58 protein-coding genes (2 of these 58 running past the window's edge) are annotated in these 57373 nt (G+C 52.9%); 28 read left to right on the top strand and 30 right to left on the bottom strand.

Annotation, left to right across the window (positions count from 1 at the left end; all coding sequences use genetic code 11):
• A protein-coding gene (locus tag AB8809_RS04435; RefSeq protein ID WP_349854472.1) for a translocation/assembly module TamB domain-containing protein crosses the window boundary here: on the bottom strand, positions 1-2163 show its 5' portion. Its footprint begins 1875 nt before the window's first position; 2163 of the gene's 4038 nt are visible here — the first part of the coding sequence; the start codon lies at positions 2161-2163; its stop codon lies beyond the left edge, outside the window.
• Positions 2160-3875: an autotransporter assembly complex family protein gene (locus tag AB8809_RS04430; RefSeq protein ID WP_349854473.1), complete on the bottom strand. Its 1716-nt coding sequence runs from the start codon at positions 3873-3875 to the stop codon at positions 2160-2162. The genes AB8809_RS04435 and AB8809_RS04430 overlap by 4 nt, the downstream gene beginning before the upstream one ends.
• Before the next feature lie 491 nt (positions 3876-4366).
• On the opposite strand from AB8809_RS04430, the gene msrA reads away from it, so the two are divergent.
• Together msrA and AB8809_RS04420 are read left to right on the top strand one after the other, a co-directional pair.
• Positions 4367-5005, top strand: coding sequence for a peptide-methionine (S)-S-oxide reductase MsrA (gene msrA, locus AB8809_RS04425; RefSeq protein ID WP_349854757.1), 639 nt, complete (start codon positions 4367-4369; stop codon positions 5003-5005).
• A 150-nt stretch (positions 5006-5155) separates the two neighbouring features.
• Complete coding sequence (locus AB8809_RS04420) at positions 5156-6481, top strand: hemolysin family protein (protein ID WP_043881983.1); 1326 nt, start codon at positions 5156-5158, stop codon at positions 6479-6481.
• A gap of 76 nt (positions 6482-6557) precedes the next feature.
• On the opposite strand, the gene AB8809_RS04415 is transcribed toward AB8809_RS04420, so the two are convergent.
• A complete protein-coding gene (locus AB8809_RS04415; protein ID WP_005974755.1) occupies positions 6558-6764 on the bottom strand; it encodes a DUF1107 domain-containing protein in 207 nt (68 codons plus the stop codon).
• Positions 6765-7111: 347 nt separating this feature from the next.
• Between AB8809_RS04415 and AB8809_RS04410 the strand changes: the two genes are divergently transcribed.
• On the top strand, positions 7112-7690 hold the full coding sequence (locus AB8809_RS04410) for a YtfJ family protein (RefSeq protein ID WP_015841565.1): 579 nt from the start codon (positions 7112-7114) through the stop codon (positions 7688-7690).
• Positions 7691-7709: 19 nt separating this feature from the next.
• Here the strand turns inward: AB8809_RS04410 and cysQ are convergent, their stop codons facing one another.
• Complete coding sequence (gene cysQ / locus AB8809_RS04405) at positions 7710-8450, bottom strand: 3'(2'),5'-bisphosphate nucleotidase CysQ (protein WP_349854474.1); 741 nt, start codon at positions 8448-8450, stop codon at positions 7710-7712.
• 204 nt (positions 8451-8654) lie between these two features.
• Here cysQ and AB8809_RS04400 point away from each other — a divergent pair, with 204 nt between their 5' ends.
• Positions 8655-10607, top strand: coding sequence for a bifunctional 2',3'-cyclic-nucleotide 2'-phosphodiesterase/3'-nucleotidase (locus AB8809_RS04400; RefSeq protein ID WP_349854475.1), 1953 nt, complete (start codon positions 8655-8657; stop codon positions 10605-10607).
• 58 nt (positions 10608-10665) lie between these two features.
• Here AB8809_RS04400 and AB8809_RS04395 read toward each other — a convergent pair whose 3' ends face one another.
• The gene (locus AB8809_RS04395) at positions 10666-11049 is read right to left on the bottom strand and encodes a helix-turn-helix domain-containing protein (protein ID WP_015841568.1); all 384 of its coding nucleotides are present in this window, start codon (positions 11047-11049) and stop codon (positions 10666-10668) included.
• Positions 11050-11304: 255 nt separating this feature from the next.
• Here AB8809_RS04395 and AB8809_RS04390 point away from each other — a divergent pair, with 255 nt between their 5' ends.
• Positions 11305-11859 carry a flavodoxin family protein gene (locus tag AB8809_RS04390; protein ID WP_039277901.1) on the top strand — a complete coding sequence of 185 codons (555 nt, stop codon included), beginning with the start codon at positions 11305-11307 and terminating at the stop codon, positions 11857-11859.
• A 58-nt stretch (positions 11860-11917) separates the two neighbouring features.
• On the opposite strand, the gene AB8809_RS04385 is transcribed toward AB8809_RS04390, so the two are convergent.
• Entirely contained in the window at positions 11918-12340 is a 423-nt protein-coding gene (locus AB8809_RS04385; RefSeq protein WP_015841570.1) for a DUF2502 domain-containing protein, read from the bottom strand.
• Positions 12341-12638: 298 nt separating this feature from the next.
• Between AB8809_RS04385 and ipdC the strand changes: the two genes are divergently transcribed.
• Together ipdC and ytfE are read left to right on the top strand one after the other, a co-directional pair.
• The gene (gene ipdC / locus AB8809_RS04380) at positions 12639-14306 is read left to right on the top strand and encodes an indolepyruvate decarboxylase (RefSeq protein ID WP_349854478.1); all 1668 of its coding nucleotides are present in this window, start codon (positions 12639-12641) and stop codon (positions 14304-14306) included.
• 102 nt (positions 14307-14408) lie between these two features.
• Complete coding sequence (gene ytfE / locus AB8809_RS04375) at positions 14409-15074, top strand: iron-sulfur cluster repair protein YtfE (RefSeq protein WP_349854480.1); 666 nt, start codon at positions 14409-14411, stop codon at positions 15072-15074.
• An 81-nt stretch (positions 15075-15155) separates the two neighbouring features.
• On the opposite strand, the gene fklB is transcribed toward ytfE, so the two are convergent.
• A complete protein-coding gene (gene fklB / locus AB8809_RS04370) occupies positions 15156-15776 on the bottom strand; it encodes an FKBP-type peptidyl-prolyl cis-trans isomerase (RefSeq protein ID WP_015841573.1) in 621 nt (206 codons plus the stop codon).
• Between the two features lie 374 nt (positions 15777-16150).
• Here fklB and AB8809_RS04365 point away from each other — a divergent pair, with 374 nt between their 5' ends.
• Positions 16151-16864 (top strand): LysM-like peptidoglycan-binding domain-containing protein, encoded by a 714-nt coding sequence (locus tag AB8809_RS04365; protein ID WP_336712065.1) that lies wholly within the window; start codon positions 16151-16153, stop codon positions 16862-16864.
• On the opposite strand, the gene AB8809_RS04360 is transcribed toward AB8809_RS04365, so the two are convergent.
• The 6 genes from AB8809_RS04360 to yjfP form a co-directional block, all read right to left on the bottom strand.
• A complete protein-coding gene (locus AB8809_RS04360) occupies positions 16861-17223 on the bottom strand; it encodes a DUF488 domain-containing protein (RefSeq protein WP_039277909.1) in 363 nt (120 codons plus the stop codon). The genes AB8809_RS04365 and AB8809_RS04360 overlap by 4 nt on opposite strands.
• A gap of 131 nt (positions 17224-17354) precedes the next feature.
• Positions 17355-17807, bottom strand: a complete 453-nt coding sequence (rplI, locus tag AB8809_RS04355; RefSeq protein WP_010279043.1) for a 50S ribosomal protein L9 — start codon at positions 17805-17807, stop codon at positions 17355-17357.
• Positions 17808-17848: 41 nt separating this feature from the next.
• On the bottom strand, positions 17849-18076 hold the full coding sequence (gene rpsR, locus AB8809_RS04350) for a 30S ribosomal protein S18 (RefSeq protein ID WP_005974788.1): 228 nt from the start codon (positions 18074-18076) through the stop codon (positions 17849-17851).
• Between the two features lie 4 nt (positions 18077-18080).
• Positions 18081-18401, bottom strand: coding sequence for a primosomal replication protein N (priB, locus tag AB8809_RS04345; RefSeq protein ID WP_015841576.1), 321 nt, complete (start codon positions 18399-18401; stop codon positions 18081-18083).
• Between the two features lie 5 nt (positions 18402-18406).
• Entirely contained in the window at positions 18407-18799 is a 393-nt protein-coding gene (gene rpsF, locus AB8809_RS04340) for a 30S ribosomal protein S6 (protein ID WP_005974793.1), read from the bottom strand.
• Between the two features lie 181 nt (positions 18800-18980).
• Positions 18981-19733: an esterase gene (yjfP, locus tag AB8809_RS04335; RefSeq protein WP_349854481.1), complete on the bottom strand. Its 753-nt coding sequence runs from the start codon at positions 19731-19733 to the stop codon at positions 18981-18983.
• Positions 19734-20025: 292 nt separating this feature from the next.
• On the opposite strand from yjfP, the gene AB8809_RS04330 reads away from it, so the two are divergent.
• From AB8809_RS04330 to prfH, 3 genes are all read left to right on the top strand, one after another.
• Complete coding sequence (locus tag AB8809_RS04330; protein WP_349854482.1) at positions 20026-21966, top strand: Cache 3/Cache 2 fusion domain-containing protein; 1941 nt, start codon at positions 20026-20028, stop codon at positions 21964-21966.
• A gap of 291 nt (positions 21967-22257) precedes the next feature.
• Entirely contained in the window at positions 22258-23379 is a 1122-nt protein-coding gene (locus tag AB8809_RS04325; RefSeq protein WP_349854484.1) for an RNA ligase RtcB family protein, read from the top strand.
• Positions 23376-23999 (top strand): peptide chain release factor H, encoded by a 624-nt coding sequence (gene prfH, locus AB8809_RS04320; RefSeq protein WP_349854485.1) that lies wholly within the window; start codon positions 23376-23378, stop codon positions 23997-23999. The genes AB8809_RS04325 and prfH overlap by 4 nt, the downstream gene beginning before the upstream one ends.
• A gap of 35 nt (positions 24000-24034) precedes the next feature.
• Here the strand turns inward: prfH and AB8809_RS04315 are convergent, their stop codons facing one another.
• Entirely contained in the window at positions 24035-24493 is a 459-nt protein-coding gene (locus AB8809_RS04315; protein WP_349854486.1) for a hypothetical protein, read from the bottom strand.
• Positions 24474-24809, bottom strand: coding sequence for a hypothetical protein (locus tag AB8809_RS04310; protein WP_349854487.1), 336 nt, complete (start codon positions 24807-24809; stop codon positions 24474-24476). The genes AB8809_RS04315 and AB8809_RS04310 overlap by 20 nt, the downstream gene beginning before the upstream one ends.
• Positions 24810-24986: 177 nt before the next feature.
• Here AB8809_RS04310 and bsmA point away from each other — a divergent pair, with 177 nt between their 5' ends.
• Entirely contained in the window at positions 24987-25295 is a 309-nt protein-coding gene (gene bsmA, locus AB8809_RS04305) for a biofilm peroxide resistance protein BsmA (protein WP_349854489.1), read from the top strand.
• A gap of 91 nt (positions 25296-25386) precedes the next feature.
• Here the strand turns inward: bsmA and AB8809_RS04300 are convergent, their stop codons facing one another.
• A complete protein-coding gene (locus AB8809_RS04300; protein ID WP_015841583.1) occupies positions 25387-25785 on the bottom strand; it encodes a DUF350 domain-containing protein in 399 nt (132 codons plus the stop codon).
• A 370-nt stretch (positions 25786-26155) separates the two neighbouring features.
• Between AB8809_RS04300 and AB8809_RS04295 the strand changes: the two genes are divergently transcribed.
• The gene (locus AB8809_RS04295; RefSeq protein WP_349854490.1) at positions 26156-27691 is read left to right on the top strand and encodes a methyl-accepting chemotaxis protein; all 1536 of its coding nucleotides are present in this window, start codon (positions 26156-26158) and stop codon (positions 27689-27691) included.
• Positions 27692-27747: 56 nt separating this feature from the next.
• Here the strand turns inward: AB8809_RS04295 and rlmB are convergent, their stop codons facing one another.
• The 3 genes from rlmB to nsrR all read right to left on the bottom strand — a co-directional run bounded on the left by rlmB (position 27748) and on the right by nsrR (position 31510).
• Entirely contained in the window at positions 27748-28479 is a 732-nt protein-coding gene (gene rlmB, locus AB8809_RS04290; RefSeq protein WP_015841585.1) for a 23S rRNA (guanosine(2251)-2'-O)-methyltransferase RlmB, read from the bottom strand.
• A gap of 107 nt (positions 28480-28586) precedes the next feature.
• A complete protein-coding gene (gene rnr, locus AB8809_RS04285) occupies positions 28587-31043 on the bottom strand; it encodes a ribonuclease R (protein WP_015841586.1) in 2457 nt (818 codons plus the stop codon).
• 41 nt (positions 31044-31084) lie between these two features.
• Complete coding sequence (nsrR, locus tag AB8809_RS04280; RefSeq protein ID WP_015841587.1) at positions 31085-31510, bottom strand: nitric oxide-sensing transcriptional repressor NsrR; 426 nt, start codon at positions 31508-31510, stop codon at positions 31085-31087.
• Between the two features lie 316 nt (positions 31511-31826).
• Here nsrR and AB8809_RS04275 point away from each other — a divergent pair, with 316 nt between their 5' ends.
• From AB8809_RS04275 to AB8809_RS04265, 3 genes are all read left to right on the top strand, one after another.
• On the top strand, positions 31827-33398 hold the full coding sequence (locus AB8809_RS04275; RefSeq protein ID WP_181848552.1) for a methyl-accepting chemotaxis protein: 1572 nt from the start codon (positions 31827-31829) through the stop codon (positions 33396-33398).
• Between the two features lie 529 nt (positions 33399-33927).
• Entirely contained in the window at positions 33928-35349 is a 1422-nt protein-coding gene (locus AB8809_RS04270) for a PAS domain S-box protein (RefSeq protein WP_349854491.1), read from the top strand.
• A 24-nt stretch (positions 35350-35373) separates the two neighbouring features.
• Positions 35374-35754 carry a GGDEF domain-containing protein gene (locus AB8809_RS04265; protein WP_369987562.1) on the top strand — a complete coding sequence of 127 codons (381 nt, stop codon included), beginning with the start codon at positions 35374-35376 and terminating at the stop codon, positions 35752-35754.
• Here AB8809_RS04265 and AB8809_RS04260 read toward each other — a convergent pair.
• Positions 35723-36739 (bottom strand): type IV pilus twitching motility protein PilT, encoded by a 1017-nt coding sequence (locus AB8809_RS04260; protein WP_349854492.1) that lies wholly within the window; start codon positions 36737-36739, stop codon positions 35723-35725. The two genes, AB8809_RS04265 and AB8809_RS04260, sit on opposite strands and share 32 nt — an antisense overlap.
• A 21-nt stretch (positions 36740-36760) precedes the next feature.
• Here AB8809_RS04260 and AB8809_RS04255 point away from each other — a divergent pair, with 21 nt between their 5' ends.
• From AB8809_RS04255 to AB8809_RS04220, 8 genes are all read left to right on the top strand, one after another.
• Positions 36761-37474: a YggS family pyridoxal phosphate-dependent enzyme gene (locus AB8809_RS04255; protein ID WP_349854493.1), complete on the top strand. Its 714-nt coding sequence runs from the start codon at positions 36761-36763 to the stop codon at positions 37472-37474.
• 90 nt (positions 37475-37564) lie between these two features.
• Positions 37565-38386, top strand: coding sequence for a pyrroline-5-carboxylate reductase (proC, locus tag AB8809_RS04250; RefSeq protein WP_015841592.1), 822 nt, complete (start codon positions 37565-37567; stop codon positions 38384-38386).
• 48 nt (positions 38387-38434) lie between these two features.
• Positions 38435-38989 (top strand): YggT family protein, encoded by a 555-nt coding sequence (locus AB8809_RS04245; RefSeq protein ID WP_010295003.1) that lies wholly within the window; start codon positions 38435-38437, stop codon positions 38987-38989.
• Positions 38986-39276 (top strand): DUF167 family protein YggU, encoded by a 291-nt coding sequence (gene yggU / locus AB8809_RS04240; protein ID WP_010279110.1) that lies wholly within the window; start codon positions 38986-38988, stop codon positions 39274-39276. Before AB8809_RS04245 ends, yggU begins: the two co-directional genes overlap by 4 nt.
• 17 nt (positions 39277-39293) lie before the next feature.
• On the top strand, positions 39294-39887 hold the full coding sequence (locus AB8809_RS04235) for an XTP/dITP diphosphatase (RefSeq protein ID WP_349854494.1): 594 nt from the start codon (positions 39294-39296) through the stop codon (positions 39885-39887).
• Positions 39880-41022 (top strand): radical SAM family heme chaperone HemW, encoded by a 1143-nt coding sequence (gene hemW / locus AB8809_RS04230; protein ID WP_349854496.1) that lies wholly within the window; start codon positions 39880-39882, stop codon positions 41020-41022. The genes AB8809_RS04235 and hemW overlap by 8 nt, the downstream gene beginning before the upstream one ends.
• 228 nt (positions 41023-41250) lie before the next feature.
• Positions 41251-41511: a type II toxin-antitoxin system ParD family antitoxin gene (locus AB8809_RS04225; RefSeq protein ID WP_015841595.1), complete on the top strand. Its 261-nt coding sequence runs from the start codon at positions 41251-41253 to the stop codon at positions 41509-41511.
• Positions 41462-41800: a type II toxin-antitoxin system RelE/ParE family toxin gene (locus AB8809_RS04220; protein WP_349854498.1), complete on the top strand. Its 339-nt coding sequence runs from the start codon at positions 41462-41464 to the stop codon at positions 41798-41800. Before AB8809_RS04225 ends, AB8809_RS04220 begins: the two co-directional genes overlap by 50 nt.
• A 177-nt stretch (positions 41801-41977) precedes the next feature.
• Here the strand turns inward: AB8809_RS04220 and AB8809_RS04215 are convergent, their stop codons facing one another.
• Positions 41978-43198, bottom strand: coding sequence for a hypothetical protein (locus tag AB8809_RS04215; RefSeq protein ID WP_349854499.1), 1221 nt, complete (start codon positions 43196-43198; stop codon positions 41978-41980).
• A gap of 376 nt (positions 43199-43574) precedes the next feature.
• Between AB8809_RS04215 and AB8809_RS04210 the strand changes: the two genes are divergently transcribed.
• The gene (locus AB8809_RS04210) at positions 43575-43703 is read left to right on the top strand and encodes an entericidin A/B family lipoprotein (protein ID WP_015841598.1); all 129 of its coding nucleotides are present in this window, start codon (positions 43575-43577) and stop codon (positions 43701-43703) included.
• Between the two features lie 97 nt (positions 43704-43800).
• Here AB8809_RS04210 and AB8809_RS04205 read toward each other — a convergent pair whose 3' ends face one another.
• Genes AB8809_RS04205 through aas form a run of 3 tightly spaced genes read right to left on the bottom strand, consistent with a single transcriptional unit; the run spans position 43801 to position 47668 of the window.
• Positions 43801-44256 (bottom strand): GNAT family N-acetyltransferase, encoded by a 456-nt coding sequence (locus AB8809_RS04205; RefSeq protein WP_182100623.1) that lies wholly within the window; start codon positions 44254-44256, stop codon positions 43801-43803.
• A gap of 20 nt (positions 44257-44276) precedes the next feature.
• Entirely contained in the window at positions 44277-45500 is a 1224-nt protein-coding gene (lplT, locus tag AB8809_RS04200; RefSeq protein WP_182100622.1) for a lysophospholipid transporter LplT, read from the bottom strand.
• Positions 45497-47668: a bifunctional acyl-ACP--phospholipid O-acyltransferase/long-chain-fatty-acid--ACP ligase gene (gene aas, locus AB8809_RS04195; protein WP_180778627.1), complete on the bottom strand. Its 2172-nt coding sequence runs from the start codon at positions 47666-47668 to the stop codon at positions 45497-45499. Before aas ends, lplT begins: the two co-directional genes overlap by 4 nt.
• Before the next feature lie 634 nt (positions 47669-48302).
• Here aas and AB8809_RS04190 point away from each other — a divergent pair.
• Complete coding sequence (locus AB8809_RS04190) at positions 48303-49958, top strand: methyl-accepting chemotaxis protein (RefSeq protein ID WP_349854501.1); 1656 nt, start codon at positions 48303-48305, stop codon at positions 49956-49958.
• Between the two features lie 398 nt (positions 49959-50356).
• On the opposite strand, the gene AB8809_RS04185 is transcribed toward AB8809_RS04190, so the two are convergent.
• The 5 genes from AB8809_RS04185 to AB8809_RS04165 all read right to left on the bottom strand — a co-directional run bounded on the left by AB8809_RS04185 (position 50357) and on the right by AB8809_RS04165 (position 54835).
• Positions 50357-50824, bottom strand: coding sequence for a GNAT family N-acetyltransferase (locus tag AB8809_RS04185; RefSeq protein ID WP_182100620.1), 468 nt, complete (start codon positions 50822-50824; stop codon positions 50357-50359).
• Positions 50825-50826: 2 nt separating this feature from the next.
• Positions 50827-51594, bottom strand: a complete 768-nt coding sequence (locus tag AB8809_RS04180; RefSeq protein ID WP_180778624.1) for an FCD domain-containing protein — start codon at positions 51592-51594, stop codon at positions 50827-50829.
• 95 nt (positions 51595-51689) lie between these two features.
• A complete protein-coding gene (locus AB8809_RS04175) occupies positions 51690-52007 on the bottom strand; it encodes a PTS sugar transporter subunit IIB (RefSeq protein WP_349854502.1) in 318 nt (105 codons plus the stop codon).
• Between the two features lie 29 nt (positions 52008-52036).
• The gene (locus AB8809_RS04170; protein ID WP_349854503.1) at positions 52037-53473 is read right to left on the bottom strand and encodes a glycoside hydrolase family 1 protein; all 1437 of its coding nucleotides are present in this window, start codon (positions 53471-53473) and stop codon (positions 52037-52039) included.
• A gap of 24 nt (positions 53474-53497) precedes the next feature.
• A complete protein-coding gene (locus tag AB8809_RS04165; RefSeq protein ID WP_015841608.1) occupies positions 53498-54835 on the bottom strand; it encodes a PTS sugar transporter subunit IIC in 1338 nt (445 codons plus the stop codon).
• Positions 54836-55089: 254 nt separating this feature from the next.
• Here AB8809_RS04165 and AB8809_RS04160 point away from each other — a divergent pair, with 254 nt between their 5' ends.
• Both AB8809_RS04160 and AB8809_RS04155 read left to right on the top strand, forming a co-directional pair.
• Positions 55090-55434 (top strand): PTS lactose/cellobiose transporter subunit IIA, encoded by a 345-nt coding sequence (locus AB8809_RS04160; RefSeq protein WP_015841609.1) that lies wholly within the window; start codon positions 55090-55092, stop codon positions 55432-55434.
• A gap of 133 nt (positions 55435-55567) precedes the next feature.
• Positions 55568-56581 carry a LacI family DNA-binding transcriptional regulator gene (locus AB8809_RS04155; RefSeq protein WP_194431012.1) on the top strand — a complete coding sequence of 338 codons (1014 nt, stop codon included), beginning with the start codon at positions 55568-55570 and terminating at the stop codon, positions 56579-56581.
• Positions 56582-56694: 113 nt separating this feature from the next.
• Here the strand turns inward: AB8809_RS04155 and AB8809_RS04150 are convergent, their stop codons facing one another.
• Positions 56695-57373 carry the 3' portion of an MFS transporter gene (locus tag AB8809_RS04150; protein ID WP_349854504.1) on the bottom strand. It continues 497 nt past the right edge of the window, so the window shows 679 of its 1176 coding nt (coding positions 498-1176); its start codon lies beyond the right edge, outside the window — the gene reads right to left on this strand; its stop codon occupies positions 56695-56697.

Raw genomic sequence — 57373 nt, 5'->3', positions numbered from 1 at the left:
ATTGCCGCTGGCATCCAGCGTCAACAGCGCAATATTCAGACCATCCTGCTTCAGCGCTTCGAGACGCACGGCCAGCTTGCCCTGAATCTGCTGTTCGGAGCGCACATCGCCTTCTACTCTCACCTGACTTATCGTTATTGCCTGCCAGCGCAGGCCGGAAGCGGTGATATCCGCCAGTATCTGCGGTTCACGCAGATTGCCGCGTAGCTTGAGTGTCCCGATGGCGCGTCCTGCCAGACCCGGCAACATACCGTCCAGCGACGGCGCATTGATATCTGCATCCAACTGCCATTTGTCGCTCAGGTCACCTTTGACATTCAACTGGTTGCGGCCTAATGCCAGATTCAGCCCTGGTATTGTCCACTGGCCTGCCGCATTGCCACGCAGTTCACCTCTGGCCGTGAGCTTATTCGCTTTCACGTTGCCATCCAGCCGCAGTTCCGGTACCTGCAACTGCCAGCTACCTCCATAGACGCTACCGCGCGTTGTTATCTTGCCATCTATTTTCGCAGGCCATTCAGGCCACTGTTTCGCGGTGTTAATCCCGTTCAGCAGCAGCTCACTGCGCCAGCTTATCGCTTTGCTCCAGTCGATAAGCGCACTCAGATCGGCATTCCCCTGCAACGCAGCCAGCCGCAAGCGGCTCAGCGTAAACTGCTGCTCGTTGCCTTTGCCATCCAGCAGCAGCGTCGCGGGAGGAATATCCGCACCGCTCAGATCGCCGCGCAGCGATAACGCATAGTCGGTCGCTTTGCCATTAAAACGCAGCCTGACGTTATTGGCCTGATACTGCGTTGTCCCCGTCAGCGGCCAGCGCACACGCTCGGTTTGCAACGTCAACGCCAGCGGCAACCCGGCTTCCGCCAGTTTGGTCTGCAAATCCAACTGGGCGCGCTGCGGCCCAGAAAGATTCAGTGCCACATTCAGCTGTTCACGCAGGCCGCCATCGACCGCCAGTTTCAACGTTTCGCCTTTGAGCGGCTCGACATTCAGCACGCCGTTCGCCGTCAGCGAGACGGGCCAGTTATCGCTAAGCGTCGCTTCACCGCGTACATTCAACCCGCCCTGCGGCGATTGCACGATCAGTTTGTCCAGTCGCAAATGCTGTTGCTGGGTCGACGCCTGTACGAACAGGTTATTAATCACAATGTCCTGATCGCCCGTCAGCCGCAGCTGTTCACCGTGGATCTCAACAATATTCAGATCCAACGGCAGCGTGAACTGCGGTAAATCCGGTAATAGCGGTTTGGAGAATAGCTCGCTCAGGCGTTCGCCCAGCGGCTGTTCAGGGACTGCCGGCTTGTCAGCGGCGCCATCCGTTTTTGGCGTCGACGCTGTCGGTATCGGTGTCGTCGTCGTGGCGGCCGCTACCGTATTATTTGCCTCTAGCACTTTATCGATTTGAAGCGTTTGCGAAGAACCTTGCTCAGCCGCCTCACGTACGTTCGCCGCCGTTTCTTTGATGACGGACGCCATTTCCGCCGCCGTCACTTTGCCATCTTCCAGCACATCGACAGGGGTTTTCGGTAAAGCCACCAGCAGTGCGCTGATTTTGGTCGGCAGCAGCGTCAACGCGCGCCCTTCCCACTGCATTCCGGTGCGGAATTCGCCCAAGGAAATCGCCGTGTCATCCACGGTAACCTGGACGCTATTGAGTACGAGTTGACGTAGAGAGATAGGGAAAGGTGCGGAGATTTCCGTGACTGGAGTCGAAGGCGGCGGTGGCTCTTCCGCCACAGGCAGGGCTTTGGTATCTACGATCACATCGACGCGGTTCGCCGAGAGATCGTTAATACACAGCTGACTTTTGCGCAGACACCCCAGCGCGAGCGACAGGTGAAATTCATCACTCTTTACCGTCACGCCCGGCATCTCGTAGCTGACATTTTTCAGCGTTAAATCACGCCAGCCGCCGCTCACGCTGGCAATGTCCAGCCCCGGCACCACGCGTGCTGCGGTATTCAGCAACAGGTGCAGACCCGGCGTAGTGCCCACCAGCAGCCCTATGCCAACAACAAGCAGCAACAAGAATGCGGCGATACCAATGCCGATGCGTTTCCACCAGCGCCCTTTTCGTACAGGCGTCGTCGGCACGTTATCCTGCGCGATGTTTTCTTCTGCCGCGGCATCCTGTGCTTTTTTTTCGTTTTTTTCATCCATCATAATTCAGGCCCCAGCGCGATATAGAACTGAACATCGTTCTTCTTCTCTGCATCGCCGATCGGCATGGCAACATCGAGTTTCACCGGGCCAATCGGCGAGGCCCAGCGTACGCCGACGCCCGAACCGGTCTTGAAATTACTCCGTTTGATGTCATTCACTGCTTCACCTGAATCAACAAAAACCGCGCCCCACCATTTTCCCGTTACGTTGTATTGGTATTCGAGCGAGCCGGTCGCCAGCTTGGACGCACCGGTCAGTTTGCCGTCGCTGTCGCGCGGCGAAATCGATTTGTATTTATACCCACGAATGCTGCGATCGCCACCGGCAAAGAAACGCAGTGAGGGCGGGACACGGGAGAAATTGTTGGTCTCAATCCAGCCCAGATTGCCGCGCGCCACAAAGCGGTGTTTGTCCGCCAGCGTACGAATCCAGACGTTTTGCGCCTGAACCACGGCAAAATCGATATCCGATCCCCAGAGGGTGTCTGAAACATCGATGGAATAGCGCTGCGTGTCGCCCCACACCGGCATCAGCCCGCCGCGTTGACGGGTTCGGTTAATGCTGACGCCCGGATAGATCAGCATCGTGGTATCCGTCACGCTCGCCTGCGTAAAGTGGTCGAGACTCCAGCGCAGATTAATCGCCCGTTGCCACCCGCTGGAGAGATCCCAGTAGCGTGCCACATTCAGCGTGGTGCCATCGGATTTGGTATCGTTGAGATCTTCGCGCTTGAAGCCGCCTTGCAGCAGGTAATACTGCTCTAGCGGGTTCTTCAATAAGGGGATTTTGTAGCTAAAATCAAGCGATTGCTCCGGCGCAGACACACTCAGGCTGCTTTCCAGACTGTGGCCCCGCGAATTCACCCAGGGCTTATTCCAGGTGGTTTTAAAGCGCGGGCCGACATCGGTCGCGTACCCCACCCCGGTTTCGATGCGGTTACGGGTTCGCGGTGTCACCACCGCTTCCAGCGGCAGCACCTTGGAGCTTTTCGACTGATCGAAATCGGGTGAGACCACGACAGAATTAAACCATCCCGTCGCAGAAAGACGACGGTTTAACTCACCGAGATCTTCACTGGTGTAGGCATCGCCTTCATGAAACGGCACCAGATTTTGCAGATAATCATCGCGGATTTGTGCGCCCTGAAAATGTACAGCGCCAAAGCGATAGCGTTCACCGCTATCAAAATCGATATCCCAAAACGCTTCTCTCTCTTCCCGCATAACGCCAAGCTGGCTTTGCTGGAAGCGCGCATCGAAATAGCCTTTGCGTAATGACAAACCGTTCAACCCGCTTTTAAAGCGATCGAAATCGCCGTGGTTCAGCACCGACCCGATTTCAGGGCGATCGTCTTTAACCAGCTGCTGGTAGTCTTTATCGTCATGCGCGCCACCGCGCAGGGTGATGTTCACTCCGGCAATTTTTACCGGTTCGCCGGGGGTGACGGTAGCAATTAATACGGGTCGCCCGCCATTAACGGCAGGCCGGAATTCAAAGCCAATCTGTGGATCGTAATAGCCAAGCGCGCGCAATCCCTGACGGATCGCTTCATCGACGCGCGAGCGGAAACGCCCGTCGGCATTCACCTCATCAACCGCAATGGTCGATAAACGTGCCCGAACATTTTTTTGTAGCTGCCCTTCCAGCCCCATGACTTGCAGACGCACATTCGCCGCCTGGCTCTCCGGTGCCAACAGAAGCAGCGCGCACATCAGGCCAAGAAACCGGTACCGTGGCGCACCACAGCCAGCAAAACTGTTTTTTTGTCCTGCTATGCCTTTTTGCCCGGTAACGCTTTTTTTTCCAATGAGACTGTTCTTTGAAGTGAAACGTCTTTTTGCAATGAAAGTAGTCACTGAGCTCCCTGATAAATCGGTCTGTCGCCTAAAACCTTGTCGTCTAAAACCTATAGCATGGCTTTTATCACTTCGCCCGCCGTGTTGACGGCCGCCGCTGTACGCCTACCTGACAATCCGCCACGTAGCGCCGAAATCCCCTAACAATTTTGTATTATCTTAGTGATAAATACTAATTTTTCATCTTAAGAATAGATTTTCAACTACAAACATCAATACGCGGCATTGCAGATAAACATTACCTTAACATTAAACCCCATTAAGATATAAAGACAGCTCAATGCTTCTTGGTTATGCTTTCCATGAAAGCGGGTTATTTACCCAGTCTAGCTGGAGTTAACAACGTGATGAGTTCGATTGATAAGACGCAGCGGATTACACAATCCGATGCTTTACCGGGACGTTCCACCCCCATGCCGGTGGCCAGGCTGAATGTCGTCCATGAGCATTCCATGACGCATGTGCCCGATCATATGTCCGTTGCTATTTTTGCGATGGGATGTTTCTGGGGCGTGGAGCGTTTATTCTGGCAACAGCCGGGAATCTACAGTACTGCGGCGGGTTATATCGGTGGTTATACCCCGAATCCAACCTACCGCGAAGTGTGCAGCGGGCAGACCGATCATGCCGAAGCGGTGCGTGTCGTTTTTGATCCTGCGGTTATCAGTTACGATCAACTGCTGCAACTGTTCTGGGAAAATCACGACCCCGCGCAGGGTATGCGTCAGGGCGGTGATATCGGCAGCCAGTATCGTTCCGCTATCTATACGCTCACGCCCGAGCAGGAACAGGCCGCACAGGAAAGCCTTCAACGCTTTCAAAAGGCAATGAGGGAAAACGGTGACGTCCGTGCTATCAGCACAGAAATTGAGCCTGCGGGTCCGTTCTATTATGCGGAAGACGATCACCAGCAATACCTGTACAAGAACCCGAACGGCTACTGTGGATTAGGCGGTATCGGTGTCTGTCTGCCTCCTCAGCGTTGACCACTGGCGGTAAATTCACCGCTCCTGCTATAATGCGCCCGAACCGGGCAGCGCGTTGCCCGGTTATATACCTTCAATAACTACCATAATGTGTTCACCTTTCTGAGGATCGCTGCGCTACTTTAGGCTCATGCGAAAACTTTAAAAATGATGTTAAACAGTCTATTGCTGATTCTTTGTCTCATAGCCATCAGTGCGTTCTTCTCGCTGTCCGAGATCTCGCTGGCGGCATCCCGTAAAATTAAACTCAAGCTGATGGCCGATGAGGGAAATATCAACGCCGATCTGGTGCTCAAGTTTCAGGAAACGCCGGGCATCTTCTTTACCGTGATTCAAATTGGCGTCAACGCTGTCGCGATTCTGGCCGGTATCATCGGCGATGCGGCATTTTCTCCAACGTTTTCTATGTTGTTTGAACGCTTCATGTCACCCGAAGCCGCCGATAAAGTTAGCTTCATCTGCTCATTCGTACTCGTCACCAGCCTGTTCATCCTGTTTGGCGATCTCACCCCGAAACGCATTGGTATGATTGCGCCAGAAGCCGTCGCGGTTCGCATAATCAACCCCATGCGCTTCTGCCTATTCCTTTTCCGTCCGCTGGTTTGGATCTTTAACGGATTGGCTAACGTTATTTTCCGTCTGCTCAAGCTGCCGATGGTGCGTAAAGATGACATCACGTCCGATGATATTTACGCCGTAGTAGAAGCCGGTGCGCTGGCTGGCGTCCTGCGTAAGCAGGAACACGAACTGATCGAGAACGTGTTTGAACTGGAATCCCGCACCGTACCCTCTTCGATGACCTCACGCGAAAGTGTGGTCTACTTCGATCTGCGCGAGCAGGAAGACAGCATTAAGGAAAAAATCGCTCAGCAGCCGCATTCCAAGTTTTTGGTTTGTGATGGCACAATCGATCAGATCGTCGGCTACGTGGACTCCAAAGACCTGCTGATTCGGGTGTTGGGAAACCAGAGCCTGACGCTAAGCAGCGGCGTGCAGATCCGTCCGGCGCTGATCGTACCGGATACGCTGACGCTGTCCGAAGCGTTGGAAAGTTTCAAAACGGCGGGGGAAGACTTCGCAGTCATTCTGAACGAATATGCGCTGGTCGTCGGCATCATCACGCTTAACGACGTGATGACCACCCTGATGGGCGATCTCGTCGGTCAGGGAATGGAAGAACAGATTGTGGCGCGTGACGAGAATTCCTGGCTGGTTGAAGGCGGTACGCCAATAGAAGACGTCATGCGGGCGCTGAATATTGATGATTTCCCGCACTCCGGCAACTACGAAACCATTGGCGGTTTCATGATGTATACGCTGCGGAAAATCCCGAAACGTACCGATGCGGTGCGCTTCTCTGGCTATAAGTTTGAAGTGGTCGATATCGATAGCTATAAGATCGATCAGCTGTTGGTGACGCGTCTGGAAGACCGCCCGATTGTCTCATCAAGCGTGAAGATCGATAGCGACGATTAACCGCCAGAAGACATGCCCAAGCAATCGGGCTTCATCACAAACCAGAACGGCCCGCTACGGGCCGTTTCTTTATCATTCATCCCATCTCAGCCTGGAGCCGGATGACCTGGCGATTCACTTCAGACATCACCAGAAGATGCTGCTTATCCTGTTTCTTTGGCAAAAGAATTTTGCCGTAGTCGAACTCAAAAGCACCAACCCCTTTAATGTACAGCCGCCCGCGAAACAGGGTTTTCACATATTTGGCGACTTTCAAAGGATTGTAACGTTCGAAGATCCTCATCGTTTTACTCTCCCGTTTTATTTTTCTACGCTCTCCCTTTCGCCAACATGGCTGAGGTTCTGGAGCGCTAATGAGATAACGGATACTGCTAATTAGTACTGTAAAACGGTATTTAGTTCCCCACTATTCAGTATTCTTAACTGCTTTTACAGATTTTTACAGAACAGTGTTTAAGTAAACCCTTAGTCATCAGTATAAACCTTCAAAAATAAGGGTTTTGTGCACTCTGGCACAAACCGTTTTACAGCGAAGCAGGACAGACCAGTGTCCTGAATCTACGCTTATTCCATAGCCTGACCTTTTCCATCATTAACATCGCATCGGGCCCCCACACAGAAGGACATACCATGATAAAAATACGTCACCTGCTCCTCGCGCTCTCTATCACGCCCTTGCTAGGGATTATCTCGCTCCCGGCCTCTGCCCATACGCTGGTACTCAATCAGATGGTTCCTCCTGTCGGCGTCGCAGATCGGGGAGAACTTCAGTACCTTAATAATCAGTTTAGTTATAAAAACTGGAACAGCGCGCAATTGCCCGGAAAAGTACGGGTGATACAGCACATAGCCGGCCGAACCTCGGCCAAAGAGATGAACGATCCGCTCATCTCCGCACTGAAGGCCGCTAACCTACCGCATGATTATTACCAAACGACGACAATCGTGAATACCGACGATGCCATCATCGGCACCAGCATGTTTGTGCGCAGTAGCCTTGAGGACAACAAGAAAGCATTCCCGTGGTCGCAATTTATTGTCGATAGCAACGGCAACGTGCGAAAAACCTGGCAGCTACAGCCCCAAAGTTCGGCTATCGCGGTGCTGGATAAACAAGGGAAAATCCGTTTCGTGAAAGATGGCGCGCTGAGCGGACAAGAAGTGCAGCAGGTGATGTCCCTGCTGCGCCAATTGCTCGAAGAGAAATAGGACGAAAACGCTTAGTAAATTAAAATAAAGAGACGCGAAAACCGGGGTTGAGGAAAGATTCACGTGGCGTATAGGACAACGGCTGCCCTTGCCAATCGTGAATCTGCGCCCCGGCAGCCACCGCCACCGCGTGTCCCGCCGCCGTATCCCAAATGTTCGTCGGCCCGAAGCGTGGGTAAAGCTGCGCTTCGCCTTCCGCCACCAGACAAAATTTTAGCGATGACCCAATCGCCACCGTCTGGTGCTCTCCTAACTGGCTAAGGTAATCCTTCAGTTCACTATCGGCATGAGAACGGCTGACCACCACCAGCGGCGGATGAGCCGGCTTCACCGTAATTTGCCGACGCTGGCCGTTCTCTTCTTTCCAGGCTTTGCCTTGTGCCGCAGAATACATCACGCCTGTGACCGGCACATAAACCACGCCCAGCACGGCCTGACCATTCTCGATCAGCGCAATATTCACCGTAAATTCACCGTTGCGACTCAGGAATTCTTTGGTGCCATCCAGCGGGTCGACCAGCCAATAGCGCTGCCAGTGCTGGCGAATTTCCCATGTTGGCGGATCTTCTTCTGACAGCAAAGGAATATCAGGGAACGCCGCAGCCAGCCCGTCCTTAATGACCCGATGCGCGGCCAGATCGGCGGCGGTCACTGGCGAATCATCTTTCTTGAGCGAGACATCCACAGGATGTTGCCCTTCGTAAACCTGCATAATGGCAGCACCGGCATCGCGAGCCAGTTGGCAAACAGTTTCTAACATGATCGACCTCGTCGTTATCGGTTACGCGTAACGCAGACTTCATCTCTGTCATTCATTATACATCTGTGAGGCAATCTACGATTATTGCCATTATTGATGTCATCCTCAGTATTTAGAGACGATAATCACTTTAACTTCATCATGATATGAAAGACACCCCCGTTCGCCTCACGCGTCGACAATCACCGCACAAGGAGTTACGCAATGAAGCATTCACTGGCACTCAGCCTGCTTGCTACGCTGGTCGCCACGACCGTTCATGCCGCTACCGTTGATCTACGGGTATTGGAAACCACCGATCTGCACAGCAATATGATGGATTTCGATTACTACAAGGATACGCCAACCGATAAATTTGGTCTGGTGCGCACTGCCAGCCTGATTCACGCCGCGCGCGAACAGGCCAGCAACAGCGTGCTGGTTGATAACGGCGACCTGATTCAGGGCAGCCCGTTAGGTGACTACATGGCGGCAAAAGGGTTGAAAGCTGGCGATGTGCATCCGGTTTATCAGGCGATGAATACGCTGGACTATTCTGTCGGCAACATCGGTAACCACGAATTCAACTATGGGCTGGATTACCTGCATAGGGCGCTGTCAGGGGCGAAGTTCCCTTATGTGAACGCCAACGTGCTGGATGCCAAAACGGGTAAACCGCTGTTTACGCCTTACCACATTGAAAACAAATCGGTTAAAGACCGCGACGGCAAACAGCATACCCTGCGCATCGGTTATATTGGCTTCGTTCCACCGCAGATCATGGTGTGGGATAAAGCCAATCTGACAGGAAACGTGACCGTCGAAGACATCACGGAAAGTGCCAAAAAATGGGTGCCGGAAATGCGTAAGCAAGGCGCCGATTTGGTGATTGTTATCCCCCATTCCGGCCTTTCTGCCGAGCCGTACAAAGCGATGGCGGAAAACTCCGTTTACTACCTCAGCCAAATTCCTGGCGTCGACGCAATCATGTTTGGCCATGCGCACGCGGTATTCCCCAGCAATGATTTTGCGAACATCAAGGGCGCTGACATCAAACAGGGCACGCTCAATGGCGTCCCCGCGGTAATGCCGGGGCAATGGGGTGATCACCTTGGCGTCGTCGATTTCACGTTAAATAACGACAGCGGCACATGGAAGGTAGAAAGTGCGAAAGCAGAAGCCAGACCTATCTATGACAAAGCGCAGAAGAAATCTCTGGCGGCGGAAGACGACAAGCTGGTGAAAGTCCTCGCTGACGCGCATAAAGACACACGCGAGTTCGTCAGCAAGCCGATCGGCAAATCGGCAGACAACATGTATAGCTACCTGTCGCTGATTCAGGACGATCCTACCGTGCAGATCGTCAACAATGCTCAGCGCGCCTATGTAGAACACTTTATTCAGGGCGATCCCGATCTGGCCGATCTGCCGGTACTTTCCGCTGCCGCGCCGTTTAAAGCCGGTGGACGTAAAAACGATCCGGCCAGCTATGTCGAAGTGGAAAAAGGCCAGCTCACCTTCCGTAACGCTGCCGATTTGTACCTTTACCCCAATACGCTGGTGGTGGTGAAAGTTAACGGACAGCAGGTGCAGGAGTGGCTGGAGTGCTCTGCGGGCCAGTTCAAACAAATCGATCCGAGCAAACGTGAACCGCAATTCCTGCTGAACTGGGATGGCTTCCGCACATATAACTTCGACGTGATCGACGGCGTCAATTATCAGATTGATGTGACGCAACCCGCCCGCTACGACAGCGAGTGTGCGTTAATCAACGATAAAGCACACCGCATCAAGGCACTGACGTTTAACGGCAAACCGATCGATCCTAAAGCCACGTTCCTGATCGCCACCAACAACTACCGCGCCTACGGCGAGAAATTTGCCGGTACGGGTGAGAAGTATGTGGCCTTTGCCTCGCCGGATGAAAACCGCTCCGTTCTGGCGGCCTACATCAGCGCGGAAACGCAAAAATCGGGAGAAGTGAAACCGCAGGCGGATAACAACTGGCGTCTGGCACCTATAGCCAGCGACACGCCGCTGGATATCCGTTTTGAAACGTCACCGTCAGAGAAAGCCACGGCGTTTATCAAAGAGAAAGCCCAATATCCGATGACGCACGTCGGCAATGATGAAACAGGCTTTGCGGTTTATCGCCTTGACCTGCAACAGGCTAAATAAGGGCTGACAGCGCTGTTACCCACAGGTTCCTGCTACGGCGGGAGCCTGAGCGCTGGCCTTACAGCGGTTCTGCCGCACTATTCGCTGACGCATCAAACTTCTGCTGGGATAACAGCACATTATCCATATTCTGTTCCGCCCAGTACGTCAGCTCGGCAATCGGTTTGGCCAACGTTTTTCCCATCACGGTCGAGGCGTATTCCACCGTCACCGGAATGGTTGGGAAGACCGTACGTTCGACGAAGCCGTCACGCACCAAATTCTTCAGCGTTTGCGACAATACCTTTTGTGAAATCCCTTCTACATCGCGTTTTAACTGGTTAAAGCGCATCGGCCGTTCAACCAGAATATTCAGGATCAGCAACGTCCATTTATCCGCCACGCGATCCAAAATCATGCGGGTCGGGCAATGCTGCGCATAAACATCATAGCGTTTGTTCATCGTTGAGTTTCCCTCTGTGCTCTAAATCAGTCGAGTTGCGCGAAGACGGACAACACACAACCGCTTGAAATATGACAGGTATGGTTACCTTGAAGATACCAGCTCACTTAAAAGTGCTTTCTTAACAGAACCATGAGGCTCCGATATAGTCCTCACATTATAAAGTTAGTATCCATTAGAAAGCACGTATCACTCGCAGGGCTACATGATGGCCACGGCGTATTGTTGATAAACACAGAGAAATGAGGATAGGTTATGTCAAAAGCAGTTGTTATTTATCATTCAGGCTATGGTCACACACAACGTTTGGCGACTGCCGTCGCCGAGGGCGCTAACGCCGAGCTGATTGCCATCGATGCGGAAGGAAACATCAGCGATGCCGAGTGGGAGAAACTCGCCGCTGCCGACGCTATTATTTTCGGTACACCGACCTACATGGGCGGCCCGACCTGGCAGTTCAAGAAATTTGCGGATGCCAGCTCTAAAGCCTGGTTTTCCCGTACCTGGAGCAACAAAGTGTTTGGCGGTTTTACCAACAGCGCTAGCCTGAACGGGGACAAACAAGTCACGCTGATTTATTTGCAGACGTTGGCTTCACAGCACGGCGGTATTTGGGTCAGCCTGAACCAGCTCCCTTCCAATGCCAAAGCGGCAAAACGCGACGATTTGAATAACCTCGGGGGCTCCGTGGGCCTGCTGGCGCAGACGCCGTCTGACGCCAGCGTAGATGAAGTGGTCGCAGGCGATCTGGCAACCGGTAAGCTGTATGGCCAGCGTATCGCTGACATCGCTGCAAAACTGGCTAACTAATTAAGCGCCAGTATCCGAGGAACAAGCGCCGCCCTTTCGCGGCGCTTTTTTTATCCGGCTAATCGCGGAACGATCCCCGCCCATTGCGGTAGTAACCATTTCCTCGCTCATGCCCACGTCTGTCCCATTCACCGCGACGCGGACCGCGATCGTCAACATAGCGTGGAGGATCAAAACGGCGATTGTCGTAATCGCGTCTATCGCGCTGGCTCTCACGCCACCAGCGGGCATCGCGCCAGCGCCAGCCATCCCAATAATAACCGTGTCGATTACGTTCGCCACGATAGTAACCCCGGTGCTCCTGCCACCAGCGCTCGCTGCGCCAGTCATAGCCATCCCAGTAATTACCGCGTCTGTCACGTTCGCCAATATTCAGCGTGACGCCAGGCATCAGATCGATGCTGGCTCCCTTAGCCTCTGGCGCAGGCATAACCACAAACATTCCCATAAACAGGGCGCTGATGACGAGTGGCTTAAACATAGGGTAACTCCTTGCTCACCGCGACTGCGGCATGGCAAAGATATACGGGAATTCCTCTGCGCCACTATCAGATAAATACGCATTTTCCTGATTTTACTGTTCTTAACGTTTCGCTAACGCCACTACACGCTATTCATCAGCGCCCTACTAATAAATTAATAATATTAATGTAAATACCGTTAATTATACAAAAAATGCAGATATATGGATTAAACATAGGGAATAAGTATTAGAAATATTCATCTTATCGCTAATACTTACTCTCAGAGTATCCGTCATTCATAAAAAGGGAGCCGTAATGAACGAAAACTACACAGTGGGCGATTATTTATTGGATCGTCTGGCACAGATCGGTATTCAGCACCTCTTCGGCGTACCGGGCGACTACAACCTGCATTTTCTCGATCATGTTATCAGCCATCCAGAGGTGACCTGGGTGGGCTGCGCAAATGAGTTAAACGCCGCTTATGCCGCCGATGGCTATGCGCGATGCCGTCCGGCAGCGGCACTGCTCACCACCTTCGGGGTGGGTGAACTCAGCGCGATTAACGGCATTGCAGGCAGCTACGCGGAATACCTCCCTGTTATTCACATCGCTGTTGCACCCAGCCTCGCGTCACAACGCAACGGCGAATTACTTCACCACACTCTAGGCGACGGCGATTTTAGCCGCTTTTCGCGCATGGCAGCGGAAGTCACCGCTGCGCAGGCCAGCCTCACCGTCGAAAACGCAACCACAGAGATCGACAGAGTGATTGGAGAAGCGCTTTCTCAGCACAAACCGGTCTATCTGTTTCTGCCATTGGACGTGGCTGCGGCACCGGTCGGCGCACAGCCATACCCGCTTGCGCTTCCTGAACCACTCCGTTCTGATGATTCACTGCAGGCCTTTATCACCGCAGCCACCACGATGCTGAGCAAAGCCAACACGGTCTCGTTGCTGGCTGACTTTCTGGCTCAGCGCATGGGTGTCGCAGAACAAATCCAACGCTGGATCGATAACACGCCGTTCCCCCACGCCACCTTACTGATGGGAAAAGGCACGCTAAACGAACAGCACCGCAACTTCACCGGCACCTACTCAGGTGGCGGCAGTGACGAAGCGATTCGTGCACACATCGAAGATGCGGATGTCATCATCAGCGTTGGCGTGCGCTATACCGATACGATTACGACGGGATTCAGCCATCAGATTGCCTGCGAAAAAAACATCGATATCCAGCCAACATTGGCTCGCGTCGGCAGCCAGGTTTTCCCCTCAATTCCAATGTCAGACGCTACCGCCGCGCTGGAAACCATCACCGCAACACTGGCGTCCCGTTGGGATCACCGCACGATTACAGCCCCGGCCTTACCGCAGTCAGAGCAAAAAGACATGCTCAATCAGCGCGAGTTTTGGCAACAGATGCAGCGTTTCCTCCGCCCTGGCGATATTCTCGTGACCGATCAGGGCACCTCGTGTTTTGGTGCCGCCACGCTCCGGTTGCCGAAGGACTGCCATTTCATCGTTCAACCACTATGGGGCTCGATAGGTTACTCTCTTCCAGCGGCATTCGGCGCACAAATTGCCGAACCGAACCGGCGCGTAGTACTGTTGATCGGCGACGGCTCACTTCAGCTTACCGTGCAAGAGCTTGGCTCTATCATTCGGGATCGCTTGAATATGGTCATTGTGGTGCTGAATAACGAGGGCTACACCGTCGAACGGGCGATTCACGGCCCTGAACAGCGCTATAACGATATCGCCGCCTGGAACTGGACACAGCTTCCCGCCGCGTTAGGCGCGGATGAAAACGAAATACTCTGCGAACAGGTTTGCTCACCGACGGCTCTCGCACAGACGCTCAAACAGGTGAACGCGGAATCTCGCTTGTCGCTCATCGAGGTCGTGTTGCCGAAAATGGATATTCCCGCGCTTTTACACACCATCACGCAGTCGCTTGAGACCCGCAATACCGTGCAGTAGCACGGTACACTTTATACCGCCTACCTCGTAAGCGGTATATTCAACGCCAAAAGATGCATTTAAAATGCAATTTATAAACTGCATTCGTTGAGAGGCATCATCATGGCATACCGCGATCAATCCCTGGGTGAGTTGGCTATCGCTATTCCGCGCGCGACCAAACTCTTTCGTGAACTCAATCTGGACTTCTGCTGCGGCGGAAAGCAAACGCTCAGTCGCGCCGCTGGCAAAAAAGATCTTAATATCGATGAGCTGGAAGCACAGTTAGAAAAACTGGCCGCACAGCCTTCTGATGCGCGGGACTGGCGTGAAGCACCGCTGGCCGACATTATCGCGTACATCATCCCCCGCTTTCACGATCGTCACCGCGAACAACTGCCGGAACTGATTCTGATGGCAGAAAAAGTCGAGCGTGTGCATCACGATAAAGCAGACTGCCCACACGGCCTCGCACACCAACTGACCGCCATTTATAACGAACTGTCTCAGCATATGATGAAAGAAGAGCGCATTCTCTTCCCAATGATCGGTCAGGGAATGGGCGCGAATGCCGCGGCACCGATTTCAGTGATGGAGCATGAGCACGATGATGCCGGGCGTGATGTGGAAGTGGTCAAAGAACTGACTCATGGCGTGGTGCCGCCGGAAGGTGCCTGCAATACCTGGCGTGCGCTGTACTCCGGTATCAACGAGTTCATTACCGACCTGATGGAGCACATCCATCTGGAAAACAATTTGCTGTTCCCACGCGCGCTGCGCGGTGAGTAATGTCGTTTCAATAAAAAAAGAAAGTCAGTAGAAAATAGAAATAAGAAAGGCGCTCAGTGAGCGCCTTTCTTTGTCTGGAGATTACAGAATTTCCAGCAGTTCCACTTCAAAAATCAGCGCGCTGAACGGCGGAATGGAAGCACCCGCGCCACGTTCGCCATACGCCAGATTGTGTGGAATATAGAGTTCCCATTTGGAGCCGACTGGCATCAGCGTCAACGCCTCAATCCAACCTGGAATCACACCGCTTACCGGGAATTCAGCAGGTTGACCGCGCTGAACGGAGCTGTCGAACACGCTGCCGTCAATCAGGCGACCCGTGTAATGTACACGTACGCGATCCTGACGAGCCGGGATAGCACCTTCACCCTGAGTCAACACACGGAATTGCAGACCAGACTCCGTGCTGTTCACGCCTTCTTTCTGCGCGTTTTCAGCCAGGAACTGCTGGCCTTCTACCGCCAGCACCTGTTGGCGCTCGCGACGTACCGCATCAGCACGCTCGTGAATTTCACGCAGCGCACGATGAACCACATCCACAGGCACCGCAGGCGCATTACCTTCCAGCGCATCGCGTAGACCAGCAAGCAGAGCTTCTGGGATCAGACCTTCAAGACCTGATTCCTGTAACTGTTGACCAACCTGTAAGCCGATGCCGTAACTTGCCTGCGCTTCGACGCTATCAAAAGAAGGAGTTGTCATGGATGTTCCTTTTAATCTGTAAAAAACTGAAAGCGCAGCATAACAGCGACGGGGATTGGGGTAAAATCCTGTGTGCAGGTAATCACGTTAACCGCACGCCAGCCAAGCCATTCCGGGAAGCTGGCCTATACTGGTAGTTCTGATGTTCCTGGCTCAGTGGTTACCTTAATCATCAACGCGTTAACTGGTCAGCTCATGCAGATTATCGGTATACTGGATTGCGTTATCATCCTGATACTGTTTTTATGCCGACGCCGCTTTTCTACTGATATAGCGTAGTGACTGGCATAGCGCTGTTAATCACATCATTTTTATGTGATGCCGTTTTTATACTGAACTGTTTTTTATATTAAACCGTAGTAAGAGAGGTCACCATGGGCAGAATTGCGCCCAGGAAGCGGAAAACCACCTGGGATTATCAAACGCTAGTACGCTTCTGCCAGCGAATTATTCAGCGGCAGCCCTCAAATGCTGTAGCCGTGGAAAATGACGGAGAACGCGAAGATCAGGAACGCTTGCCTCCTGCTTCCCCGCGTGAGCGCCTTGGTGCCATGCTGCAAAAAATCTGGCATCTGCCCGATGGTTACCACTGGATGGAACCGTTGCCGCTCCTCCACCGTCGCTGGATTTTAATCGCCATCGCCCTGCTATTGGTCGTATTGCTCTGGCCTTACAGTGCACAACATCCACAACCTATCCGCACTACACCAGTTCCTCTTACCCAGGCAGATAATCAGGAGGCGATGCAGGCCGTGATTATTGAAAACCAACCTTCAATGTCACAGCAGCAGCCTGCTACTACGCCGCCTCCGACGCCGTCATCAGCACCATGGCGACAGTACGAGATCGCCTCAGGACAAACGCTGGCTCAGCTCTTTCGCGATAACAATCTGCCCGTCAGCGATGTATTCGCGATGGCTCAGGTGGAAGGCAGGGATAAGCCGCTCAGCAATTTACGAGCAGGTCAGGAAGTTAAATTACAGCTGAATGCGCAAGGCATGGTCGCCGAGCTGGAAATCGAAACCACGGCGAACCAGACAATTCGCTTCACCCGCGGTGCAGACGGCGCCTTTACGCGTACTCGCTAACGAGCTAACCGTCCCAATAGAAAATCGCGCAGAACGATGGCATGGTTGTGCTGCGCGTCTTTACTGCCATAAAGCAGCGTGATGGCTTTCTGCTGCTCAAGCAACGTTAATAACCGGTCGCACGCCGTCCCCTGCGCGAGTTCATTACGATAATAATCCACAAATTCCGCCCAACGCTCCGGCTCGGCGTGGAACCATTTCCGCAGTTCGCTGCTCGGCGCAATGTCTTTAAACCACTCAACGCCTTCCAGACGCGCTTTACTGATGCCACGCGGCCACAGGCGGTCAATAAGAAATGTGGGAGAAGAGAAAGGCGCGTGAGCGTCATAGACGCGGATGAGGTGAATCAAGTCAGGCATGTGGCCTCCGGCCTCACTTTTTAGGTATCGGTAATAATAGGTCATTTCCCCAATCCCTAAAATGCAAAACGCTGGCACAAGGCCAGCGTTTCACATGTTAACTAAAGTGTTAATTCGACGATAAACGTGAATTACGCTTCAGCAACAACAACTACATTCAGCTCAGCAAATACATCGCTGTGTACCTGGAAGCTTACTTCGTGCTCACCCAGAGTACGCAGAACGCCGTTCGGCAGGCGAACTTCGCTCTTAGCGATGTCAACACCGGCAGCCGTTACCGCATCAGCGATATCGCGAGTACCGATGGAACCGAACAGTTTACCTTCGTCGCCTGCTTTAGACGCGATAGTAACGCTACCCAGTTCTTTGATCTTAGCGGCGCGAGCTTCAGCAGCGGCCAGAACGTCAGCCAGTTTGGCTTCCAGTTCAGCACGGCGTGCTTCGAAGAACTCAACGTTTTTCTTGGTTGCCGGGACAGCTTTGCCCTGTGGAACCAGGAAGTTACGAGCGTAGCCCGCTTTAACGTTTACCTGATCACCCAGGCTGCCCAGGTTTGCTACTTTATCAAGCAGAATAACTTGCATTACTTTATCCTCTCAAAGTCTCGTTAATGGACAGTGGCCGATTACTGATGACGGTCAGTGTACGGCAACAAAGACAAGTAACGCGCACGCTTGATAGCGCGGGCCAGCTGACGCTGGTATTTTGCACGAGTACCGGTGATACGGCTCGGAACAATCTTGCCGCTTTCAGTGATATAGTTTTTCAGCGTAGCGATATCTTTATAATCAATCTCTACAACGCCTTCCGCGGTGAAACGGCAGAATTTGCGACGACGGAAATAACGTGCCATGTGGCTAGTCTCCAGAATCTATCAATTCAATCTGCTCGGCATGTAACACTATCTTGCTTAGCCCATTGCGCCCTTGATGGCAGCTAATGAAACCATGCACGGTAAGTTGCGTGCCGACCGTTATACTGTGGGTAACTGCTTGTGACGAGAGTCCGCTGACAATCACGGGCATACGACACCATGCTTGCCGACTCAATCCGGCTTCCTCCTGCGTCGAGCGGTGCTCAAGCACAAACTGGCAGTGAGGAATACCTGACGGGCTGACTTTACGAATGGGCGTCTTGCACACTGTGCCGGACAACACCAGACGATTCACCGTCACCACAACAATTACTCTTCAGAATCCCCTGCATCCACATCATCGCCAGCTTCAGCGAAATCTTCACGACGCTCACGGCGTTCGTCTTTCGCTTTCACCATTGGAGATGCTTCAGTTACCGCGTGCTTAACGCGCATAACCATGCTGCGGATAACGGCATCGTTAAAGCGGAAGTTTGTTTCCAGCTCATCGATCGCTTCCTGCGGCGCTTCAACGTTCAGCAGAACGTAGTGTGCCTTATGCAGTTTGTTGATCGGGTAAGCCAGCTGACGGCGGCCCCAGTCTTCCAGACGGTGGATCGTGCCCTGCGCACCAGTGATGGTAGCAGTGTAGCGCTCGATCATGCCCGGAACCTGTTCGCTCTGGTCAGGATGAACCATAAATACGATTTCGTAATGACGCATCGAATTGCTCCTTACGGATTATTCAGCCTCCTGTCTGGGTCAACCGCGGCCCGTGGAGGCAAGGAACGTGTATGTGTGCGGCTGAAAAAATGACGCGTAAGTATAGTGCCCGATATTAAAGAACACAAGGAAGAAACACAGGAGTTTTCTGCGTAGTGATATTTCAGCGCCAGGGGCAAAATTACAGCGTCCGCCGGAAGAAATCAGCGCCCGCCTGTAGCGCCGTTGGCGTAATGCGATGCCCCACGCCCGGCTCAGTCAGATACGTCAGATTGGCCAGTTTATCACGCGCCTGTAATGCCTGATAAAGACGAACGCTTTCTGCCGCTGGCACGACGTCATCCGCTTCACCGTGCCATACCAGCAGCGGTCGCTCGGACAGCGCGTCCAGACGCGTGCTGACATCATAATCCGCCAGTTTGGTCGCTAATGCCTGCAACACCGCCTGATTTTCCTCACCATCGGCCGGAACCGGAGGAAACAGTGCCGACGACAGCGTAGAGAAATAGCCGGAGCCCATAAACGCCGCCACCGCAGTAATCCAGGGATAACGCGCCATACAGCCGAGCGCACTCATTCCACCGAGCGACGCGCCGCAAACGCCAATCCGCTCCCCGTCGATCAAGCCACGCTGCCGATATTCCGCCACATAGCCGGGGAGTTCTTCAATATTCGTTTGCAGGATGTCCCAGAAATGAGCCAACCGCAGCGATTCATCGCCGTCATAGCGCGCACCGTGCATAACTGCATCGGTCAGTATCACCCGAAACCCGGCCTGCGCCAGCGCATAGCCAAAATACGAATACACCTCTTTTGATGAGGTGTAACCATGGAAGAAAAAAATCGTCGGTAACGGCAGATCTCTGCTTCCCGCCGGTACTGCGTGAATCGCCTCAATACCGCTACCGAGCTTATCTAATGACATTTCGACCATATTTCCCTCGTTTTCCGCTCTGTCAGCCTATTTTTATGTAGCGAAATCGTATTTCGCAGAAAGGGGGCATCCTTTTACGATAAACCCACTCACAGCAATCTTCTTATCCCGTGTCGTCATGAATTCCGTGCTGGTTTAATCGGCGTATTTATGTAAATAAAAAAATCACATTGATCCAGATCAATAACTGAAATGAATGTTTACACTCCGTGATTAATTTTTTTTCATTTACTGCCGTTAACGCATGTGAGTAAGACTAAAAAATAACCTTTTTATTATAAGAGACACACGTATGTTGGGACTTTCCTTTAAACACTGGGGTTTGGGTATCAAGTTATCAATTATCGCCTCCCTGAGCGTGGCGATATTGTTCATTGTCTTCACCCTCACTCTTACCCGCTCCGCAGGCAATCAGCTGAAATCTTTGACCCTCAATGACATGCAGAGCCAGGTGAATGGAGTCACCGACATGATCAACATGTACGATACCAGCCTACAAGCCGAGGTCAGCAACTATACGCGTCTGCTGGCAAGCTTTCTGCCGACGCAGTTTTCGCTGGATACCGTTAACCGCACGCCTTTCAGCAACGCTTCTCAGCCAACGCTTAAGGCTGGCGATACGGTCTTGAACCTCAACACCGAAGTGCCAGATGACTTTCTGAGCCGTACCCACGCGATCTCAACGATTTTTGTCCGCGATGGAGAAGATTTTACGCGCGTCACCACGTCACTGAAAAAAGAAGACGGATCGCGCGCGATGGGCACCAAGCTCGATCGTGAGAGCCCAGCCTATGCCCTCGTGATGAAAGGTGAAACCTACAGTGGGCTAGCAACGCTGTTCGGCAAACAGTACATCACCCAGTACCAGCCGATACGCGACAGTGCCAGCAAGGTTATCGGCATTCTGTTCGTCGGTGTCGACATCACGAAGCAATTTACCGAGATGCAACAAACGATTCTGAACAAAAAAATGGGTGAGACAGGCCATTTCTTTGTGCTTAATACGAAAAAAGGAAAAGATGCGGGCAACTATCTTTACCACCAAAGCAACGCCAACCAGCGCCCTGACTGGTCGGAAGGTGCGTTAGAGAAAGTGCTGGCAACCGGTAATGGCACGATCGAATACGACAACAACACGATGACCGGCGAAGAAAAAACCCGAATCATGGTGTATCGCAGTATTCCACAGTGGAACTGGATTGTTGCTGGCACAGTGAGTAAAGAAAGCCTCATGGCTGAGATTAATCACACCCGTAACCTGTTTTTAGGTGGCGGTATTATTCTGGTTCTGCTCTTCGCCGCATTCTTTGTCGTGCTGACGCGCAAATGGCTAAGCCAGCCGCTCGTTGAAATCGTCAAAGTGGCGGAACAGTTTTCTGCCGGCAACCTGACGGCGACGCTTTCCAGTAACCGTTACGACGAAGTAGGTCGGCTGATCGATGCCATTAACGGCATCGGACAAGGGCTAACGACGATTGTGTCACAGGTCAGAAATGCATCCGAAGAAATCAGTGCCAGCACCGATGCACTGGCTGCCGATAGCGAGAACATCAGCGAGCAGATTGCCCGTCAGGCCAGCAGCGTCGAGGAGACGTCTGCCAGCATGGAGCAGCTCTCCGCCAGCGTGAAGCAGAACGCCGATAACGTCTCCGCCGCCAAAGATCTGGCAGAGCAGAGTGCCGCAGCGGCACGTAGCGGTAGCCAGACCGTCACCGACTCTGTTTCTACGATGAGCGACATCAAGAACTCCTCGCAGCGAATTGCCGATATCACGACGGTGATCGAATCTATTGCTTTCCAGACCAACATTCTGGCGCTGAATGCGGCGGTTGAAGCCGCACGTGCGGGTGAACACGGCAGAGGCTTCGCCGTGGTTGCTGCCGAAGTGCGCGCGCTGGCGCAGCGCAGTTCTACCGCGGTGAAAGAGATCGAAACCCTGATTGATGAATCGCTGGAGAAAATCGAAGCGGGTTACCATTTCTCAGAAAAAACGCAGGCGGTAATGGACGACTTGCGTAACCGCATCCTGCAGGTCAGCACCATCGTGAACGATATCGATATCGCCTCACGCGAGCAGTCTGCCGGTATTGGCCAGGTGAATATCGCGATTGTACAAATTGGTCAGGCAACGCAGGAAAACACCATTCTGGTCAACAACTCGGAAGACACCGCACAGGGTCTGCGCCAGAAAGGCCACCACCTTAGCGAACTGGTCAGCGTATTTCGAATTTAACCCCCAGTAAAATCTCCGCTTTTGTGTCGCCATTTTAATCGCGCGACACAAAAGCCCCCCTCTTCGTGGCCATCGTGTTGCAGGTATTGCACGGTGGCCCCCACTTGAGTATTATGCCGACGCTTTTTCACCCTTCCCCCACACTGACAAAGGAGACGACATCATGACAACACTAACTCTGATTCTTTGCAGGACATCTCGGGACTAATTCCGCATTCTTTTCCGCTTTGCGTTATCCCCCCAGCTGTAGCCTGCCTTACCCTATTTTTAAATTGATCAGCAGGATGATCTATGGGCAATGCTATTCGCTCTATTTCGGCGCGCGTCAGTGTGATCGCGACGGAAAATACCTGGATTGAAGATAAAGCAATCCAACAGCTTCAAATTACATCACAACTTCCCGATATGGTCCGCGTGGCCGGCATGCCAGATTTGCATCCGGGCCGTGGCTACCCTATTGGCGCCGCCTTTTTTTCACAACAGCGCTTCTATCCGGCGCTGGTCGGAAACGATATCGGCTGCGGCATGGCGCTATGGCGCACAGGCCTTAATGCCAATAAGATTTCGTTGGATAAGCTGGAGAAACGGCTTGGCAATATTGATGGACCACTGGAAGACGATATCGAAATTCCCCCCGCGCTGGCGGATTTCCGCTATTCGCTAGGCACCATCGGCGGCGGCAACCACTTTGCAGAATTGCAGCAGCTTGATGACATTTATCAGCCGGATGCGCTGCACGAGCTGCATATTGATCCTAAACAGCTTCTGTTGCTCGTTCACAGCGGCTCACGCGGATTAGGGCAAACCATCCTGGAAGCCCATGTGCGGGAATTCAGCCATCAGGGGCTTGAAGCCAACACGCCAGCCGCAGAGGCCTATCTGGAACAGCACCAGTTCGCGCTGACGTTTGCTACCAACAATCGGCGACTGATCGCGCTGCGGATGCTGGATCGCTGGCATACGGAAGGCGATGCCGTACTGGACGTGAACCACAATCTGGTGACACCGACAACGATTGAAGGCATTTCTGGCTGGCTGCACCGCAAAGGCGCGACGCCTGCCGACTGCGGCCCGGTCATCATTCCCGGTTCACGCGGTGACTACAGCTACATCGTACAACCTATCCCTCACGCCGACAGCCTGTATTCACTGGCACATGGCGCAGGGAGAAAGTGGATGCGCACGGAGTGCAAAGATCGGCTGTCTTCACGTTACAGCGCCCAGCAACTGGCACGTACCCGCTTTGGCAGCCGCGTCATTTGTCAGGACAGGCAGCTGATTTTTCAGGAAGCGCCAGAAGCCTACAAACCGATAGACAGCGTGATTGGCGCGATGCAACAGGCGGGATTAATCACGCTGATTGCTCGCCTGAAACCGGTTCTCACCTACAAAACGCGCGGGGAGGATAAATGATATTGCTTCAGTTCTCCGCCGCGCAGGGGCCGGACGAATGCATGCTGGCAACGGCAAAAGCCTTACAGGCTCTGATACGGGATGCCGCCCGGCAAGGTATCGAATGTGAGATCATCGAAACCGAAGCAGGGAAACGCTCTGGCACACTGCGTTCCGCACTGGTGCTGTTAAACGGCGATCGGGCGGAACCGCTGGCTGCCAACTGGTGCGGTACGCTTCAGTGGACGTGCAATAGCCCGTGGCGTAAAGGGGGTGGACGTAAGAACTGGTTTATCGGCGTCGCACGCTTTCATCAGGAACAGGCGTTTGCCGATAACGAGATTCGTTTTGAAGCCACCAAATCCTCCGGCCCCGGCGGACAGCATGTGAATAAAACCGAGTCTGCCGTCCGCGCTACTCATGTCGCCAGCGGCATCACAGTGAAGGTGCAGAGTGAGCGCAGCCAGCACGCGAACAAGCGTCTGGCCTGTTACCTCATCGCCTATCGTCTGGAAGCGTTACAGCAACAGCTGCATGCCGAACTACGGGCACAGCGGCGTCTGTTCCATCACCAGATCGAACGCGGCAATCCGGTAAAAGTCTTCAAAGCCGAAGATTTCACGCTGGTCACGTCGCGCTGACCTCAACTCACAGGCGGGCACCGATTGCCCGCCTGTTATTTCTTCTCGGAAATGGCCTTAAAGTATTGGGATAGGCTGAACGGCATCTGTAGATCTGACTGTTGACCGAGTCGATTAAGCTCATCACGATGCGAAGCTATCCATTGCTGCTGCAAAGGCTTTAACGTTGTTGTTCGCGCCGCAATGAGCCTATCCAAAAACCCGCGTTCGCCCTCCACCGCCAAATGGAATGCTTTTAGCGCCAATTTATCCACCTCACTTCCGGTACAGCGGTTCATCGCCTGTTCATTCAAATAAACAAGCGTAGTGGCTTTATCATCGTCGTTTAACGTCCAGAACCAATCATTTTCAGGCGGTAATGTGACGGGACTTTCCTTGCCCCGATCACGGCACTGCTGATAGATCGAATCTAATTCATGTAATGAAGGTTCGGCTGCGTGTATATAGCCAGCAATAAAGAAGAAAAAGATAAACCTACTTATTGTACGACGCATAGACACACTTCCAGAATTCAGACTCTTCTCCTACAGAAGACCATGCCATGGGCTCCACGACTTGATCCAATTTATGCCTGAGAATATTTGGTATACCAGCCATTGCTTGGCCGTAAAGTTCCCAATCATAATCGCTAATATTATAAGTAACGTCTTTAGCGCTGCGGGGATCGCTGAAAATACTGTAAAGAGGGGTGGTTGAAACAGCGAATGCTAGTCGGTTTGCGCTATCAACTAATGTGTTGATTTGTTCAATTGCTTCTACCGAGCGTGCACTTAAGGTGAGTTCCTTGATCTGACAAGTGGCAATTCCCATGCCCTACTCCATCCAAATAAATGACTACAGAAATCTGATCGTTTAATCCAGAGTTCATACCCATAGACAAATTAAAATAGTCAATTAGTAACAATCTGGTCAACCCAAAATAAGCCTTCATAGTGGATTTTGTAATAGTGCTACACTTCCGCTATCTATTCCTGTCTGGCTGAAACGATGAAAATCGTACGGATACTTTTCTTACCCTTAATACTGGTGCTGTCCGGCTGCCAGATCATACAAGGTAAGCCTGTCGCGGCACCGCCGCCTGCGGAGAAAGCGCTTGAAATTCGCTACGCGCAAACCAGCCAGTTGGAAAAAATGGGGACGATTTCGGTGAGCATGCGCGGAAACGCAGATGATGTCGATCGCGCCCTTCAACAAAAAGCCGATGCCTCCGGCGCACACTATTATGTGATTGTGCTGAAATCCGAGGCCGCAACGCTCCCCGGCATGTGGTTCGCGCGCGCCGTGCTGTACCGCTGAATCTGCGAGACTGGTTGTCAAAACATGGTTGGCGAGGGTGGCGGACAAAAAAATACCGGGCAGATTCCCGGTATCGTCATGCAGTGGCAAATTAATACGACATACACGCCGCATTCAGAATCCCGCCGCTGAGCGAGGCGGCACAAAGAAAGGCACCAGAGGCAACATCGTTATTCTGGATATGCTGGCTAAGACGCGGCATATACAGGCGCACAGCGAAATAAATCAGTAATTGCACCACCAGCGCAACCACGCCCCAGGTAATGTAATCCACCAGACTCACGGAATTAATCGCCGCACTGGAAAGCGGGATCACATAGCCAATTAACGCCCCACCAAACCCAATGGCTGCCGTACCATTGTTCTCTTTAATCAGCGCCCATTCATCATGCGGCGTAACGCGGGTGTAGATAAACAGAAAGGCCAGCACCATGGCAAACCCGATAAAGAAATAAGAGGCGAAAGCGAGTAGCGACGTAACAATAGGCATAGCGATATTCCTTTTAAATGAGCCCCGTTGGCGCATCAGCAATAAATAAGAGGAAGCATGAAGAATATAGATGATTCTCGCATAGCAAAGCGTCTATACATGACTTTACGTGATAAACAATGCAGGAATCCCCTGTGAAGCGCTTTATTCCCTCGGCCGCTCTATCCGCACGAGTATCCTCACATTTTTTAAGAAAATGGATAAGCATTGCATCTGAAATGCCGATAACAGATAAGGCATTTTTTATCAGTTAGATAGGAGCACGTTTCACGTTCATCACCTGCCTTCTTTATGCAAACACACAACGACAACTAAACCGTTATTGGCCTGCGATAACGGTAAATAATTAATGAACGAAAGGAAGAAGTTTATGCTGCGCTGGATGTCATTTCAAAACCTGTCTGTAACGCGAAAGTTATTGGTAGGATTTGGTTTATTGCTCATCATGGGGGTGATTCTCTCCATGGTCGGCTTTTACGGATTACACAATAGCGACCAGTCGTTAAAACGCATCAGCCGTCTTGGCGCCATGTATGACAAAACCGTCGTTGCGCGGGAAGGCAACTTTGGCTACGCGCTGGAGCGTAAAGCACAGTATCTGGAGCAACATGACAACGCGATCGGTAATATCAACGACGAGCTATCCGCGTTGCTGAAGGAGATTGCAACAGGGAACTGGCCAGCGGAAGATAAAAGCGCCATTCAGGATATCAGCGCCTCCCTCAACGCTTACCTGACTCAGCGCCAGCAAGTCATGAGCCCTACCGTTAGTCAACAGACGCTCAGCGAGCTCAATAATCAAATGGCGCAGTTGCAGGAAAACATCAACAAGCTTTATTTCACGGAAGAAAGTCGTGCGGGGCGTAATGTCATAAACAGTGATATCCAGCTGGGCGTGATTACGCTTATCGCCATCATACTCGGTCTGACCACGGCAATCGTTATCTCGCGGCAGATCGTACGCCCGCTACATCAGGCGTTACACGCCACCCGCGCCATTGCGGAAGGCGATCTCACCGTACAACTTCACAATGAACGCCGCGATGAATTAGGCCAGCTGATTTCAGCTATGGGGCAGATGAACAGTAATCTGCACAGCATGATTGATAAAATTCGCCTCAGCGCGAACCAGATTTCCTATGCCGCTGGGGAAATTTCTGCGGGTAACGCCGACCTCTCCTCTCGCACCACGCAACAGGCCGCTGCACTGGAAGAAACCGCTGCCAGCATGGAACAGCTGACATCGACGGTGAAACAGAATGCCGATAACGCCCATCAGGCCAATCGGCTGGTGATGGATGCTTCCGATACCGCAAATCTGGGGGGAGAGCAGGTTTCTAAAGCCGTCAATACTATGCACGGTATCGCGCAAAGCTCCCACCGTATCGCTGAAATTACTTCAATGATTAACAGTATCGCGTTTCAAACCAATATTCTGGCACTCAATGCTGCGGTAGAAGCGGCGCGAGCCGGTGAGCAGGGACGCGGTTTTGCCGTCGTCGCCAGCGAAGTGCGTAATCTGGCACAGCGCAGCGCGCAGGCAGCCAAAGAGATCGATACGCTAATTGGTGAGTCAGTTTCGCAGATTAATAACGGCGCGGCGCTCGTTAACGGCGCAGGGAAAACGATGGAAGGGATTGTCCAGTCAGTGACGCAGGTTCACACCATCATGAAGGACATTACAACCGCCTCGGACGAGCAGCACCGCGGTATTTCTCAGGTCGGTCAGGCCATCATAGAAATGGATCAAAACACGCAGCAAAACACCGTGTTGGTAGAACAATCCTCTTCTGCCGCTCACTCGCTGGAACAACAGGCGATTGTGCTTTCTGACGCGGTTTCCGTCTTCCGGCTTTTACAGCCTTCGCAACAAAGCATTCACAGGCTGGCGAGCCCCGCTGCATAGACCCAACGACAAAGAGGTGCCCCAGGGCACCTCTTTGCTATCATTCGCGACTCTAATTATGCGCGCTGGCGAACGGCTTCAAACAGACACACGCCAGTGGCAACAGACACATTCAGTGAAGACACGCTGCCTGCCATCGGAATACTGATCAACTCATCACAGTGCTCGCGGGTCAGGCGACGCATCCCTTCCCCTTCCGCGCCCATGACCAGCGCCAGTGGCCCGGTCAGCTTGCTTTGGTACAGCGTATGATCCGCTTCACCCGCCGTGCCGACGATCCAGATATTACGCTCCTGCAACAGACGCATCGTACGCGCCAGATTGGTCACGCTGATAACTGGTACGGTTTCCGCTGCACCACAGGCAACCTTCTTCACCGTCGCATTAAGCTGCGCAGAGCGATCGCGCGGCACGATCACCGCATGTACGCCAGCACCGTCCGCATTACGCAGGCATGCACCCAGATTATGCGGATCGGTCACGCCGTCCAATATCAGCAGGAAAGGCGTTTCCAGATTGTCTAACAGCGCAGGCAGGTCGTTTTCCTGATATTTCCGCCCTTCTTTGACCTTCGCTACGATCCCCTGATGCACCGCGTCGTCAGCCTGCTTATCCAGCCATTGGCGATTCGCCACTTGAATGACGATGCCCTGCGCTTCCAGCTCCGCAATCACGGGCTGAAGGCGACGATCGTCGCGTCCTTTCAGAACAAAAACTTCCAGAAAACGCTGTGGATCGCGCTCAAGCAGTGCCTTAACTGCATGGATACCGTAAATAATTTCGCTCATTGATACTCTTCAAATTAACCATAACAGGCAGTGCCCGTTAATTTAGAGATAGAGGTTTGCCCCACGCCATCCTCCCCTTCACAGGGGAGGAAACAGGTTAGCTAACCTTACTCAGCAGACTTTTTCTTTGCTCGTTTCGCTTTGGTTGCGGCGGCGATTTTACGCGTTTTTTCCGCGTTCTTTTTCGCTTTATCGCGATTCTTTTTCGGCTTGGCTTTTGGCTTATCCGATTTCGCGTTGCGGTCGCCTTCTTTGCGGAATGCGGCATCCGGCTCAAAGTTTGCTGGCGCTTTGCTGGCGCTGCGACGACGTCGAGCTGGCTTAGCCTCACGCGAATCCGGTTTCTTCGCACGGTCGCGCGCGGTTTTCCCTTCACCACGAACCTTGCGCGTGCTGGAAATCAACGCAAAATCAATGTTGCGCTCATCCATATGCACCGCCTCAACGCGGATTTCGACTTCATCGCCTAGGCGATAAACTTGCCCGCGTGATTCACCGATCAGCCGCTGACCGATATTATCGTAACGGTAGTAGTCATTATCCAGCGTAGAAACGTGCACCAGACCATCAATAAACAGATCTTTCAGGCGTACGAAGAAGCCAAAACCGGTCACGCTGGAGATGATTCCCGTAAAGACTTCACCCACGTGATCCTGCATAAAGTCGCACTTCAGCCAGTCCGCAACGTCGCGCGTGGCTTCATCCGCCCGGCGCTCCGTCATCGAACAGTGCATACCCAGCTGTAGCATCTCGTTAATATCGCTGTGCCAGCCACCCGTCGGTGTCCAACGCTCATGGCGATTGCTCAGCAGATATTTAATCGCGCGGTGCAGCGACAGGTCAGGATAACGACGAATCGGCGACGTAAAGTGGCCGTAAGACGTCAATGCCAACCCGAAGTGCCCCCGGTTTTCCGGGTCATAAATCGCCTGTTTCATGGAACGCAGCAGCATGGTTTGCAGCATTTCCCGATCGGGGCGATCCGCCACCTCATTCATCAATTCCGCGTAGTCTTTCGGCTGTGGTTTCATTCCACCTTTCAGCGTCAGACCCAGCTCGCCCAACACGCTGCGCAGAGCTAATACATGATCTTCACTCGGCTGATCGTGTACACGGAACAGCGCTGGCTCTTCGTTTTTCTCCACAAATTTCGCGGCGGAGATATTCGCCAGAATCATGCACTCTTCGATCAGCTTATGGGCATCATTACGCACCACGGCTTCCACACGATCGATACGGCGCTCAGCGTTGAAAATGAACTTCGCTTCTTCAGTTTCAAACGCGATACCGCCCCGCACTTCACGCGCGTGCTCAAGCACCTTATACATGTGGTGCAGCTCTTCCAGCCCACCCACCAGCGGTTTGTAATGCTCACGCAGCTCAGCGTCGCCTTGCAGAATATTCCACACTTTGGTGTAGGTCAGACGCGCGTGTGAACTCATCACCGCTTCATAGAATTTGTAGGACGACAGCTTGCCCTGTGCCGATACCGTCATTTCACAGACCATACACAGACGGTCAACCTGCGGGTTAAGCGAACATAGTCCGTTCGACAGCACTTCCGGCAGCATTGGGACCACCTGCGACGGGAAGTACACCGAGGTGCCACGCGCCCTCGCTTCATGGTCGAGCGGCGTATTCGGCCGCACATAATAGCTTACGTCCGCGATGGCAACCCACAGCCGCCAGCCGCCGCCGCGTTTCTTCTCGCAGTACACGGCGTCATCAAAATCACGGGCATCTTCGCCGTCAATCGTTACCAGCGGCAGCTTACGCAGATCCACACGACCTTTTTTCGCCGCTTCCGGCACTTCCTCGGCAAGATCTTTCACCTGCTCTTCCACTTTCGGTGGCCAGGTGTGCGGAATATCGTGGGTACGCAGGGCGATATCCACCGCCAGCCCGGTTCCCATGTTATCACCGAGGATCTCGACGATCTTACCGACCGCCTTCGTGCGGCGCGTGGCGCGTTGCGTCAGTTCAACCACCACCACAAAGCCCATGCGGGCGCCGTTAATTTCTTCTTTCGGGATCAGAATATCAAAGCTCAGACGACTGTCATCCGGCACTACGAACCCGACACCGGCATCGACAAAATAGCGGCCGACAATTTGTCCGGTACGCGGTTCCAGCACGCGCACGATGCGCCCTTCACGACGGCCTTTACGATCCGCGCCCAGCGGCTGTGCCAGCACGACATCGCCGTGAATCGCCCGTTTCATCTCTTCAGCCGACAGATAAAGATCGTCTTTGCGGCCTTCCACACGCAGGAAGCCAAAGCCATCGCGGTGACCAATAACCGTCCCACGCAGCAGATCGAGTTTTTCCGGCAACGCATAACACTGGCGGCGGGTAAAAATAAGCTGACCGTCACGCTCCATCGCACGCAGGCGGCGGCGCAGTGCTTCGAGAGGTTCTTCTCCGGTTAATTGCAGGTCGGCGGCTAATTCTTCCCGGCTAATCGGGGTATCGCGCTTGGCGATGTGCGCCAAAATATATTCACGACTGGGGATGGGGGATTCGTATTTTTCTGCTTCTCGTTCCAGGAATGGATCTTGTGACATTGCGGTTCCTCCGTTGTCATCAGCAGGAGGCTGAACAAAACTCATTCAACCAACAATAATTTATAAAGCGGTGGGTTTTCTTTGACCATATCAGCCAGCGTGTATTGATCCAGCTCTTGCAGGAAATTTTGTACCGCCTGTTGAAGCACCTGCTTCAAACGGCAGGCTGGCGTGATGTGGCAAAACTCGTGGCTACAGTTAACCAGCGTAAGCGGTTCTAGTTCGCGCACAACATCGCCAATTCGAATGGTTTCTGCTGGTTTCCCAAGACGGATACCGCCATTTTTGCCGCGCACGGCCATCACCAACCCAGCACGACTAAGTTGATTGATAATTTTGACCATATGATTACGAGACACGCCATACACTTCCGTTACCTCAGAAATGCTGGTCATTTTCCCGCCCGGAAGCGATGCCATATAAATCAGCGCCCGCAAGCCATAATCCGTAAAACTTGTTAACTGCACATAAACCTCGGATACCTCTGGGTATCATTAATGGGCATATTAAGTACGCCCCTGAAAAACCAATGCTATTGACAGATAATAAACCAGGCGTAAACGCTACGGCTAATTATTTATACCCTTATGTGTCAAGAGAAACCCACGTTGAAAGAAACCGCCTGGCTACGCTCTTCCCCCACATCCTCTTTCTTACGCCAGCCATATCTTTTTAATTTTATCTCACCGCAACACAGATAACGTATTCTCTTCTGTTGGACACACCATATCCATTGATGACTGGGCTATCCCCCACGAAAGGCGGCGTAAGGAAAAGGACACCATGAGGTTGAAAAATATTTCTATTCGTACCGGCTTATTAACACTATTGCTGTTAACCACCCTGTTGCTGCTTATCGTTAGCGGCATGGGCGTGGTTGCCATTAAGAAAGACAGGGAAACGCTGACGGCACAAAACCAGATTCAGGGTATTGAGTTGGGCAACCTGATGAGCGGCTATAACCAAACGCTCAGCGCACGCGCATCGGCAACGCTCGCCGTCAGGAAAATCGAAATCGGCCTGCTGGACGATGGAGCGAAGGAAACCGGGGTTGTAGAGAAGCACCTCAACCAGTCGCAGGAAGACATTGACCGCGTGATCAAATCAGCCAATGCCGATCCGAAGCAGCAGGCGCTGGCGCAGGAGGTGCTGAAAACCTATCAGGCCTATTTTCAGCAGGGCATGACACCGATGCTGAGCGCGCTGCAAAAACAGTATACCGACGAATATTATGACGTACTGGAAAAACAGCTCGGCCCGCTGAGTGAAGCCTTTGATTTATCAATTCAAAACTTTCGTCAGTATGCCCAACAGCTGTCCGAACAGGGTCTGGCACAGTCCGAACGTAATGAGAACATGATGCTGCTGCTCATTGCCATTGCCTGCCTGCTGTCTGTCACGCTGGTTGCATTAGCCTGGATCGCACTGCGGCACATGCTGCTCAAACCGCTGGATTATGCCATTGAGCAATTGGAGCAGGTCGCCGCGGGTAACCTGACCCGCCGCCTGATTCAAGGTGGAGACAACGAACTGGGTAGACTCAACGATGCTATTGGCCGCATGCAGGGTGCGCTGCTGGAATCGGTAAGCCAGGTGCGCGATGCCAGCACGCAAATCGATCTCGGCAGTCGCGAGCTCTTTGAAGAAAACACCCAGCTTGCCCAGCGCACTGAAGAATCCGTTGCCGCACTGGAACAGACGGCAGCAAGCATGGAGCAACTGAGTGCCACGGTGAAACTGAATGCCGACCACGCCGAACTTGCGCATCAACTCGCCAATAACGTCTCGAACACCAGCAGCCGCAGCAACGAGTCCGTCTGTTACGTCATCGAGAAAATGCAGGAGATCGCCGTCAGCGCCAAGCGTATCAATGACATCCTCAGCGTCATTGACGGGATCGCGTTCCAGACCAACATACTGGCGCTGAATGCCTCCGTTGAATCCGCTCGCGCAGGCGAACAAGGCAGAGGCTTTGCCGTCGTCGCCGGAGAGGTACGCAATCTGGCGCAGCATAGCTCGCAGGCCGCAAAAGAGATCCGTTCGTTGATCCTGGATTCCCAGACGCGCGTGTCCGAAGGGCTTGAGTTGGCTTCTAAAGCGGGTGAAACCATGGATGAAGTGACCGACGAAATCATCCGTATTACGCAACTGATGCGAGATATCTCCACCGCCACACAAGAGCAACATCGAGGTATCGAACAGGTTAACGTCGCTTTCACACAAATCGACAAGGTCGCTCAGCATAACGCGCAGCTCGTTAAAGCGTCATCCGCCACTACGCAATCACTGGAGCAACAATCTCAGCAGCTCATGCGCTCTATGGCGCTGTTTCAGGTAGAACCTCGTCTTTCCTAATCGCTGGTATATTACACCGCCTGTGGTCAGCCCCATCGCCGACCACAGGTATTCCCCCACAGAGAGTCCCCTGTTTATTCCTTCCCTCTTTAAAAAAACCAATAAACAACGGAACAGGCAGGAACCCATTTCCGTCTTAACACACTTATTTCATAGGTATACTTCCGGATAATTTGAGTATTATTTTTTTAACGCTATTCTCTGTTTTTACATATAGGCGTATAAATAAGGTTTCAGCGTAAAACCGATCAACACAACTTCCTCAACGCATTGAATAAAAAGACAATGAGCGATATTTGTTATTGGTAGCATTCGCCATACGTTTTCTGCCATTAATTATATCAATACAAAACGATTATTAATTAAATTAATAGCACGCTATTTTATTAATTCGTTCCATTGATTTTCGCGTACAAAAAAAGGGACACCAATCGCCCGATAACACGCCAGATGGCACCATGATAACGTGGATGCTTCTGATAATAGCGAATCAAGGATAAAGACAGAAAGAATATAGGCAGAGATAAACATGAATAATCAGTCAGTTGATTTGATTACCAGGTTTGACAGTGAAGCCAAACTACACGCACTTGATTCCATTTATGCCATCGCCGAATTCGATCTGGCAGGGAAACTGGTTGAGGCCAATCCTCTTTTTTGCAAAATGCTAGGCTATAAAAAAGAAGATATTATTCAGAAAAATCACACGTTTTTTCTGCCAGAAGCACAACGTAAAAAACACGATCATTTTTGGCACGATGTGGTTAAAGGAAATATCAACGCAGGGGAATTCCAGCGAAAAACCCAAAAAGGAGAAATTATTTGGCTCCATGCGGCTTATACGCCAATTATCGATGACAAAGGCCGACATATCGGCATCATAAAACTGGCAACGGATATTACGCAGGAAAAACTTCTCGTGTCAGAACATCGTGCACGGTTAGATGCGATTGAGAACGCGCAAGGCGTCATTGAGTTTGATAAAGATGGCTATATCACTCATATCAATAAACATTATCTGGTGCTGACAGGCTATGAGGAAAAAGACCTACTCGGTCAGCACCATCGTCTACTCTGCAACCCTGTTGATACTGAACAAACAGAGTATCAAACATTTTGGGAAACCTTACACCGCGGCCACCCCATCAGCGGACGGTTCCATCGACTGGGCAAAGGCAGCCATTCATACTGGATACAAGCGACCTACAGTCCGATCATGGATAGCGACGGCAATGTGCGAAAAATCATTAAATATGCCCACAACATCACGCAAAACGTCGAAACCGAAAAGAAAGCCCATCAGCAAGGCATCATTCTCGATATCCTATTGTCAGTCCACGACAGCTTTCTCCTCGACCATAATCTGCTTTCCGCCTGCGACAAAGTCTTTGAGCGACTGCTTAATGTCACCAACAGCACCTTTGGCTTCATTGCCACGTTGCAGGAAGACGAAGACGGCCAGTCGCTATACCTTCCCGCGATATCCAACCTTACCTGGGATGAAGAAACCCTGAACTGGTACAGAAACCAGCGCAGAACCCACGGCGGCCTGAGGATCCGTAAACTGGATAATCTGTTTGGTCACGTGGTGACCCACAATACGGTGGTGTGCACCAATAACCTGCTGAGGCAAAAGGCAGGGCGGGATCTCCCGCCCATCCACCCCGCATTGTATTCCCTGCTTGGTATTCCTATCACCCACAACGGCAAAGCGCTTGGCATGATCGCGCTGGCCAACCGCCGGGAAGGTTACGATCAAACGATGATCGAGCTGCTGGCTCCGCTGGTGAAGACGCTTGGCATCATCATTCACGCGCGTTCACTGGAAGATGAGCGCACACAGATAGAAGCCTCACTGCGCTTTAGCGCGGGGCATGATTTTCTTACTGGCCTGCCGAATCGCAGCAGCTTCTTCGAACAGGCCAATGCCTTTTTTCTCCACAATCAGTAAAACCAGCAGACGGATAAAAGCTGTCTGGCCATTATTGATATCGATTTATTCAAAAACATTAACGATCAATATGGTCATCTGGCTGGCGATGCCGTCCTCAAAGAGCTGGCGGTGCTCATGCGCATGTCGCTGCGCCAGGAAGATCTGGTCGCCCGCCTCGGCGGTGAGGAGTTCATCATCCTGTTAAAAGATATCTCTTACCAAACGGCGATGATGACCATTGAGCGTATTCGTAAAGCGATTGAGCAGCACACGCTGGAATACGATCGCCAGACTCTGCATTTCACGATCAGCGCAGGCATTGCCGCTTACCGTTCCGATCTTGCTTCCGTTGAGGACTGGATTCAGTTAGCCGATGCAAACCTCTATGCGGCTAAACGGCAAGGGCGCAATTGTGTGAAATAAGCCCATCCCGACAGCGCTGCTGGTAGCTTTGCTCGAACGTTTGCATGCCCGCAGCCGTTCCCGTTTGAATCAGGCCGGGAAGCTGATGCATTTTCCCTTCCCGAATCAGGTTGCTGACTGCCGCTGTCGCCGTCAGCACTTCATAAAGCGCAATGCGACCGCCGAGTGCAGAAGGCAACAACCTTTGCGTCACCACGGCCTGCAAACAGGTGGCTAGCTGACTGCGAACATAGGCTTTCTCTTCACCGGGAAAGACATCAATCAGACGATCGACCGCCTGCGATGCACTGCGCGTATGCAGTGTGGATAGCACGAGATGACCGGTTTCCGCCGCCGTCAGCGCCAGCCGAATCGTCTCCGTATCGCGCAATTCTCCCAGCAGAATCACATCGGGATCTTCCCGCAAGGTAGCCCGTAGCGCCTGTGCAAAAGACGCGCTGTGCGCACCGATCTCACGCTGTTGAATCAGGCAGCGTCGGCTGGCATGGATAAACTCGATCGGATCCTCCAGCGTAATCACATGGCGATCGCTGCTGTCGTTTAACGCCCCGAGCATTGCCGCCAGCGTCGTGGATTTACCGCTCCCCGTCGCTCCGGTAATCAGGATCAGCCCGTTCGGTTTCTCCAGCAGCGTCGACAGAACGGGTGGCGCGTGTAGCCCGTCCAATGACGGCTGAACGGACGGGATAATACGCAGCGCCGCGGACAGCCCTTCTCGCTGACGAAACACATTTACCCGCAGACGCTGCCCATCAGGCAGCATTAACGCGCCGTCTATCTGACCAAACTGCCGCAGTTGTTCTCTCTGAGCGGGTTCAAGCCAGGCATCGCACCATTGTGCCACCTGCCCTGACGTTAAACGTGGTAAGGTATTTTCAGGCTGTAGCCGCCCATCGACACGTAACACTGGCGGGTGGCCGCTACAAAGGTGCAGATCTGAGGCATTATGTTTTACACTACGCGCTATCCACTCATCCAATTCCATAGATTAACCTCCTGAATAACCATGACGACAATCCAGCAGAATCTACAGGACATCCGGCAACAAATCGCCACCGCCGCTGCGCATTGCGCGCGGGCACCAGAAGACATTACGCTACTTGCAGTCAGTAAAACCAAACCTGTGAGCGCGATCGAAGAAGCCATCGCGGCAGGGCAACAGGCGTTTGGCGAGAACTATGTTCAGGAAGGCGTGGAGAAGATTCATTATTTCCAGGAAAACCACCCGAATACACCGCTGGAATGGCACTTTATCGGCCCGTTACAGTCAAACAAAAGTCGGCTGGTAGCCGAGAATTTTGACTGGTTTCATACCGTAGATCGTTTGCGCATCGCGCAACGTCTGAGCGAACAACGTCCGGCCACGCTGCCGCCGTTAAACGTTCTGTTGCAGATTAATATCAGCGGCGAACCGAGCAAATCCGGCATTATGGTCGATGAACTGGCGGAACTCGCCGCCAGCGTCGCCGCGCTGCCCAACCTGCGCCTGCGTGGCCTGATGGCGATCCCGGCACCGGAAACAGATTATGAACAGCAGTTGGTCGTTTTCAAACAAATGGCAGCACTGTTCCAAACGTTGTCCGCAACTTATCCGCATATTGATACACTCTCTATGGGGATGACGGACGACATGCGCGCGGCGATTACCGCTGGCAGCACACTGGTGCGTATTGGCACGGCAATCTTTGGCGCGCGGGACTATGCAGCAAAAAGCGTATAACCAAACCATCAGCCAAAAGCGCATAAACCGCAGAGGCACGCCCTGAACGGCACGTCATCTTTGACAAACAGGTGAGCAACGAGGATGCAGATGCAGCAACGTAAAATAGCGTTTATTGGTGCCGGAAACATGGCGCAGGCCATTATCGCCGGATTAGTCAACGGCGGTTACCCCGCTCAACACATCAGCGTCTGCGCGCCTTCGGGTAAGAACCGCGATGCGCTGGCGGCACAATACGGCGTGATCAGCAGTGCAGACAATGTCCGCTGCGCTCAGGAAGCGGATGTCATTGTGCTGGCCGTCAAACCGCAGATGATGGCAACAGTTTGCGAACCGCTGCATGAGCAAGTCAACTTCTCCGGTAAACTGGTACTCTCGATTGCGGCAGGCATCAGTATCGCGCGTTTTCAGGCACTGCTGGGAGAACCGCTGAATATCGTACGGATTATGCCAAATACACCGTCTCTGGTCGGAAAAGGCATGAGTGGGATGTACGCCCCCGCCTCCGTCAGTCAGGCTGATAAAGACTTCACCGCACAGCTGATGCAGAGCGTCGGTAAAATTTGCTGGGTGGATAGCGAATCAGGCATTAACGGCGTGATCGCCGCCGCGGGCAGCGCACCGGCCTATTTCTTCCTGTTTATGGAAGCCATGCAGCAGGAAGCCATCCGTCAGGGGTTCAGCCAGGAAACGGCTCGCCTGCTGGTGCAGCAGGCCGCGTCGGGCGCCGCCGCGTTGGTTGAAGCCAACCCCGATACGGCGCTGTCAACGCTGCGGGAGAATGTCACCTCCAAGGGCGGCACCACGGCAGAAGCCCTGCGGGTATTTAACGAACAGCAGTTGACGCAAACTGTGGCTGAGGCCATGCAGGCGGCGATTGCTCGCGCACAGGAAATGGAAACGCTTTTTTAACCAAAGCGGATTCCCCGATTCTTTATCTTACAAGGAAAAGACGTACTTATGCTCACCCTGACTTTTCTGGTCAAAACGCTGGTCGACCTCTATGTAATGGTCCTGCTGCTACGCATCTGGATGCAGTGGTCACGCAGCGATTTCTATAACCCGCTGTCGCAGTTTGTCGTCAAAATCACCCAGCCGATTGTCGGGCCGCTGCGCCGCATTTTGCCGTCATTAGGGCCGATTGACAGCGCCTCGCTGCTGCTGGCTTTTATTCTCACGACGATCAAATACCCGTTACTGCTGCTGATTCAGGTTGGCGCGATTTCCCTCAGCCCAATGAACCTGCTGGTCGGGCTCATTTCGCTGATTAAATCCGCCGGCTATCTGGTCTTCTGGGTCATCATCATCCGTTCCATCATGAGCTGGGTCAGTCAAGGTCGTAGCCCTATTGAGTATCTGCTGCATCAGTTGACCGAACCGCTAATGGCACCGCTCCGTCGCATTATTCCGGTCATGGGCGGCATTGATTTCTCTGCCATGGCCGTCATTCTGATTCTGTATATGCTCAACTATCTGGGCATGGACCTGTTCCCGGGGCTGTGGTTCCTGCTGTGAGTGCGATTACCCGCCACGGCGATGCGCTGGTGATTCGACTGTATATTCAGCCGAAAGCCAGCCGGGATCAGATCGTGGGTTTGCATGGCGACGAACTGAAAGTCGCCATTACCGCACCACCTGTTGATGGGCAGGCCAATGCCCATCTGACCAAATTTCTCGCCAAACAATTTCGGGTCGCCAAGAGTCTGGTCGTGATTGAAAAAGGCGAACTCGGGCGGCATAAACAGATTAGAATTACCCATCCGCAACATATCCCGGCTGACGTCGCGGACTTCATTGAATAAACACGCAGGACAAGACGATGCAAAAAGTGGTTTTGGCTACCGGAAACCCCGGTAAAGTGCGCGAGCTCGCCAGCTTGCTGGCCGATTTCGGTCTGGATATTGTGGCGCAGACCGAACTGGGCGTGGATTCCGCCGAAGAAACCGGCCTGACCTTCATCGAAAACGCCATCCTGAAAGCACGTCATGCGGCGCAAATCACAGGGCTACCGGCGATTGCCGATGATTCTGGTCTGGCTGTCGATGCACTGGGCGGCGCGCCGGGCATTTACTCGGCACGCTACGCGGGCGCAGATGCCAGCGACCAGCAAAATCTGGATAAGCTGCTGCTGACATTAAAAGAGGTACCGGATGAACAACGCCGTGCCAGCTTCCACTGCGTGCTGGTATATCTGCGCCACGCGGAAGACCCGACGCCAATTGTCTGCCACGGTAGCTGGCAGGGTGTGCTGACGCATGAAGCGGCAGGCAGCGGCGGCTTCGGCTATGACCCGATCTTCTTCGTGCCTGAACTGGGTAAAACGGCGGCAGAACTGACGCGTGAAGAGAAGAACGCGCAGTCTCACCGCGGTCAGGCGCTGCGCCTGCTGCTGGATGCGCTACGCAATGCTTAAGCTTCCCCCGCTCAGCCTGTACATCCATATTCCGTGGTGCGTACAGAAATGTCCGTACTGCGATTTCAACTCTCACGCGCTGAAAGGCGACGTGCCGCATCAGGAATATGTCGATCACCTGCTGGCGGATCTGGATGCCGATTTGCCGCTGGCGAGCGGTCGTGCACTGCACTCGATCTTCATTGGCGGCGGCACACCCAGCCTGCTGAGCGCGGAAGCGATGCAGGCGCTGCTCGACGGCGTTCGGGCAAGAATTCCGCTAACACCGGATGCCGAAATTACGATGGAAGCCAATCCCGGCACGGTTGAAGCCGATCGTTTCAGCGGCTATCAGCGCGCAGGCATTAACCGCATCTCCATCGGCGTGCAGAGTTTCGATCCGCAAAAGCTGACGCGCTTAGGGCGTATTCACGGCCCGGACGAAGCCAAGCGCGCAGCGCACCTGGCGACCGGTCTGGGATTACGCAGCTTTAATCTGGACCTGATGCACGGCTTACCGGATCAATCGCTGGACGAAGCGCTGGACGACCTGCGTCAGGCCATCGCGCTCAATCCGCCGCATTTATCGTGGTATCAGCTCACCATCGAGCCCAATACACTGTTTAGTTCGCGCCCGCCGACGCTACCGGACGACGACGCGCTGTGGGACATCTACGAGCAGGGCCACGCGCTACTCAGCGCCGCGGGTTACCAGCAATATGAAACCTCTGCCTATGCCAAACCGGGCTATCAGTGCCAGCACAACCTGAACTACTGGCGCTTCGGTGACTATTTAGGGATTGGCTGCGGGGCGCACGGCAAGCTGACCTTCAGCGACGGCCGCATTCTGCGCACGGTCAAAGTCCGCCATCCGCGCGGCTATATGCAAGGCACATATCTGGATAAACAGCACGACGTTGCTAACGACGATCGGCCTTTTGAGTTCTTCATGAACCGCTTCCGCCTACTGGAAGCCGCTCCACGAGCGGATTTCACGGCGTACACCGGTCTGGAAGAACACTGCATCCGCACGCAGTTGGATCAGGCACTGGCGCAAGGCTATCTGACGGAAACCGCCACGCACTGGCAAATCACCGAACACGGTAAACTGTTTCTGAACTCCCTGCTGGAGCTGTTTCTGGCGGAAGAAGAGTAATCATTCCGTGGGCAGGTTTTCTCTGGTAAACCTGCCCACCGCTTCCCACCCTATCTCTCCTTTTGCAAGGCTTACAGCGCTTATGTCGAGCCGCCTCCCTTTTCCACCAAACGCCGCTTGTCCGCAGCATGAAAATCCTTTTTCCTTGTGCTGGACGACGATGTCATCGTTAAGTACGCTACAGGCTTCTGATAAGAACAAATCTTACATCTGAGTACCGGAGGCATGATGGCCAGAACCATGACAATTGACCTTGGAGATGAACTTCGCCATTACGTGGAATCGCTGGTGGAATCCGGTGATTACCGCACGCAGAGTGAAGTCATTCGGGAAGCGCTGAGAATGCTACGGGAAAAGCAGGCGGAGTCAGACCTGCAAACGCTGCGTCAGTTAATCGCTGAAGGGATAAACAGCGGAGAACCACAGGAGTGGAATAAAGATGAATTCTTGCAAAAAATCAGAAACAGGACGCGAACAGCCACCCGATAAAATCAAGCTAACACCGCTGGCGCAACACGACCTAGAGACTATTTACCTCTACGGCTTGCTGCATTTTAATCAGGAAAGGGCTGAAGCCTATCTGGAAACCATCGAGCACGCGTTTACCGCTATCAGGCATAACAAGATAGGGATCGAACGCAAAGAGCTTGGGCCAGGTTTTTACTCATTTCCCGTCACCAGACATACGTTATTTTTTCTGTACGAAACAGACAGCGTCATTGTTGTTCGAATCCTTCATCAGTCGCAGGACATTGTGCGACATCTTAAGTGGCTATGAGCTCTTTTCAGCGACCATAATTTGTATTCGCTCAGAATTGAACTGACGGTTTTCACGGACAGGACGCAATCATATCTGACAGGCTGTAATGAGCGAGGGGCGGACTTACAGGTCTTCATGCCCGCTAGTTATTGGTAACATACTAATGGGAAGCAAATTACACCTTTATATTTACGGCTATGATGGAAGGTCGAGAGCCAAGAAATGATTTCTTATAACTTTATTTTCTTTTCTACGAGATTTATTTTTTACCAAATCTATAACTGCTTCAACACTTGGTTGCACTCCTCCAGAAAGCATACCAGTAAACAATGTCATAAAGAGCGTTGTTTTCAAATCCCCAGTTACCATTCCTGATAACGCCCCAGAGACGGCACCAATACTTATATCCCTCCCTGTATTCATCAATGAATAATTAGAGAACGCCTTGCTTAATTTACTATTCATTCTTTTTTCTAACTTAAGAAATTCATTCTGGGATCCGATTAAAAACTCACTTTCCAAATTAGTATAATTATACGAATCGTCGTATAATCGCTTAAATGTTGAGTTTAAAAAACCTCTCCATTCGGAAAACAACTCCTCTTGTTTCCTCATATAACAAATATCCTCAATTGAAATACGCTCTAAGTTTAATAAAGAAACACTACCAATAACACTAACTCCAAAAGGCGCTATAATTTCATCACTAGTAAACTTTTCCTGCCTAATTTTCATTATTTCCTTAAGGACGCTAACATACTCAAGCCCCGGATAAAATGAATCAATGTTATTGTCAAAAATTTGTTTCCTAAATTGCTCCCGAAAAACAAACCCTACAAGTTGAGGTAAGTTATTTATTTTAAAAATCAATCCCTTACTTATCTCTTTTAATAAATCATCATCTGGGTAAGGTACTTCATTTTCACAATATCGTGATTCTGATACTGGGAAAATAATCTCAGATTTTATTAAATCGGAGATTTCACTGTACTCTAGAAGCAAAGAATTTATTACTGGTAGTCTCGCCAATGCATACGGACTATTAGTACAACCTGGTCTAAAATAATCTAAAAGATAGACCAACGGATCTTCTATTACCAAACCATGACAATATAGTAAATATTTTTTTAGCTCTCCTGTGAACACCCCTTCGTACTGTGAGAAATCATGGATTCGGCTAACATAGTTGAAACCTAGGTTGTCTGTTATTTTAAGTCTTGGCGATATAGATGGCCTCAGATCAGTTTCCTTTTTTATAGGCAGTTTGTATTCCTTATTAAAATCATTAAGCGCTTCGCTAAGACTTTCTAATTCTGTAAATCCTAGCGGATTTTTAATTAACTCTTTTTTTAATAATGGTCTGCCAATGGTGTTTTCAATTACGTCTACAAAATTAGTTGAACGTTTAATTGTCATCAACACTCCCTACCTAAATGATTATGAAAATTTTATCGTTGCTTTTTCAGCATCTAAAAATTTTCAAAATTTTTTTGCATGTAAAACGAACCTGTAGATAAAAATCACGTGTTCAACATTACAAACCTTAAATTTTGCGATCTTTGACACGCCCTCTTTTGGCACAGAGCCCGCCAGTCAGATTAAGTTTAGCTCTTTGCAGCAATAGTGCCAGCCCAGGCCTGAGCCACTACACATAAGCAGCAACATAATCTCAAACAATATCAGCCGGTTCACGCTAAACGAGGATTGAATTCTTACCTGCGGTTATGCCACAGTAGAAATCTATCGCATTCTGTTTATTGCCCTGTTTATCAACAACCTGCTGGTAACGATGATGAAACGTATAACAACGATCGTAGTGGCGCTGCTGGTCACGGCAGCATTGAGCGGCTGTAACACCACGCGCGGCTTTGGCCAAGATGTGCAAAAACTCGGTAGCACCATTTCCCACGCCGCTAGCTAACTCACCGTCAAACAACAAAAAACCGGCTATACGTTAGACGTTAGCCGGTTTTTTTACGCAGTAGCATCTATTCCTTCCGATGCACACTCAATACTCTTCAGAACGCCGACAGCATATCAATATGCGGAATGCCGTCTTCGTCGTATTCTTCGCCGGTCGCCACAAAACCAAATGCGCCGTAGAACGCTTGCAGATGAGCCTGTGCGGACAGGAAAAGGTGTTTTTGCGGCCAGTGGCGTGCGCAGGCAATCAGCGCGTGTTCCATCAGTTGATGCCCCAGATGTTGCCCGCGGGCGTGCGGTGCGACAATCACACGCCCGATCGTCACCACATCATTGTTCGGATGAGGCGCGAGCAGGCGGGCATAGGCGGCCAGCTTGCCATCACGATAGGCCGCAATATGGCGATTGCCTTCCACCAAATCGCGGCCATCGATATCCAGGTAAGGGCACGTTTGCTCAACCACGAAGACCTGACTGCGCAGCGACAATATGTCATGCAGCGAATACACATTAAGATCTGCCACATCCCAGTCATGCCATATCAGACTCATTGCTACCCTTCCTATTTCGTTTATTCCGCACCGGCGGAACGATCGCGGCGCTTAGCCAGAACCAGCCATACCCACAGCAGCGCAATCGCCAGCGCAAACAAGACGCCAAAGCCGATTCCGATAGCGATAACCGAAACGCCCAGTTTCACCACCAGAGAATAGAGCCCAAGCATTAACAGCATAGCGCCGTTCTCACCCAAATTCTGTACGGCGATCGCATTACCCGCACCGACGCTGGCCTTCCCACGCTCCTGCAACAGCGCATTCAGCGGGACAATGAAGAACCCTCCGAGCGCTCCCAGCAGAATCAACAGGGAATAGGCGCTCATGAGGTTATGCTGAAGTGTAAAAATCACCACCACTACGCCAATAAGGAACCCGGCAGGCAGGCAGCGCCGCACGCTATCGAGCGTCACCAGTTTCGCCGCTGCACCAGCTCCCACCACGATGCCCACCGCCACCATCGCGTTAAGCAGCGTCGGCGTCGCATTGTCCGTAATCCCAAGCGCATGCGGCACCCACAGCACCAGCAGGAAACGCAGCGTCACACCTGCGCCCCAGAACATGCTGGTGCCAACCAGCGAAAGCCGGGCGTCGCCATCGCGCCACAGCACCCGACAGGCGGAAAAGAAGCTGCTCGCCATCTGCACCGGATGCCACGGCTGCCCCGGTCGTGCCGCGTTGAGGCGAGGAATCAACATATTCGCCCCCAGCGCTATGCCGTAAGCCACCGCACAAATCGACAGCGCCCCGTAAATATTCCAGTCGGCCAGCACGCCGCCTGCGACTGAACCGGTCAGGATCGCCGCAATGGTCGAGGCTTCCATCAGCCCGTTGGCCTTGACCAACTGATCGCCGCGCGTAATCTCACCCAGAATGCCGTATTTCGCCGGTGAATAAGCCGCAGCGCCAACCCCTACCAACGTGTACCCCAGAAACGGATTCCCGCCGACGCAAATCAGCAGCGCGCCCGCCAGCTTCAGGGTATTGGCGAACATCATCACCTGCCCTTTGGAGAAGCTATCCGCAATTTGTCCAACAAACGGTGCCAGAATGATGTAGGCGGCGACAAAGCCCATCTGCAAAAACGGCTGGCTCCAGTCGGGATACACCAGCTGTTTGATCAGCGCTAACGTGGCAAACAACAGCGCATTATCGCCAAACGCGGAGAAGAACTGCGCGATAATTACCGCGTTCATACTGCGCGACAGCAAAGGTGTCGCGGGTTCAGTCTGTTGACTCATGCGCTCTGCTCCGATGCGTTAGTGACAGGTTCTTCGGCCATATGGCGCAGCGTGACAAAGTCAGGCTTGCCGCTGCCGAGTAGCGGTAAGGCTTTCACATAGCGGATATCACGCGGCACGGCCAGCTCCGGCACGCCGCTACTGCGAGCCTGTGCAAGCAACACGTCACGGGTAATCTGGCTGTCTGTCGTAAACAGCACCAGCGCCTCGCCTTTGCTGCTGTCGCTTTTCGCGCTGGCCGCATGTTGCGCTTCCGGCGACACTTTAACCGCCAGCTGTTCCACACTTTCGAGCGAAACCATCTCACCCGCCAGCTTGGCAAAACGCTTCACGCGGCCGATGATGGTGCAGAATCCTTTTTCATCCAGTTCGACGATATCGCCCGTGTCATACCAGCCCTGCTGCAATTCACCTTCTGCGTTTTCTGCCGCTGGCGCTTCGAGCACGCCGGGGTTTTCCACCCGCAGGTAGCCTTTCATGATATTCGGCCCGCGCAGTTGCAGGCGGCCACCGCGTGTAATACCCGGCACCGTAATCAACCGCGATTCGATTTCCGGCAACAGCAGGCCAACAGAATGGATTTTCGTCGCCATCGGCACGTTGATCGCCACCACTGGCGCGCACTCGGTCACACCGTACCCTTCCAGAATGCGGATACCAAATTTGTCCTGCCAGACCTGACGCGTCGTTTCAGACAGCTTCTCTGCCCCGGCAACAACATAGCGCAAACGAGCAAAATCATACGGATGGGCAAAGCGTGCGTAGTTGCCTAAAAACGTAGATGTCCCAAACAGCACGGTACAGTTCTGGTCGTAAACCAGCTCCGGCACAATGCGATAGTGCAGCGGGCTAGGATAAAGAAATACGCGAGCGCCCGTCATCAGCGGTGTTAACAGTCCCACCGTCAGGCCAAACGCATGGAACAGCGGCAGCGCAGACATAAAGCGGTCACGCGGCGTGAAATCCGCTACCGTGCGAATCTGCTCGACGTTCGCCAGCAGGCTGTCATGGGAATGTACGACGCCTTTCGGGTTCCCCTCGGAACCGGAGGTAAACAGCACGATAGCCGCATCATCGGGTTTCTGCGGCAGCATCGCGCGGGCAGGAAACAGCAGATGAAACAGGATCCACAGCTTATCCGCCAGCGTCACCGTATCTTTCAAATCTTCCAGATAGACCCAGTTGGCTTCGCTGACCTGCTTCGGCAGATCCGTCAGCTTGCCCTTTTCAAGAAACTGGCGAGACGTGACGATCGTTTTGATGCCCGCCGCTTTCATCGCGCTTTGCAGCCCTTTGGCGCCAGCGGTGTAGTTCAGCATGGCCGGAATGCGGTTACGCAGCGATGCGCCCAGGATCGATGCCGCCGTAATGGTCGCGTTGGGCAACAGCATACCGACATGTTCATCCGCACGGGTGAAACGCTGCAAAATGCGCGACACGCCCAGCGATTTTTTCAATAAGCCCTGATAGCTGTCTTCGTTGAAGGAGATATCCGCGATGCTAGGGGAACGTCGTCCGTAACGGGTTCTCGCTGCCAGAAAGGCTTCATACAGCGTGTGCTGCGGGCGCGTTTCCATCCGCGCTTTCATCATAATCTGGTGCAAATGCTCACCGGCCAGCGCACGACGCGTTCTGGCGCTGTCGGCTTCCGGCATGGGCAGCGTCGTAGGGGGCAAGTACGTGATCGTAATCTGCGGGAAGCAGCGGCGTTTAAACACGCCCGCCAACCGGCCAAACGGCGTGAACTCAGCGCCATCAATGCGCACGGGGATGATCGTTGCCCCGGATTTCGCCGCAACAAACGCCGCCCCGCTGTAAATCTTCATCAGCGATCCGGTGACGCTGATGCGTCCTTCAGGGAAAACCACGACGGGCTGGCCGCGTTCGATCACTTTGATCAACCCTTTGATCGCCAGAGGCTTGGTGGGATCCAGCGGCACAAAGTCGATATACGGCTTCAGCCAGCGCATAAACCAGCGATCGGAAATCGAGGAGTACACCGCAAAGACGGGTTTTATCGGTAAGAATAACGCCAGCAAGACACCATCAAGGAAAGAGACGTGATTGGGGGTGATGAGCAATTTGGATTGCTGAAACTGGCTGCTGTCGCCCTCGATCCGGATGCGGTACAGACGCTGGAACACCCAACGTAACAGGGTATGAATCATGCCTTCTCCCAATAGACAGATAAACGGGCGGCTTGCTGAAGCGCAAAACCACCAGGCGATACGTCAAAATACTACATACATATCATACTTCAAGTGATGGGTACGCGGCTGAACGCGAAGATTGCCGTCGGCACATCATTCGCATAGCATGAAAATCACTGGAGATAACGAAAGCGGGAAATTCAGGCAAAAAAAAACCTACGCATCCGCGTAGGTTGGTGTAATCAAATGGTTTCAATGTACAGAGCACATCGATATATCACCAATCAATACCTCTGGGACTTGTTACTCTAAGGATCGCCACTTATCTTCACCAGCGATGAATCGAAAGAGTTATTCTATAAGTGCAACCAACTGTAAAATTCTAGCGAATCATGTAAGGCAAGCGCCTTTTCACCGCCCTTTCACCAGATAAATGCCGTTATTTTCCCCTAAAGGTTCCTTTTCTCTCCGACTCCGTTTTTTCGCTATTCTCCCGCCCGCTCACATTTCCGGATTTTTTATGGGCAAATGACCACGCAAACACAGGGGCATTAGTCCACTTTTTCAACAGAATCAATCAGAAAGTGAGGAGTAGGATCGCGGAGTCTGCATGGGGCAGACGCTGAATTTAACCAGGTGTGTGTAACGAATAATGAAGAACTACAAAATAGGTACCCGACTGGCCGGCGGCTTTGGCCTGCTTATTGCGCTTTCGCTGGCCATGCTGACCAGCGGCATTTATCAACTTAACCAGGTATCCAGCAGTACGAAACAGATGATGCAAGAACCGCTGCGCAAGGAACGGCTGGCATCGGACTGGCATGCTACGCTCGTCGCTGGCGTCCAGCGCAGTATGGCGGTTGCCCGCAGCAATGACGATTCGCTGGTTGAGCTGTTTGCGGCGGAAAACACCCGCGCCAGTAAAGAAAGCGGTAAACGACAGGAACAATTTGCCAGCCTGATTTCCACCCCCGAAGAAAAAGCGTTATTCGACAAAGTCGGCGAATACCGCCAGTCCTACATCAAAAAGCGCGACGCGATTATCGCGGAAAAAGGCGCGGGTAACTTCGATCGCGCCAGATCGCTCTTCGACAACGAGTTCGTTCCGGCTTCCAACGGCTATCTGGCCAGCGTGGAAGCGCTGCGCGACCATCAGCGCGCCAGCATCGACCAGATGGGGCAAGACATCAACACTGGCGCCAGCCGTGGCGATCTCATCCTCGCCGTCACGGGCACGCTAAGTGCCATCATCGGTGTCCTAATCGCCTGGGTGCTCACACGCAGTATCGTGCAACCGCTCGCGCGGGCAGTACGTGCGACACAGGCCGTCGCAGCAGGCGATCTGACGCATAACGTGCAGCCGGAAGGACGCGATGAAGCCGCCCAACTGCTGCATGCCCTGCAAGACATGACGGTGCGTCTGCGCACTATTGTTGGTGAAGTTCGTCAGGGTTCCGAATCGATTGCCGGCGCATCTTCACAACTTGCCGCAGGCAACATCGACCTATCCAGCCGTACGGAAGAGCAGGCCAGTGCGCTACAGGAAACCGCCGCCTCTATTGAGCAGTTAAGTTCGACGGTCAGACAGAACGCCGATAATGCCCGTCAGGCCAACCAACTGGCACAATCGACTACACAGCAAGCGCAGTCAGGTGGACAACTGGTGACGGAAGTGGTGGAAACGATGGGCGCGATCGATTCCTCATCGAAGAAGATCGTCGATATCATCGGCGTTATAGACAGCATCGCGTTCCAGACCAACATTCTGGCGCTGAATGCCGCCGTAGAAGCTGCGCGGGCGGGAGAACAGGGTCGCGGTTTCGCCGTGGTCGCCAGTGAAGTACGTAGTCTGGCACAACGTAGCGCCTCTGCCGCTAAAGAGATCAAAGAGCTGATCGACCGTTCCGTTCAGACCGTGGAAGCGGGCAACCGGCTGGTGGTACAGGCAGGCGCGTCAATACAGGATATCGTCAACGGCGTGCGTAAGGTCAGCGATTTGGTTGGCGAAATTAGCTCTGCCAGCAATGAGCAGACGATGGGGATTGAGCAGGTGAACGTTGCGGTTAACCAGATGGAAGTGACGACCCAGCAGAATGCGTCGCTGGTGAATGAAGCCTCAGCCGCCACGCAGTCTCTGCAACAGCAGGCTGCACAGCTGGCCGAGACGGTCAGCCAGTTCCGCTTGGGCACCAGCCATCAGATCGCCCGTACGCCAGCGGCAGCCCCCTCGTTAGCCCTGCAACCTGCGCTGGCGGCACCGGGTAAGAACGTGGCCACAGCCGGTGAAGGTGACTGGACATCGTTCTGATGTCCTCGATACTTCTCGGGTCTGCTTCATTTTTCTATGCAAACTTAGAGGCAGTTTCGTGCGCGATAATACCGTTATTGTCATGCTACTTCGTAGCACGCGCCCGACACGGGACGGCTCAAACGCCGCTCGCCCCGTGACCCCAGACTTACGGCTAAATTATGCCGCTACGCGGTTCCATCGGTGTTCTTGACCGCTAACCGAGCCGCCAGTGACGCGTTCCCAACGCGGCACTGGCTTTCGCGGCGTCCATGCCGCTCACTCGGCGGCCAAACCCACCGATGCATAATTTTTACGCCAGATAACAGCAAAACCTGCCATAGACATGGCAGCAGTATAGCGCACGAAACTGCCTCTGAATTTTTTGCATAGAAACATGACCAAGACGAAGGGACAGCCTACAGTGGCTGGTGATACAGCCGCACGGCTTTATCCGGGTAATCCAAGCCATCGCCGATGTAACGCCAGCCGTGTTTTTCGTAATAGCCGCTAAACGTGGCGTACAGGTAGAGATCGTCAAAGCCCCGACGGCGGCAGAAGTCCAGTACGTGCTGTTGCAGCGCGATGCCCAACCCTTTATCACGCTGGCTTTCTTCCACATACAGCGAGGCCAGCCAGGGGGTCAGATCCTGTCTGCTGATTAAATCGCAGCGCCAGAGCCCTACCGTTCCGACTAAGCGCTCACCCTCCAGCGCGATAAACGTCAGCGGCAGCGCCGCAGGGTTCAGGCTATTGCGTACCACGCTGGCAAAGAAGTCACGGCTGTTCTGGCTACCGAACGCCTGCCATATCCAGTCAATCACCTGTTCCTGATGCTGAGGATAATCCGCCAGATAAACAATGCTTACCCCAGAAATGTCCGCCATGATTACACCAGCTTCCCCTGAAAAATCGGCACAGAATCAAATAAATAGCCGTCAAACTCCGGGGCATCGGCGTCAGAGATTTCCATCAGCGTATTTTTGACATTTTCGAGGTGCTGCCACATGGCCTGATAAGAACCGGACACATCGCGACGCCGCAGCGCCGCCAGAATAGCCTGATGATCCGCCAGCCATTTCAGGCGATAGCCCTGCGTCCCGACGTGGGTATAAAGCTGCTGCCAGAGCGCGTTATCGTCGCGGCACGCCCAGATATTGCTGACCGTTTCCAGCAGCATCTGGTTTTGTGTCGCCCCGGCAATTTGCAGGTGGAACAGGCGATCGAAATCACCACGGTAATCTTTTCCGGCAATCGCCGCCTGCTCTTGCTCCAGCGTCTTGCGCAGGTTTTCAATATCCGCCCGCGTCGCCATACGGGCCGCAAACGCCGCAATGTTGCTTTCCAGCAGTTGACGTGCCTGTAGCATTTCAAACGCGCCGATATGGTTTTTAGCGCCATCAGCCGTGTCGTCTTCATCGGGAATGCGCAGGACATACACCCCGGATCCCTGACGAATATCGACCGTGCCTTCCAGCTCAAGCATCAGCAGCGCTTCGCGCACTATCGTCCGGCTAACGCCATAGGTTTCCGCAATATTTCGTTCAGGAGGAAGGCGCGATCCAACGGGGTAATCCCCTGACTGGATCTTCTGACGTAAATCACAGCCGATTTCCTGATATTGCTTCTTCTCTTGCAGAACCACATCCTTCGCCACGCTTTCACCCTACATGCACTGTCGCCCTGAGTGTGGGCCGGACGTCAGGCCCACACCGAATGTATCCAGCCGCGTACTGACGCCGCGGTGGGGCATTAGTCTACCAAACTCAGCGCCTGATCCAGTACTTTTGCGCCATTTAATGTGCCGTAGGCGACAGGGTCGATCACCGCGATAGGAATCTGGTAGCTGTCCGTCAGCTTTTTATTTTCGTTAAGCTTGAAGCGCACCTGCGGCCCCAGCAAAACGGCAATAATATCGCTGCTGAACTCCTGCAATTCATCCCGCAGATTTTGTTCGGGGATCGCGTAGATTTTCACTTCCATCCCCCGATTTTCCGCTTCCTTCTCCATCTTGGTGACCACCAGTGAGGTCGACATGCCTGCCGAGCAAGCCAGTACGATTCTTTTCATATTCCGTTCCTCATTTTGGTTATCTGCACCTATTTCTCTTCATCATCCAGCGTCAATTCAAGCCGACGCGTGTCGTGTAGCTGGCGAAACCATGCAGCGGATTTTTTCGGCCGCCGCTGCCGATCCTGCTCCAGATCGATTTCGATCAATCCGTAGCGGTTTTTAAACGCGTTCATCGGCGAGACGTTGTCGGTAAACGCCCACAGCATGTAACCGCGGCAGTTTGCCCCCTCTTCCTTCGCCTTCAGCGTCCAGTAAAGGTGTTCGGCAATAAAGGCGATGCGGTAATCGTCCTGAATCACCCCCTCGTCGTCTTTAAAGCGCGCTTCGTTCTCAATACCGATGCCGTTTTCCGCCACAAACCACGGCGCGTTGCCGTAGTCACGCTCCATGCGTTTCGCCATGTCGTAAATGATTTTGGGATTGATCTCCCAGCCGCGCGAGGTGTTCATACGACGCCCCGGTAGCTCAAAATGCTCGTAATAATAGGCCGGATGGAACGGCGTCTCCTTGTTCCACTCACGACTGGGCGCTTTGACCCGATGCGGGTAATACAGGTTGATTCCTACTTCATCGACCGTGTTATCCCGAATGATCGCCAGCTCTTCCTCCGTGTAATCCCACTGCACCTGATGCTGTGCCAGCAGCGCCACCAGCTCCGCCGGATATTCGCCTTTTAATGCCGGATCGAGAAAAACCCGGTTATAGAACAGATCGTAAAGGTGCGCGGCTTTCACATCGTGCGCGGCACGGGATCGTGGATACGTCACTTCGGGATTGAGGATCACGCCGATCGAGCCGCCATCCCGGTGATAGCCTTTCTGCCGAAAGCGCTGCACCACTTTTGCCGTCGCCAGATTCTTATGGTGATTCCACTGCATCCAGGTGTGCGTGTTCTGCTCATAAGGGTAGCGTAGCGCGTCCAGATAAACGCGCGTCTGCACCACAATCGGCTCATTGAAGGTAAACCAGCGCTTCACTTTTCCGGCATAACGGGCAAAAACCGCCTCGGCATATAGCACAAACCACTCCACCACCTGCTTAGATGACCAGCCCTGATACTTCTCCAGCAGACAGGCGGGCAGTTCATAATGTTCAAGGCAGATCATCGGTTCGATCCCCTGCCGGTGCATCTCATCCAGCAGGTTATCGATATAGGCCGCGTATTCCTCATCCACCACGCCTTTCTCATAGTCCAGCATAAAGCGTGACCAGTTGATCGACGTACGGTAGTGCGTCAGTCCGGCCAGCTTCATCAGCGCCACGTCTTCCCGATAGCGATTAAAGAAATCCGTCGCTTTTGCCGGACCGTAGCCGTTGTGCCAAACCTGACGATCCTGCTTGTACCAGAGATCCAGATAGGAATCCTGCCCCGCCTTCTTGCCGCTCCACCCTTCCGTTTGCCATGCTGACGCCGCCGCGCCCAGAATGAAATCAGGTGGAATAGTCAGTGCAACCTTACTCATGCATTACCTCTCTTCTCGCCCCTTTCAGGCTTTTTCCGCTGCGGTCTGTTTTTCCGCTTCCAACTGCGCCAGCTCGGCACGACGGGACGCGACTTTGACAAACGGCAGATAGATCAGTGTTGCCACCATGATGCACACGATCTGTGTGGCGACCGCGCCCATCGAGCCCGCCGTCGACAGCCAGGCGTTAATGATCGGTGGCGTTGTCCACGGCACCATCACCACTGCTTTACCCGCAAACCCCATACTGGTGGCGAAATAACCAATCGTGCCCGTCACTAGCGGTGTGATAATGAAGGGAATAGCCAGAATCGGGTTGAGCATAATCGGCATACCAAAAATCACCGGCTCATTAATATTGAACACGCTGGGGCCGAAAGAAATTTTGGCGATCTCTTTCATCTCTTTGCGTTTAGACGCAATCATCACCGCCAGCAGCAGGCCAATGGTCAGGCCGGAACCGCCGATGCTCATGTACACATCCCAGAACGGCATGGTGATAATGTTCGGTATCTCATGCCCCTGCTCGAACGCAGTCATGTTGACGGCAATCGCCCCCAGCAGCAGCGGTTCACGAATCGGCTTAATCATCTGGTTGCCGTGAATCCCGATCACCCAGAACAACTGAGCGACGAACATCAGCACCAGTAAACCGGGCAAGCTCTGCACCACGGATTCCAGCGGCTGCTGTACAACTTTATAAACGGCGTCATACAGATACATGCCCGTCACGCGGTGAAACACAAATCCAAAGGTGGCGATAGCGACAACCGTGATGATGGAAGGAAACAGCGCGGAAAAAGAGGCCGCGACGTTGGGCGGCACGCTGTCCGGCATTTTAATCTGCAGCCGATCGACATTTTGCAGCTTGGTATACATCTCGACAGACAGGATGGCGATAAACATCCCCAGAAACAGGCTCTTCGTATCGGAGAACTGTTTCGCCAGCACGTCTTTCACCACCATCATCTGCCCGTTTACGGCCATTTCGATCGTGGTTGGCGTCACGGCAATAAAACAGATCACCGCCAGCAGGCCGGGAAACAGCCCGCGTGAACCGTTAATCTTCCCAAGTTCGATACCAATCAGGAAGACGGCACCGATAGTCAGAAAGCTGAGCGTGGCATAGTTAATGCCGCTCATAATCGGTTTAAGTTCAGCCAGAAAAGAAAACATGGAAAAACTGGCCAGACCATTTTTCGGATCCATCACCATGTTGGAAATCAGAACGGAGAACGCCCCGACGATAATGACGGGCATCAGCGTAATAAAGGATGCCTTAATCGCCATAATGTAACGCAGACTGTTAAATTTATTGGCAAAGGAGCCCAATGAATCAATCAGTTGGTCCTTAAATGACATAACACCACCTCTTTCATCATCATATTGTTATATCGCGTGTAACACGCGGGATGGCCGTTACGCGCAGGGTAAATGCAGGTACCGCGCTTTCGCGTTTGGCATACCAAAAATCAACCATAATGAATTATTTTTCTGTGACACGATTCTCACAAGACGATATTGGAATTCCAATATGATGAAAATGTGATTTTTGGCATACCATAAATGGTCAGTGGACGTAGAATCGATCCCTGACAGCGAGAAGGAAATTGACGATGAAAGACACAGAGAACCTCCCTGCATTCGATATGGAACAAACCGTGATGGAGCTGCTGATCAACGCGGGCGAAGCCCGTTCAAACGCCATGATGGCGATTCAGGCCGCGCGCCAACGGGAATGGCAACAGGCTGACGACCTGCTCGCCGCGTCGCTCGAAGCGGCTCGTGAGGCTCACCGTGTTCAAACACGGCTGATCGGCCTGGACGAAGGGGAAGGAAAGGTGCCCGTCAATCTGATCATGGTGCATGCGCAGGATCATCTGATGACCGCGATGCTATGCCGGGATCTAGCGGAAGAGATTGTCCTACTACGGCGAGAAATGGCTACATCACAAAACTGACAAAAATCTGATTGAGAAACGAGCACCGGACGTTAAATCCAACAATATGCCTGTGGTAACATGACATATGGTGTTCGTAACAGGGATGGATAGGCGCTTTCAGCCCGTCATCATACTCAATTAAGGTGCAGCCATGAAAACCATGCTGGAAGTGGCGAAACGTGCAGGGGTGTCTAAAGCGACCGTTTCCCGCGTGCTAAACGGCACCGGTCAGGTCAAGCAGGCAACACGGGATGCGGTATTTCAGGCAATGGATGAGCTGGGCTATCGCCCTAACTTCCTGGCTCGCTCTCTGGCTCGCCGCACGTCAAACAGCATTGGCCTCGTTATCTCTAATTTTGACGGGCCTTACTTTGGCCGTCTGCTACGCCGCGCGACGGATATCGCGGAAAGCAACGGTAAACACCTCATCGTGACCGACGGGCACGATACGCCGGAAGATGAGCATCGCGCGGTACAACTTCTGTCTGACAGACAGTGTGATGCCATTATTCTCTATACCCGCTATATGTCCGAAGCGGATCTCATGACGCTGCTGAATACGCTGACCGTTCCGATGATCGTGATGAATCGCGATCTGCCGCAGGCGAGAGAGCGCTGCATTTTCTTCCGTCAGCAGCAGGCCGCATTTGAGGTGGTGAATTACCTGATCGAACAAGGTCACCGCGAGATCGCCTGCATCACCGCACCGATGCAAACGCCGACGGCACGGGCGCGGCTCGCGGGCTATCAGCAAGCCTTAGTCGACCACCACATCGAGGTTGACCCGCGTCGGGTGGCACACGGAACCAGCATGGTCGCCAGCGGCTATCAGGCTGCCAAGCAATTGCTGAATAACGGCATCAGCTTTAGCGCACTGTTTGTCAGCAACGATCACATGGCGATTGGCGCGATGAAGGCGCTGTACGAAGCGGGGAAAAAATTGCCGCAGGATGTCTCCGTCTTCGGCTTTGACGATGAGCCCTGCGCCACCTACCTGCACCCTTCACTTTCCACCGTCTATATGCCGATTGAAGAAATGGCGGCCACGGCGATTACGCAGGTGCTGGATCTGATTGCGGGCAAAGACGTCAAACCGCTACAGCCCTTCACCGGTGAACTTAAGCTGCGCGAATCGGTACAAAAAGGGCCGTACTATTCCAGCTAATTCTCGTACTATTCCCGCTAATTCTCACAATATTCACTGATATCGACCTGCTCACGGAGCAGGTCTGACAGCCTTGAAACCAGAGACGCCACAGGCATACGCTCAGTGGTTCATTAAGACAGTTTGCGTGACAGCAGATAGGCCACCAACATCACGGGCGGAATCACGGTCAATAGCCCGATCGCGCCAACCAACCCGATACCTTCACCTACCTTGCCAAGTAACAGGGGCGCCAGTAAGAGCGCCAGTCCTACCGACTGGGTTGCCCCCGCCGCGATTTTTGACAGAAACTGCGCTGGTTGCTGCGTCGCAACCGATAATATCAGCGGGAAAAAATTCCCCAGACAGGCCCCTAAAATCGCCAGACTCACTAGCGCAACGGTAACATGGGGAACCAGCCACAGAATAACCAAACCGATACCGCCCACAATCATTGCCCCGATCAGGAGCGTGTTGATTTCATAACGCAGCAGCAAACGGCTCACCACAATCCGCCCGACAATCGTGCCGCCGAAGTAGGCAGACATCATCCCCACGCTGGTCGCAACCGTTACGGATAACTGCTCTTCCAGGAACTGCGCGCCCCAAAAACCGATGCCCCACTCTGCTGAAATGCCGAGGAAAATCATGCCGAACATCAGGAACGCCACCAGCGGCAAGCGAGGGGATCTATCCGCAGGGTGGCTGGATGACGTGGCGATATTGACAGGCACCCGCGACAGATTCCCGGGTGCGATAAAGAGAAGAGGCAGCAGCGCGATGATGGGCACAAACATCGCCATCCGCCATCCC

Source organism: Pectobacterium aroidearum (assembly GCF_041228105.1).
Classification (GTDB): Bacteria; Pseudomonadota; Gammaproteobacteria; order Enterobacterales; family Enterobacteriaceae; genus Pectobacterium; species Pectobacterium aroidearum.
The sequence above is the reverse complement of the archived record's forward strand: the minus strand, read 5'-3'. Positions and strand labels throughout refer to the sequence as shown.

Coding starts and splice junctions, on each gene's coding strand:
- AB8809_RS04395 (WP_015841568.1), bottom strand. CDS start 11,049: ATGAACAAACGCTATGATGTTTATGCGCAGCATTGCCCGACCCGCATG.
- bsmA (WP_349854489.1), top strand. CDS start 24,987: ATGAAAATCGTACGGATACTTTTCTTACCCTTAATACTGGTGCTGTCC.
- yjfP (WP_349854481.1), bottom strand. CDS start 19,733: ATGGTCGAAATGTCATTAGATAAGCTCGGTAGCGGTATTGAGGCGATT.
- AB8809_RS04205 (WP_182100623.1), bottom strand. CDS start 44,256: ATGAGTCTGATATGGCATGACTGGGATGTGGCAGATCTTAATGTGTAT.
- rlmB (WP_015841585.1), bottom strand. CDS start 28,479: ATGAGCGAAATTATTTACGGTATCCATGCAGTTAAGGCACTGCTTGAG.
- prfH (WP_349854485.1), top strand. CDS start 23,376: ATGATATTGCTTCAGTTCTCCGCCGCGCAGGGGCCGGACGAATGCATG.
- AB8809_RS04215 (WP_349854499.1), bottom strand. CDS start 43,198: ATGACAATTAAACGTTCAACTAATTTTGTAGACGTAATTGAAAACACC.
- AB8809_RS04330 (WP_349854482.1), top strand. CDS start 20,026: ATGTTGGGACTTTCCTTTAAACACTGGGGTTTGGGTATCAAGTTATCA.
- rplI (WP_010279043.1), bottom strand. CDS start 17,807: ATGCAAGTTATTCTGCTTGATAAAGTAGCAAACCTGGGCAGCCTGGGT.
- rnr (WP_015841586.1), bottom strand. CDS start 31,043: ATGTCACAAGATCCATTCCTGGAACGAGAAGCAGAAAAATACGAATCC.
- AB8809_RS04225 (WP_015841595.1), top strand. CDS start 41,251: ATGGCCAGAACCATGACAATTGACCTTGGAGATGAACTTCGCCATTAC.
- AB8809_RS04165 (WP_015841608.1), bottom strand. CDS start 54,835: ATGTCATTTAAGGACCAACTGATTGATTCATTGGGCTCCTTTGCCAAT.
- AB8809_RS04415 (WP_005974755.1), bottom strand. CDS start 6,764: ATGAGGATCTTCGAACGTTACAATCCTTTGAAAGTCGCCAAATATGTG.
- proC (WP_015841592.1), top strand. CDS start 37,565: ATGCAGCAACGTAAAATAGCGTTTATTGGTGCCGGAAACATGGCGCAG.
- AB8809_RS04220 (WP_349854498.1), top strand. CDS start 41,462: ATGAATTCTTGCAAAAAATCAGAAACAGGACGCGAACAGCCACCCGAT.
- AB8809_RS04270 (WP_349854491.1), top strand. CDS start 33,928: ATGAATAATCAGTCAGTTGATTTGATTACCAGGTTTGACAGTGAAGCC.
- AB8809_RS04260 (WP_349854492.1), bottom strand. CDS start 36,739: ATGGAATTGGATGAGTGGATAGCGCGTAGTGTAAAACATAATGCCTCA.
- AB8809_RS04360 (WP_039277909.1), bottom strand. CDS start 17,223: ATGCCTGACTTGATTCACCTCATCCGCGTCTATGACGCTCACGCGCCT.
- AB8809_RS04190 (WP_349854501.1), top strand. CDS start 48,303: ATGAAGAACTACAAAATAGGTACCCGACTGGCCGGCGGCTTTGGCCTG.
- AB8809_RS04185 (WP_182100620.1), bottom strand. CDS start 50,824: ATGGCGGACATTTCTGGGGTAAGCATTGTTTATCTGGCGGATTATCCT.
- AB8809_RS04385 (WP_015841570.1), bottom strand. CDS start 12,340: ATGTTTAAGCCACTCGTCATCAGCGCCCTGTTTATGGGAATGTTTGTG.
- AB8809_RS04315 (WP_349854486.1), bottom strand. CDS start 24,493: ATGCGTCGTACAATAAGTAGGTTTATCTTTTTCTTCTTTATTGCTGGC.
- AB8809_RS04310 (WP_349854487.1), bottom strand. CDS start 24,809: ATGGGAATTGCCACTTGTCAGATCAAGGAACTCACCTTAAGTGCACGC.
- AB8809_RS04160 (WP_015841609.1), top strand. CDS start 55,090: ATGAAAGACACAGAGAACCTCCCTGCATTCGATATGGAACAAACCGTG.
- AB8809_RS04275 (WP_181848552.1), top strand. CDS start 31,827: ATGAGGTTGAAAAATATTTCTATTCGTACCGGCTTATTAACACTATTG.
- AB8809_RS04420 (WP_043881983.1), top strand. CDS start 5,156: ATGTTAAACAGTCTATTGCTGATTCTTTGTCTCATAGCCATCAGTGCG.
- AB8809_RS04245 (WP_010295003.1), top strand. CDS start 38,435: ATGCTCACCCTGACTTTTCTGGTCAAAACGCTGGTCGACCTCTATGTA.
- ytfE (WP_349854480.1), top strand. CDS start 14,409: ATGGCATACCGCGATCAATCCCTGGGTGAGTTGGCTATCGCTATTCCG.
- ipdC (WP_349854478.1), top strand. CDS start 12,639: ATGAACGAAAACTACACAGTGGGCGATTATTTATTGGATCGTCTGGCA.
- AB8809_RS04210 (WP_015841598.1), top strand. CDS start 43,575: ATGAAACGTATAACAACGATCGTAGTGGCGCTGCTGGTCACGGCAGCA.
- lplT (WP_182100622.1), bottom strand. CDS start 45,500: ATGAGTCAACAGACTGAACCCGCGACACCTTTGCTGTCGCGCAGTATG.
- hemW (WP_349854496.1), top strand. CDS start 39,880: ATGCTTAAGCTTCCCCCGCTCAGCCTGTACATCCATATTCCGTGGTGC.
- AB8809_RS04430 (WP_349854473.1), bottom strand. CDS start 3,875: ATGTGCGCGCTGCTTCTGTTGGCACCGGAGAGCCAGGCGGCGAATGTG.
- AB8809_RS04255 (WP_349854493.1), top strand. CDS start 36,761: ATGACGACAATCCAGCAGAATCTACAGGACATCCGGCAACAAATCGCC.
- rpsR (WP_005974788.1), bottom strand. CDS start 18,076: ATGGCACGTTATTTCCGTCGTCGCAAATTCTGCCGTTTCACCGCGGAA.
- AB8809_RS04410 (WP_015841565.1), top strand. CDS start 7,112: ATGATAAAAATACGTCACCTGCTCCTCGCGCTCTCTATCACGCCCTTG.
- rpsF (WP_005974793.1), bottom strand. CDS start 18,799: ATGCGTCATTACGAAATCGTATTTATGGTTCATCCTGACCAGAGCGAA.
- msrA (WP_349854757.1), top strand. CDS start 4,367: ATGAGTTCGATTGATAAGACGCAGCGGATTACACAATCCGATGCTTTA.
- AB8809_RS04325 (WP_349854484.1), top strand. CDS start 22,258: ATGGGCAATGCTATTCGCTCTATTTCGGCGCGCGTCAGTGTGATCGCG.
- AB8809_RS04400 (WP_349854475.1), top strand. CDS start 8,655: ATGAAGCATTCACTGGCACTCAGCCTGCTTGCTACGCTGGTCGCCACG.
- fklB (WP_015841573.1), bottom strand. CDS start 15,776: ATGACAACTCCTTCTTTTGATAGCGTCGAAGCGCAGGCAAGTTACGGC.
- AB8809_RS04365 (WP_336712065.1), top strand. CDS start 16,151: ATGGGCAGAATTGCGCCCAGGAAGCGGAAAACCACCTGGGATTATCAA.
- AB8809_RS04175 (WP_349854502.1), bottom strand. CDS start 52,007: ATGAAAAGAATCGTACTGGCTTGCTCGGCAGGCATGTCGACCTCACTG.
- cysQ (WP_349854474.1), bottom strand. CDS start 8,450: ATGTTAGAAACTGTTTGCCAACTGGCTCGCGATGCCGGTGCTGCCATT.
- AB8809_RS04300 (WP_015841583.1), bottom strand. CDS start 25,785: ATGCCTATTGTTACGTCGCTACTCGCTTTCGCCTCTTATTTCTTTATC.
- AB8809_RS04155 (WP_194431012.1), top strand. CDS start 55,568: ATGAAAACCATGCTGGAAGTGGCGAAACGTGCAGGGGTGTCTAAAGCG.
- AB8809_RS04295 (WP_349854490.1), top strand. CDS start 26,156: ATGCTGCGCTGGATGTCATTTCAAAACCTGTCTGTAACGCGAAAGTTA.
- AB8809_RS04170 (WP_349854503.1), bottom strand. CDS start 53,473: ATGAGTAAGGTTGCACTGACTATTCCACCTGATTTCATTCTGGGCGCG.
- AB8809_RS04390 (WP_039277901.1), top strand. CDS start 11,305: ATGTCAAAAGCAGTTGTTATTTATCATTCAGGCTATGGTCACACACAA.
- AB8809_RS04235 (WP_349854494.1), top strand. CDS start 39,294: ATGCAAAAAGTGGTTTTGGCTACCGGAAACCCCGGTAAAGTGCGCGAG.
- aas (WP_180778627.1), bottom strand. CDS start 47,668: ATGATTCATACCCTGTTACGTTGGGTGTTCCAGCGTCTGTACCGCATC.